Below are 56,441 nucleotides of genomic sequence, written 5' to 3' on the forward strand. Positions count from 1 at the left end.
CGTGGGACACGCTGCGCAGCGCGGGCGGCTCCTCGGGCGGCAGCGCGGCCGCGGTCGCCGCCGGGCTGGCGCCGATCGCCCTCGGCAACGACGGCATGGGCTCGCTGCGCATCCCGGCGGCCAACTGCGGCCTGGTCACCATCAAGCCGGGGTTCGGGGTGGTCCCGGCCGGGATCGGCAACGGCGACTGGTTCGGCATGTCGGAGAACGGGCCGCTGGCGACCAGCGTCGAGGACGCCCGGCTGATGCTCTCGGTCCTCGCCGACAAGGGGTTCGAGAACACCGCGCAGGGCACTCCGCTGAGGATCGCCGTCTCGCGGCGCAGCCCGCTGGCCGGGACGACCGTGAGCAGGCCGTATACGAACGCGGTGGCGCAGGCGGCCGGGCTGCTCGCGGGCGCCGGGCACCAGGTGCGGCGGGCCGAGCCGCCGTACCCGATGTCGATCGGTGTCACCGCGCTCCGGCACTGGACCGCGGGGACGGCCGTGGACGCGGCGGGGCTGGACCCGGCGCTGCTGACCCGGCGGACCCGGGTGCACGCGGCGATCGGCCGCCGTTTCCTGAGCGGGGTCCGGGCGAGCGACTCCCGTGAGCGGCTGCGCGCCCGGCTCACCCCGTTCTTCGCCGAGTACGACGTGCTGCTCACCCCGGCGCTGGCGCGCCGCGCCCCACAGGCGGCCTCCTGGCACGAGCGCGGCTGGCTGCGCAACGCGCTGGCCGGCTCCGCCTACTCACCGCTGACCCCGGCCTGGAATCTCACCGGCTGGCCGGCGATGTCGGTGCCGTTCGGCACGCTGCCCTCGGGCGCCCCGTGTGCCGTACAGCTGGTGGGACGGCCGGGCTCGGAGGCGGTCCTGCTGGCGGTGGCCCAGACACTGGAGACCCTACGACCGTGGCAGCGGACGGCGCCCGTCGGCTAGGACTTCTTGGGCTCGGTCATCCGGCGGGCCGCCTCGACGACCGCCTCGCGGTGCAGGGCCAGCCGCTCCTGCGGCCAGGACTCGCTGACCTCCTTGGGGTCGACGCCCTCGGCGGCCCAGAACCAGGCCTGGGCCGCGGCGAGCACCATGGTCAGCAGGTCGTCGGGCGCCATGTCCCCGTCGAGGTCGCCGCGTCGCTGCGCCTCGGCCACGAGTGCCGCCTTGTCGCGGAACGCGTCGTGTTCGAGTCCGGTGGCGGAGGGGCGCTCCAGCAGCTTCCACAGCCGCAGGCGCATCAGGTCCGGACGTGCCACCAGGTGGTCGAAGATCGCGCCCGCGTATCCGGGCAGGTCCTCGACGTCGAACGGCACGGACTCGGCGCCGGCCGTCATCGCCCGCTGGAGCACCTCGTCGAAGAGCTGCTCCTTGTTGCCGAAGTAGACGTAGATCAACCGCTTGTTCGCCCCCGCGGCCTCGGCTATCCGGTCCACCCGGGCGCCGGCGATGCCGTAGGCGGCGAATTCGCTGAAGGCCGCGTCGAGCAGCCGGGCCTTGGTGGCACTGGAATCGCGTGACATGCCCACCACCCTAGCAGTAACTATCTAGTTATTGACATCGCCGGCGGGCAGGTCTACGGTCAAGGTATCTATCCAGTTAGTTATGGAATCGAGGGAACCTCATCATGGAACAGCGCGCACTCGGCGGCCAGGGCCTGACCGTCGGCGTCCAGGGTCTCGGCCTCATGGGCATGAGCGTCTTCTACGGCGCCACCGACGAGACCGAGTCCCTGGCCACCATCGACCGGGCGCTGGAGCTGGGCGTCACCCTGCTGGACACCGCCGAGAGCTACGGCCCCTTCGTCAACGAGCAGCTGCTCGGCAAGGCCCTGGCGGGGCGCCGGGAGGCCGCCGTGGTCGCGACCAAGACCGGCGTGGAGATCACCGACGACGGCCGGCTGGTCGGCCTCAACGGCAGGCCGGACTACGTGCGGCACGCGCTGGAGCGCTCGCTGCGGCACCTGGGCACCGATCACGTCGACCTCTACTACCTGCACCGGATCGACCCCCAGGTGCCCATCGAGGAGACCGTCGGCGCCATGGCGGAACTGGTCGCCGAGGGCAAGATCGGGCACATCGGCCTGTCCGAGGCCTCCGCGGGGACCATCCGGCGGGCCCACGCCGTCCACCCGGTCGCCGCCCTCCAGATCGAGTACTCGCTCTTCGAGCGCGGCATCGAGCACGACGGTGTCCTGGACACCCTCAAGGAACTGGGCATCGGCCTGGTCGCCTACTCCCCGCTCGGTCGCGGCTTCCTGTCCGGCGCGATCACCAGCCCTGACGACTTCACCGAGGACGACTGGCGCCGTACCGACCCGCGCTTCCAGGGCGAGAACTTCGACCGCAACCTCGACGTCGTCCGCGAGGTCCGCCGGATCGCGGCCGAGAAGAACGTCACTGCCGGTCAGCTCGCCCTCGCCTGGGTCCAGCACCAGGGCGCGGTCGCCATCCCCGGCACCAAGCGCCGCCGCTACCTGGAGGAGAACGTCGCCGCGACCGAGGTGACGCTCACCGACGCCGACCTCGCCGCCATCGAGGCGGTCGCCCCGCACGGCACGGTCGCCGGCGACCGCTACGCGCCCGAGCACATGGGCACCCTGGGCGGCTGAGCGCCCTCCCTCCCCGACCCGCAGCATCTCGAAAGGACTTCAGTACCGTGCCCCAGCCCGCCAAGCGATCCCGGATCTCCGTCGGCGACACGACGATCACCTATCTCCCCGACGGTTTCGGCGCCCACAACCCCGACGCCCTCTTCCCCGGCGTGGACTGGACGACCCGGCCCGGCCATCTCGCCGACGGACAGTTGATCCTCACCTTCGGGTCGTTCCTGATCCAGGCCGGGGACCAGCGGATCCTCGTGGACCTGGCCACCGGGAAGATCGATGTGGACGTGCCCGGCGTCGCCCGCCTCGAAGGGGGCGCGCTGCTCAGGAACCTCGCCGCCGAAGGGCTGTCCGCCGCCGACATCGACACCGTCGTCTACACGCATCTGCACCTCGACCACGTCGGCTGGACCAGCGATGTCGCCCCGCTCCCCGGCGTACCGGCCGCGCACGCGCCCAGCGGTCTCACCTTCACCCGGGCCCGCCACCTCATGTCGGAGGCCGAGTGGCAGTACTGGACGACGCGCGAAGCCGACCTGGGTGGACCGGACGCCGAGGCGGTGCTCAAGCCGCTCACCGGTGTCGTCGAGTTCGTCGCGAGCGGCGACACGATCGCGCCCGGGGTGACCGTCGAGGCCACGCCGGGTCACACCCCCGGCCATCTGGCGGTCGTCGTGCGGGACCCGTCCGGCGCCGGTACCGAGGAGGTCTGGATCGTCGGGGACATCGTGCACTCCCCCGCCCAGATAGCGGACCCCGACCTGGCCTTCGCCTCCGACGTCGCTCCCGACCAGGCCCGCCAGGTGCGCGACCGGGTGCTCGGGCGGCCGGACACGGTGATCGCCGCCGGGCACTTCACGGACGAGGTGTTCGGCCGGGTCACCCGCGAGGGCGGCGACCAGCGCTGGACTCCCGTCGGCGACACGCCGGCGTCCCGGTAGGCAACCGGGCCGGGCACAGTCCGGCCTGATCCACTTCTCATCTCAGGAGACACCCCACATGTCCGTACCCGAAACCCCCCGCAGCTTCTCCGCCACCACCACCGCCGCCGAGGTCGTCGACGGCGCCGACCTGCACGGCCGGCGGGCCGTGGTGACCGGAGCCAGTTCCGGGATCGGGGTGGAGACGGCCCGTGCGCTCGCCGCGGCCGGCGCCGACGTCACCCTGGCCGTGCGCAACACCGACGCGGGCGACCGCGTGGCGGCCCGCCTGGCGGCGGATCTGCCGCCGGAGTCGGGCAAGCTGACCGTGGCCCGGCTCGACCTGGCCGACCGGTCGACGGTCGCCGCCTTCGTGGCCGACTGGCAGGGCCCGCTGCACATCCTGGTCAACAACGCCGGAGTGATGGCGCCGTCGGAGGTCACCCGCACCCCCGACGGCCGGGAACAGCAGTTCGGCGTCAACCATCTCGGTCACTTCGCCCTCACCACCGGCCTGCACCCGGCGCTGGCGGCGGCGAACGGCGCCCGGATCGTCTCGGTCAGCTCCACCGGCCATCTCTTCTCCCCGGTCGTCTTCGACGACCTGGACTACCGGTTCCGCCCCTACGACCCGTGGACCTCCTACGGGCAGTCGAAGACCGCGAACATCCTGTTCGCCGTGGCCGCCGCCGAGCGCTGGGCGGCCGACGGCATCACCGCCAACGCCCTGATGCCGGGCAACATCGCCGACACCAACCTGGCCCGGCACATGGACATGCAGCAGGTCGAGGCCTTCATCGCCTCGGGCGAACTTACGCTGCCGCCGCAGAAGACGGTGGAGCAGGGCGCCGCGACCTCGGTGCTGCTGGCCGCCTCCCCGACGGTGGCGGGCATCAGCGGCCGCTACTTCGAGGACTGCGCGGAGGCCGAGCCGGTCACCGAGCGGGCCGGTGCCGTCGGCGGGGTCGCGTCGTACGCCCTGGACCGGGACAACGCGGCCCGGCTGTGGACCGTGTCCGAGGCGCTCGTGGCGTGACCGCGCTCAGAGTGCGCGGTACATGATGTGCAGGCCGACCCGTCCGTGTTTCGGATGGTCGAAGGCCTCCGGGACCGTGCCGATGACCGTGAAGCCGAGGGAGGTCCACAGGGCGACGGCGGGGTTGGTCTCGACGACGGCGTTGAAGACCATGGACCGGTAGCCGTGCGCCCGGGCCTCGGCCAGGACGTGTTCGGCGAGGGCCCGCCCGATGCCCCGGCCGCCCTGGTCGGGGTCGACCATGAAGCCGGCGTTGGCGACGTCCGCGGCGGGGCCCCCGTAGTTGGGGGTGAGATAGGCGGAGCCGACGACGGCTCCGGTGGGGTCCTCGGCGACGTAGACACGTTTCGCCGGGCTCATCCACAGGGCGCGGGCCGCTTCCTCCGAGGTGTCGGGGTCCCAGCCGTACGTCTCGGCGGCGGCGACGATCCGGTGCCAGAAGGGCCAGATCTGCGGCCAGTCGGCCGCGGTGGCTGCTCTGATCTGCATGGGCGTGAGTCTCGCACGCCCATGCCCCGGCGATCGCGGATTATCGACCGCGGTCAGTCCACGCTCGGCAGGATGTGGGGCTCGGCGAGATCCTCCTCGTAACCCGCGAGGCGGATCGGGGCGGACCGGGCCCACACGTCGAGGCTGCCGAGCTGTCCGGGCCGGCTGCCCGAGCGCTCCGTGCGTTCCTTGGGGCGCTGCTCGCGATTCGTCTTCTCCGGTGTCACCGCGCACTCCTTATGTGTCGGTCACCCTCGGGGCGTACCGGACAGTCTGCGTTCCGGTGCTTGGCGCCCGCTCGGGTCTGGATGGAAGGCCAGTTCGGACGCGGTGGCGCCGGTACCTCACAAGAGAGCAGGCCGTTGTCGACCGGCTTGTCCCGGGACGGACCGTGGGTGTGGGTGGGACCCCTTACTGCTGTCCGTCCCCTATAGATTAACCAAATGAGCGCGGGTCCGCTCGATAGGGAGTGCAAACAAGGTGTAACTATCGCGAGTCGCTCCGCACTTCCGGCGCCCGCAAATACACCTGTTCGTAACATGATGCACCGTTTGCGCTCCACTCGCTCGGCCTAAGCTGGCGAACACACCTTCGAATAGACGGGCCTCCGCTCCCTTCACAGGCTGTGCAGTTCAGGTTGCGTTGGCCGGGTCGAAAACTCGACATGATCCGATGGCACAGGACAACGGCTGTCTCGCGGAAGGACTGACGCATGGAGTTGCGCAGCGTCGAGGAGCTGATGGATCTGCTGCACGCCTGCCGGCACCAGCACGCACTGCGGACCGCGGCTCTGCTGCGCCGCAGCCGCCCCGCCGACAAGGAACTCCAGGTCGCGGGCCTGGTGCACGGCATCGAGGAACTGCTGGGCCCGGCCGACGGCGCCGCGCACGCGGTACGGAATCTGCTCGGGGAGCGGGTCTACCACCTGGTACGCGGAGACGGCACCCCCGACGACGACGTGCTGCGGCTGCGGCAGGCCGACGAGGAGAGCCGCACGGCGGGGTTCGACGCGGGCGTCCTGGAGGACTGGCGGACCGTCCTGGAACTGGTCGCGGCCCGCAACTCCCGTCTCGGGGCTGTCGACTGACGGTCCGTCATGAGACGGTACGGCGATGACGTCGTCGTACGGGCTCAGGGGCAGGGCGGCCGTCGTCACCGGCGGCACGCGCGGGATCGGGCGCGCGGTGGCCGGGGCGCTCGCGGCGGCCGGGGCGCTGGTGTGCGTGAGCGCGCGGGACGCGGACGAGGTCCGGCGTACCGCCGCGGAGCTGGGCGGGACCGGCCTGGCCGGCGGTGTCGCCGAGCCGGAGCACGCCCGGGAGCTGACCCGGCTGGCGCTCGGCACGTTCGGGCGGCTCGACATCCTCGTCAACAACGCGGCCACCAATCGCCCGTACGGGCCGCTGATGGATGCCGATCCCGGGGCGTGGCGGGACGCGTTCGCGGTGAACGTCGAGGCACCGCTGCGGCTGACGCAGTGTGCGTGGCGGGGCTGGATGCGGGAGCACGGCGGCTCGGTGGTCAACATCTGCACGGAGGGCGCGGCGCACGTCGGACCCGATGTGGGCGCGTACGGCACCAGCAAGGCGGCGCTGCTGCACCTGACCCAGCAGCTGGCGGGGGAACTGGCACCCCGGGTGCGGGTCAATTCGGTGTCCCCGGGGCTGGTGCGCACGGAGATGGCCCGCTTCATGTGGGAGCCGCGGGAGGAGGAGATCGCCGCCGGGCTGCCGCTGGGGAGGATCGGGGAGCCGGAGGACGTGGCCGGGGCGGTGCTGTGGCTGTGCTCGGACGCCGCACGGTGGGTGACCGGAGCGGACCTGGTGGTCGATGGCGGCACCCGGGTACGAGCGGCACACCTGCCTGCCTGAAGGGGCGCGGGGAACCGCGCGAGCAACCACGCAGACCCGCGCGGGCCCGCGACCCGCACCCGTCCTCGGCCATAGCGCCGGAGGCACCCGCGCACCGGCGCCTTCCCGAACAGCAGGGCGCCGGTGCCGGAAGCCGCCAACGATCAAGCGGTGCCTACCACTTGCCCGGCTCGTAGTCCTTCAGGAAGACCCCGTACACGTCCTCGCCCTGCTCACCACGCACGACCGGGTCGTAGACGCGGGCCGCGCCGTCGATCAGGTCGAGGGGCGCGTGGAAGCCCTCCTCCGCCAGCCGCAGCTTGTCGAAGTGCGGGCGCTCGTCGGTGATCCAGCCGGTGTCGACGGAGGTCATGAGGATGCCGTCGGTCTGGAACATCTCCGTCGCGCTGGTCCGCGTGACCATGTTCATGGCCGCCTTCGCCGCATTGGTGTTCGGGTGCCCGGCCCCCTTGTAGCCGCGGCCGAAGACGCCCTCCATCGCCGAGACGTTGACGACGTACGACCGTCCGCGCGCCGCCTGCTTCGCGGCCGCGGCCATGGCCGGCCGGAGCGCGCTGATCAGGATGAACGGCGAGGTGTAGTTGCAGAGCTGGGTCTCCAGGAGCTCCACCGGGGAGATCTGGTCGATGGTCTGTACCCAGGTGTTGGTGTCGACGACGTCCGGGACGAGGCCGCCCGCGTCGATGGCGGTGCCGTCGAGGTGCCGGGCGACGCTGGCGTTGCCCGCGACCAGCGCCAGGTCGGCGACCTGCTGGGCGTCAAGGCCGCTGATGCCGACGGGCAGTGCGGCGAGGCCGTCCACGGCACCCGAGTTGAAGGCGCCGATCACGTGGTGGCCGGGGAGCTCACCGGCGGGCAGCGGGGCGCTCTCGCCGTCGGCCAGGGCCGCGTAGGCGGCCGGCAGCCGGCGCACGGTCTGGGTCGCGTTGTTGATCAGGATGTCGAGCGGGCCCGCCTCGGTGACCCGCTCCGCCAGGGCGACGGCCTGCGCCGGGTCGCGCAGGTCGATGCCGACGACCTCCAGGCGGTGCAGCCAGTCCGCGGAGTCCTCCATCGCCTTGAAACGGCGGATGGCGTCCTTCGGGAAACGCGTGGTGATCGTGGTGTGCGCGCCGTCCCGCAGCAGCCGCAGCGCGATGTACATACCGATCTTGGCGCGGCCGCCGGTGAGCAGGGCGCGCTTGCCGGTGAGGTCGGCTCGGGCGTCCCGCTTGGCCCGGTTCAGGCCGGCGCAGTCCGGACAGAGCTGGTGGTAGAAGTAGTCGACCTCGACGTAGCGGCTCTTGCAGGTGTAGCAGGAGCGCGGGCGCTGGAGTATCCCGGCGATCCTGCCCTCCTCGGTCCCCGAGGAAGGCAGCAGGCCCTCGGTCTCGTCGTCGATGCGCTGGGCGGAGCCGGTCGCGGTGGCCTCGGTGACCGCCTTGTCGTGCGCGGTCTTGGCGGCCCGGCGCTCCTGGCGGCGGCGCTGCTTGACCGTGCGGTAGACGCCGGCCGTGGCCCGGCGCACCGCGATGGCGTCCGGGTGGTCGACCTCCAGCTTGTCCAGCTCGTCGAGCACGCTGAGGCAGACGGCGAGCCGCTCGGGGTCGATGCCCGGGCCGTAGACCACCTGGTCCTCGGCCGTCGGGCCGTCCTGTGTCACCGTCATCGCGCTGCCGCTTCCCTGATCCACCAGCGGCGCTCCGACTCGCGCCCGCTATCGAACAGGGAATTTTACGGAGCGCCGGGCAATACCTCCAAACCCGACCGGATCATGGACCGCAGACCGAGATCAGCGAGTCCACCTCGTCGGTCACCGCACGGGCCAGCACATCGAGGTCCGGGACGGCTGCCGCGTCGGCGACGAGGCCGTAGTGGACCTGGTTGCGGTAGGTGGAAATGGCGACGGCAAGGGACTGGCCGGGCGCCAGCGGGGCCAGCGGGTAGACGGCCGTGAGCGGCTGACCGCCCAGGCGCAGGCCGAGGCCGGGCAGCGGGACGCTGGTGACCAGGATGTCGAACCAGAGCCGGGCGGCCTGGCCGACGAGCGGTCCGCCGAGCCGGTGCCCGAGGGCGGGCACATGGTCGGCGAGCAGCGCGACGGCACCGGCGCCCCGGTTGGGGCCGGCGTCCTTGTTGCGGACCATCGCCGTGCGGACGCGGTCGAGACGGGCGAGCGGGTCGGGGTTGTCGACCGGAAGCCGTATCAGATAGCCGGAGAGCCGGTTGCCCTGTGGGGTGGCCGTGCGCGGGCGGCGCTTGGAGACGGGGATCAGGGCGCGCGGGGCGACACCCTCGGTACGGTCGCCGCGCTCCTCCAGCCAGCGGCGCAGTGCGCCGGCGACGACGGCGATGAGGACGTCGTTGACGGTGCCGCCGACGGCCTTGCGGACCCGGTGCACATCGTCGATGTCGAGGTCGACGCCGGCGATGCTGCGGGTGCCGGTGGGCTGTGATGTCAGCGCCGCGGACGAGCTCACCCCGAGGGCCGACAGGGCGACGGAGGCGCCGATGTCCAGGGCCCGGCCCACTTCCGAGAGCGCACCGCGCACCAGCTCGGGCATCCTGCGCACGTCCGGCAGCGCCGGGAGCCGGCGCGCCGCCTCGATCGGGCGGGGGGCGCGCTCGGGCAGGTCGAGCGGGTCCATGACCCCGGCGGCCAGCTTGAGGGCGCGCAGCCCGTCGGCGAGGGCGTGGTGGAACTTGAACAGCACCGCGAAGGACACCCCGTCCTCGCCGGGCAGCACATGCGCCTCCCACGGCGGCCGGCCGCGCTCCAGCGGGCGTTGCATCAACCGGCCGGCGGCGGCCTGGAAGTCGGCGGTCGGGGCGTGCAGCCGGACGTGGTCGAGGGGGTCGAAGTCCGGGTCGGTCTCGCGGGCGGCACCGCCGAACCCGAGCGGCTGCCAGACGTCGCGGATACGCATGCGCAGTCCGGGCACGGCGGCGGCGCGGGCCGCGAGAAGGTCGGCCGCGTGGGCGCCGGCGGTCGGCGAGTGCGCCGAGAAGACGCCCAGCGCGCCGAGGTGCATCGGGTGCCGGTCGGACTCGATGTTCCAGAACGCCAGATCGAGAGGAGCAAGCAGATCAGCAGTAGCAGTCATCAAAGAGGGTGCCTCGCGTCGACGGAGGGGGATCAGCAGTCAACCGCAGTCAAACGCCGACACCTGATTACGGTCAAGTACGATCACGCTACGCTCAGTTAACAGCAGATTAAGCCCCGCCTCCTCCGAAAGAGGCGGGACTCAAGGGAAACCTGAGGTCACCTCAGCGCCGGTGGCGCCGCCTCGGGTGACGTACCCCACTCTGACGGGCGCGGGCCGACCGTGAACGCCAGCGAGCGCAGGGTGCGCAGCGAACCGTTCGTCAGATAGGTCCGGCCGTAGTCCGATCCGTCGACCCGGGCCGTCTGGACGTACCGGTCGGCGGCCGAGGTGCCGGGCGCGGTCACCGTGAAGCCGCCGCTCGGCCAGTAGCGGCGGTCGAGGCGGACGTCGACCCGGTCGAAGACGGGCGTGGACAGGCCCCACGTGCCGTATCCCGGCTGGACGGGGAAGAGGCCGATGGACGACAGCACGTTCCAGGCGGACATGGTGCCGAGGTCGTCGTTGCCGGTCATCCCGGACGGGCCGTCGGTGAAGAGGGTGAGCGCCGCGTGCACCACGTCGGTGGTCTTCCAGGGCTGGCCGGTGGAGAGGTAGGTGTACGGGGCGATGAGGTCGGGCTCGTTCATCGGGTTGTAGACGGCCGCGTTGTAGTAGGCGTAGGCGTTGCCGTGCACCCACACCTCGCGTGCGGTCTTCTCGGGGTCGGCGAGCAGCCTGTCGTAGGCGAAGAAGGAGTCGAGCCGCCGGTTGGCGGCGTGCTCGCCGCCGATCAGGGAGATCACCCCGGGCAGGTCCTGCGGGACCAGCCACTGGTACTGCCAGGCGGTGCCCTCGTGGAAACCGATGCCCCGGGCCGGGTCGGGGTCGCCGGTGAAGGCGCCGGAGGCGTCCCGGGCGCGGAAGAAGCCGGTGGAGGGGTCGAAGACGTTGCGGTAGTTCTGGGCCCGGGTGGCATAGCGGGCCGCGTCCGCGCCATGGCCGAGGTCCCGGGCCATCTGGGCGAGCATCGCGTCGGACAGCGCGTACTCCAGGGTGACGGAGGCACCGTGGTCGTAGTCGGAGTCGCCGACCTTGGTGTGCGGGCGGCCCTTGGCGTAGGGCGCGAAGCCGTCGGCGAGGTACTCGGCGTTGGCCTCGCGGCCCACCCCCTGGTTGGCGGCCGGCGGCACGCCGTCGGCGTTCTTCCGCAGCACCCGGTACGCCCGCTCCTCGTACCCCTTGAGCAGGCCCGTCTGGTAGGCGGTGGTCAGGAACGGGGTGACCGGGTCGCCGGTCATGATGTTCGTCTCGACCGTGCCGTAGCCCCACTTGGGCAGCCAGCCGCCGTCCTCGTCGACCTTCAGCACCGACAGCGCCATGTCCCGGGCCTCGCGCGGGGCGAGCAGGGCGAGCAGCTGGGCCTGGGTGCGGTAGGTGTCCCAGAGCGACCAGTTCTGGTAGTAGGTGAACCCGGCCGAGCGGTGGATCCGCCGGTCCCAGCCGGTGTAGCGGCCGTCCGCGTCGTCGCCGACGTTGGGCGCCAGGAAGGCGCGGTACAGGGACGAGTAGAAGGTACGCCGGAGGGTGGCACCGCCGCCCTGGACGCGCACCCCGCCGAGCCGCCGTTCCCAGGCGTCCCCGGCCTGTCCGCGTACCGCGTCGAACGAACGGCCGCCCTCGGCGCGCAGGTTGACCTCGGCGCCGCGCGCGTCGACGTACGACAGGGCGGTGGTCGCCTCGACGGTACGGTCCCGGGTGGTGTCGAAGCGGACGTAGGCGCCGTCGGCTCCGGTACGGGCGCCGGGGGTGATCGCGGTGCCCTTCCAGGTGCCGTAGGCCGTGAAGGGACGGCTGAAACGGGTCACCGTGTACACGGTGTAGGGGGCGGTCTCCCGGCAGAAGCCATGGCCGGTGATCTTCGTCCGTACGGTGTGGTCGTCGAGGATCTCGACCTCGCTGCTCACCGGCTTGTGCAGCGCCTGGGCCGCGTTGAGCAGGACGTTGGCCTTGTCGGTGGCCGGGAAGGTGTAGCGCTGGACGCCGGTGCGGGCGGTCGCGGTCAGCTCGGCGCGGACGCCGGAGTCGAGGCCGACGCGGTAGTAGCCGGGGCTCGCCGCCTCGTCGGCGTGGTCGAACCCGGCCGCGTACCGGGCGTAGTCCGTCTCTGTGACGTCCCCTGTGGTGGGCAGGACGGGCAGGTCGCCGCCGATGCGGCAGCCGACGCCCGAGAGGTGGACCAGGGAGAAGCCGCGGATCCGGTGCTGGGCGTAGTCGTAGCCGGTGCTGTGCCCGGTGTCCGGGGAGAGCTGCACCATGCCGAAGGGCACGGCCGCGCCGGGGAAGGTGTTGCCCTCGTCCTGGGTCCCGATGAAGGGGTTCACCAGGTCGGTGAGGTGGCCGTCGGTCGGTTCGGCGGCCCCTGCGGCGGGGGCGGTGAGCAGCGCGGCCGCTGTCAGTACCCCGGCCAGGCACAGCCGTGTGCGCGGGTTCCCTCTCATGTCGGATGACCTCCGAAGGTTCGACATCGTTGTCTGCATCGTGAGGGGGAAAGGCCGCAAAGCCCGGCACATAGGTGGTTTCGTGTGCAGCGCGTCGCACGACGGGGCGGACCACGGCACGGGACGCGCAACGGGTCGGGCCCGGCGCGGGAACGGCGCCGGGCCCGGGGTACGAAGAGGGGGCTACGAGACCAGCCGGCCCTTCCCGAGGGCGATCACCCCGCCCTTGGAGACGGTGTACAGCTCCGCGTCCCGGTCCGGGTTGACGCCGATGGTGGCGCCGGGCGGGACCTCGACGTTCTTGTCCAGGACCGCGCCGCGCACCACCGCACCCCGGCCCACGACCACGTTGTCGTGCAGGATCGACCCCTGCACCACGGCACCCGGGTCGACGCGCACGCCCGGTGACAGGACGGACCGGGTGACCTGGCCCCGGATCAGGCAGCCGGCACTGATGATGGACTCGCTCGCCATGCCGCCGGCGTTGAAGCGGGCCGGGGAGAGCTGGTAGGAGTGCGTGTAGATGGGCCAGCTGCGGTTGAAGAGGTTGAAGGCGGGCCGCTCGGCGATCAGGTCCATATGGGCGTCGTAGTACGCGTCGAGGGTGCCGACGTCCCGCCAGTAGCCACGGTCGCGGCTGGTCTCGCCCGGGATGTGGTTGGTGCCGAAGTCGTAGAGCTGGGCCTCGCCGCGGGCGGTGAGCTGGGGCAGTATCGAGCCGCCCATGTCGTGCACGGAGTCGTCGTCCTCGGCGTCCCGGTGCAGGGACTCGACGAGGGCCTTGGTGGTGAAGATGTAGTTGCCCATGGAGGCGAAGACGGTGTCGGGGGCGTCCGGCAGCCCCGGCGGGTCGGCGGGCTTCTCCAGGAAGGTCTCTATCGTCTGCCCGTCCGAGCCCGGGGTGATCACACCGAACGCCGAGGACTCCACGCGCGGGATCCGGATGCCCGCGACCGTGACCCCGGCGCCGCCCTCGATGTGCTGCTGGAGCATCTGCCGGGGGTCCATGCGGTAGACGTGGTCGGCGCCGAACACCGCCACGTATTCGGGCTGTTCGTCATGGACGAGGTTGAGCGACTGCAGGATGGCGTCGGCACTGCCCAGGTACCAGCGCGGGCCGAGCCGCTGCTGGGCCGGGACCGGGGTGACGTAGTTGCCGAGCAGGCTGGACATCCGCCAGGTGGTGGTGATGTGCCGGTCCAGCGAGTGCGACTTGTACTGGGTCAGCACGCAGATGCGCAGCACGTCCGCGTTGACGAGGTTGGACAGGACGAAGTCGACCAGACGGTACGTCCCGCCGAACGTGACCGCTGGTTTGGCGCGGTCGGCGGTCAGGGGCATCAGGCGCTTGCCTTCCCCGCCCGCGAGCACGATCCCGAGTACCGAAGGCCCACCACGACGCATGGCCGCTCCCCTCACCCTGGTGCTCCATGCCTGCCCTCGAAGCACTCCCGCTAAGCCTGTACCCCGATCGCGTCGAACAGGCGGCCTGCCAGTTACGACTGCTTGAGGATCTCCTCATAGAGCCGGACCGTGCGCCGGGCCACCGCGTCCCAGCCGAACTCCCCCACGGCGCGCTCCCGTCCGGCCTCGCCCATCCGGCGGGCCGCCTCGCGGTCGCCGACGACCGCGTCCAGCGCCCGGGCCAGGCCCGCCTCGAAGTCGTCGTCGAGGTCGACCAGCAGCCCCGTCTTGCCGTCCTCGACGACCTCCGGGATGCCGCCGACCCGGGACGCCACCACGGGCGTGCCGCAGGCCATCGCCTCCAGGTTGACGATGCCGAGCGGTTCGTACACCGAGGGGCAGGCGAACACGGCCGCGTGGGTCAGGAGTTGGATGACGTCCGCGCGCGGCAGCATCTGCGGGATCCAGTGCACGCCTTCACGGACCCGGCGCAGCTCCTCGAAGAGCTCACGGAACTCCCGGTCGATCTCCGGGGTGTCGGGCGCTCCGGCACACAGCACCACCTGCACCCCGGGGTCGATGTCCCGTACGGCGCGCAGCAGATGCGGCACGCCCTTCTGGCGGGTGATGCGGCCGACGAACAGCACGTAGGGGCGGGCCGGGTCGACGCCGATCCGGGCGAGGACGTCGGTGGAGCGGTCCGGCCGGTAGAGGGCGGTGTCGATGCCGTTGTGCACGACGTGGACCTTCGCCGGGTCCAGGGCGGGGTAGCAGCCGAGGATGTCCGCGCGCATGGCCCCGGAGACCGCGATCACCGCGTCGGCGGCCTCGATCGCGCTGCGCTCGGCCCAGCTCGACAGGGCGTATCCGCCGCCGAGTTGCTCGGCCTTCCAGGGGCGCAGCGGCTCCAGCGAGTGCGCGGTCACCACGTGCGGGACGCCGTACAGCAGCTTGGCCACATGGCCGGCGAGGTTGGCGTACCAGGTGTGGGAGTGCACGAGTTCGCGGCCTTCGAGGCCGGCGGCCATGGCGAGGTCCACGGAGAAGGTGCGCAGCGCGTCGTTGGCGGTGTCCAGCGCGGACCAGGGGCGGTGCCGGACAACACCGACCCCGCGGCCCTCGCCCCAGCAGTGCACCTCCAGGTCGACCAGCGGCCGCAACTCCCTGGCGAGGAACTCCACATGAACACCCGCACCGCCGTAGACGTCCGGAGGGTACTCCCGGGTCAGCAGTCCCACTCGCACCCGCAACCCCCTGATCTCCACGGCCGGTTGTTCCATGGTCACCCAGATGCGGCGCCCGGGGAAGAGCGCGGTGGTTGTGTGAAACAACAGTCACCGCAGACCCCGCCGCCCGGTACCCGGTAGTAGAGACAGCAGCTGCGCCGCCGGAAGGCCGGGCCGGTACGGCTGCCGGTGGGCCCGAGCAGAGGGTGCTCGAAGAGAGCGTCGACGACAGTGCGGGCCCGGTCCGCGACCTCGGTGCGGCCGCCGGCACGGGCCCAGCGGTCCAGCTCACGGGCGGCACCGGCCAGCGCGGAGCCCGCGTTGCCCCACAGCAGGCCCGCCGCGACGCCGTAGCGGGCCCGCAGGGCCTCCGCCAGCGGTTCGAGATGGCCGTGCACGACGGCCTCCGCGAGCCTGTCCGGTCCGGCGCCCCCGGGCAGCGGGCGGACCTCGGTGAGCCAGAGGTCGTCGGGGGCGCCGGCACCGGCGTCCCAGCGGAGCAGGCGGGGGTCCAGGTCGGGGAGGCGGCCGTAGCGGGCGGCGCAGCCGAGGGCGACGGACCAGAGCCGGGCGGTGAGCCCCTGGTGGGCGATGGAGGCGGCGACCCGGAGCTCCGGGGTGTGGAGACGGCCCGCCACCAGCCCGACACGGAAAGTTAGGACATTTCCGTAAACATCCGATGTGACTTTTTTATAGGCCTCTGCGAGGTCCGGCAGCTCGGCGACCCGCACCGCCTCCGGGTCTCCGGCCGAGGATCGGAGCGTCCGCAGGACGAAGAAGCCGCCGAGCGGCCGGAGCGCGGCGAGATCGGGGTCCAGGTCCACGAACAGCAGTAGTACCAGGCTTCTTAGGATCCCGGCGCCCCGGCTCTCCACCCACCGTCACCCACCCTGGGGATGATCAGAGACCTCCCCTACTCCATCGGTAGTACGAGGCATTGGGTGCTCAGGTACGACGACGGGAAGCGATCGGGCGGGCAGAGTGTTGCTCATGGAAGCCGACCGTTCACCGTGCGGGACCGCCCTGCGGATCCGCCTGACGCAGAGGAGCCCTGCATGAGCGCCCTCGCGTTGTCCGTGTTGCTGTCCTTCGTCTCCGCCGTCGCCTACGCCGGCGGAGCGATCGTGCAGGAGCAGGTCGCGGTCACCTCCCCCGACGAGCAGTACGCGCCGCTGCGCCGCCCGAGCTGGTGGGGGGCGATGGGGCTGAACGGCCTCGGTGGCCTGCTGCACGTCGTGGCGCTGGCCTACGGCCCGCTCAGCCTGGTCCAACCGCTGGGCGCGCTCACCATCGTGTTCGCGCTGCCCATGGCGGCCCTGTTCGTCGGCCGCAAGGCCGGCTCCACCGCCTGGCGGGGGGCGATCATGGCCACCGTGGGTCTGGCCGGCCTGCTCTCCCTGGTGGGCTCCTCCGACTCCCACACCCTGGACTCCGCCGGCCGGACCGGGGTCGCGGTGGTCACCGGCGCGGCGATCGTCACGCTGATGGTCGCGGGCCGGGCCGCGCACCGGCACCCGGTGGTGCGCAGCGTGCTGCTCGCCGTCGCGTCCGGCATAGCCTTCGGCATGTCCTCGGTGTTCACCAAGGTCGTGGCGATCGACTGGGACGGCGGGATCGCCCTCTCCGACGCCCTCTGGCTGGCCGTGATCGGCGTCTACGCCGTCGCCGGCGTCATGATCTCCCAGGCCGCGTACCGCGGCGGCGGCCTCGCCGCGCCGCTGGCCACGCTGACGGTGGTCAACCCGGTGCTGGCCGCCGCGGTCGGCATCACGATGTTCGACGAGACGTTCCGCTACGGCACGACGGGCACGATGCTGGCGCTGGCCTGCGGTGTGGTGGCGACGGGCGGCCTGATCCTGCTGACGACCGACCGCATCGAGCGCACACCGCACCCCGCGGACACCGCACCGGAGCCCGAGACGTCACCGGAGCCGCTGGTCGAGGCCCTCGTGGAACTGGCAGAGGCAGCCTTGACGAAGACCGGCCTGCCGGGGGCGGAGGCCGGAAGGGCCAAGACGGAGCTGACGACGGCCGGCCTGACCGAGGCGAACCTGACGACGGCCGGAAGGGCCGAGGCGGGTCTGGCGGAGGCCGGCATGGCGGAAACGGGCCTCGCGAAGACCGGTATGGCCGCGGCGAGCCCGGCGACGGCCGGAAGGGCCGAGGCAGGTCTGGCGAACGCCGGTCGGGCGGAAGCGGACCTCGCGACAGCCGGGCTGGCCGAGGTGCAACTGGCGGCTGCCGGTCTGACGGAGGCACGCCTCGCGAACGCCGGTCCGGCGGAAGCGGGCCTCGCGACAGCCGGGCTGGCAGAGGTGGACCTGGCGGCTGCCGGTCTGGCGGAGGCGGGCCTGGCAGGAGGTCGGTCGGCGGGGGGTGGAGTCCTTGCCGGGGCGGTGGCGGACGGCGAGGAACGGCCTGGGCGGGTCGAGATGCCCCAGCAGCGCACCGCGTCCGTCACAGACGTGGCTGATGTCCTGCTCCCCGCCGCCGGCTATGTGCCGGCCCCGGTGCACGACCGCCACCGGATGCGGGTCAAATCCTGACGCCGCCGGCCCGGAGATAGGCGACCGGGTCGATGTCCGTGCCGAAACCGGGCCCCGTCCGCACCTCGAAGTGCAGATGCGGGCCCGTGGCGTTTCCGGTGGCACCAGAGCGGCCGATCCGCTGCCCCGTGGACACGCTCTGCCCGGCCCGCACGGAGATGGCCGAGAGATGGGCGTACTGGGAGTAGCGGCCGTCGGCGTGCCGGATCACCACCTGGTAGCCGTACGAACCGCCCCAGCCGGCCGTGACGACCTGCCCGGTCTCGACCGCCTTGACGGAGGTGCCGGTGGGCGCGAGGAAGTCGACACCGGTGTGGTAGCCCTTCGACCAGTGCGAGCCGGACGCGTGGTATGACGTGCCGATCGGGGCGTCGACCGGGGCGACGAGGGAGTGGTCGCTGTGGGTGGAGGCCTTCTCGGTCCCGGCCTCCGGCTTGGCCTTGGTCTTCGTCCTGGCCGGTTTTGACGTCTTGGACGTCTTGGCCGGCTTGGACGTCGTGGCCGCCGTCTTCTTCGCCGACGATTCGATCTTGGCGGCCTCGGCCGCGTGACCCGTCAGGCTCAGCCGCTGGCCGGGCAGGATCAGGTCGGGATCGGAGCCGACCGTCGCGCGGTTGGCCGAGTACAGCCGGTGCCAGCCGCCGGTGACGTCGTGTTCGTCGGCGATCCCGGAGAGCGTGTCGCCGTGCACCACGGTGTACATCTCGGCCTTGCCGGCCCGGGACTGCGGCGTGGTCTGCGGCTGTACGTCCCGTACCGAACTCTTGGCGGGGCGGGTGGTGGCGCTCTCGGTGTGCACCTCGGGCGTGCCGCCGCCACGGGTGAGCCCGGCCTGGACCGAGCAGACGGGCCAGGCGCCCGGCCCCTGCCCGCCCAGGACCTTCTCGGCCACGGCTATCTGCTGGTCCTTGGTGGCGAGGTCGGCGCGCGGCGCGTACCGGGTGCCGCCGTAGGCCTCCCAGGTGGACTGGGTGAACTGGAGCCCGCCGTAATAGCCGTTGCCGGTGTTGATGCCCCAGTCACCGCTGGACTCGCAGGCGGCGACCTTGTCCCAGGTGGACACGGAGGCCGCGTCGGCGCTCCCGGCGGCGGCCAGCGGCAGCGCCAGCCCGGCGCCGCCCGCCGTGACGGTGAGCGAGGCGCGGTTGATCCTGTTCGGCTGGTACCGGCGGTGCCGGCCGCGTTCGGCCATGTCTGAGTGCCCCCTCGCCACGCGCGTCAGGAAGGCCAAAAGTAAGTGCCCCGAACAGGCCATGACAAGACAGCAATCAGCCGCCTCTCGCACCTGGGGGCACGGCCGTCACGCCGTGAAGCGGCGCGGGGCGAAGCCGAGTTGACCCGCCATCAGCCCGGTGGGCCGCGCGGCACCCCTGCGAAGTGTCTCCTGAGGCTACTGAGGCGTCGGCGCCTGTGGTGCGTATCTGCAAGTGCGGCCGGTCGAACGGCGAGTCAGGATGGCCTTTGGGCAATACTGGCGGGCATGAGGGGCGGCAGCATCCCTTGCACGTTCTACGGGATCGACTTGATCTTTGAGGAGCAGGCGGTATGAGCACTTCGGCGCAGATCGGCGTCACGGGTCTCGCGGTCATGGGCCGCAACCTCGCCCGGAACTTCGCGCGCAACGGCTACACGGTGGCGTTGCACAACCGCACGGTGTCGAAGACACGCGAGCTGGTGGAGAACTTCGGGGACGAGGGCGACTTCATCGCGGCCGAGACCGCCAAGGAGTTCGTGGAGGCCCTGGAGCGGCCCCGTCGGCTGGTCATCATGGTCAAGGCCGGTGACCCGACGGATGCGGTGATCGAGGAGTTCGCACCGCTCCTGGAGCCCGGCGACATGATCATCGACGGCGGCAACGCGCACTTCGCGGACACCCGGCGCCGCGAGAAGGCGCTGCGCGAGCAGGGCATCCACTTCGTCGGCATGGGCGTCTCCGGCGGCGAGGAGGGCGCGCTGCACGGGCCGAGCATCATGCCGGGCGGGCCGAAGGAGTCGTACGACTCGCTGGGCCCCATGCTGGAGAAGATCTCGGCGAAGGCGGCGGCGGACGGCGCGCCCTGCGTGACGCACGTGGGCCCCGACGGTGCCGGTCACTTCGTGAAGATGGTGCACAACGGCATCGAGTACGCCGACATGCAGCTGATCGGCGAGGCCTACCAGCTGCTGCGCGATGTCGCCGGGTACTCCCCCGCGCAGATCGCCGACATCTTCCGCACCTGGAACACCGGGCGTCTCGACTCGTACCTGATCGAGATCACGGCGGAAGTGCTGGCGCACGTGGACGCGGCGACCGGCAAGCCGTTCGTGGACGTGGTGGTGGACCAGGCGGAGCAGAAGGGCACCGGCCGCTGGACCGTCCAGATCGCGCTCGACCTGGGCGTGCCGGTGTCCGGGATCGCCGAGGCCGTCTTCGCCCGCTCGCTGTCGGGCCACGCGGATCTGCGGGAGGCCTCGCGCGGGCTGGCGGGGCCGAAGCCGACGGCGCTGTCCGACGCGGAGGCGGCGGCCTTCGCGGACCGGGTGGAGCAGGCGCTGTACGCGTCGAAGATCGTGTCGTACACGCAGGGCTTCCACGAGATCCAGGCGGGCAGCGACGAGTACGACTGGAACATCGACCTCGGTGCGGTGTCCTCGATCTGGCGGGGCGGGTGCATCATCCGGGCGGCGTTCCTGGACCGGATCCGGGCGGCGTACGACGCGCGGACGGACCTGCCGAGCCTGCTGTCCGACGAGACGTTCGCCCGGGAGATCGCCGGTGCGCAGGACGACTGGCGTGAGGTGATCATCGCGGCGACCCGGGAAGGGGTCGCGGTGCCCGGGTTCTCGGCGGCGCTGGCGTACTACGACGCACTGCGGGCGGCGCGGTTGCCTGCGGCGCTCACGCAGGGGCAGCGGGACTTCTTCGGGGCGCACACGTACCGGAGGGTGGACCGGGAGGGGGCGTTCCACACGCTGTGGGGCGGCGACCGTAGCGAGGTCACTGCCTAGCCGGACCTGGTTGTCGGAGACGGGCGCGGGTGAGCTGCGGGTTCGCGCAGTTCCCCGCGCCCGGGGGTGAGAGCCGAGCTTGTCGGTCGGGTGCGGGTCCGCCGTGGGATTTGCGCAGTTCCCCGCGCCCCCAGGGGGTGAGGGCCGAGCCTCCCAGGCAGGTGCGGGTCCGCCGTGGGATTTGCGCGGTTCCCCGCGGCCCTTTGGGGTGCCTTCGGTGCGGTCTCAGGTGAGGGGTGGGCCCGGTTCTGGGGTGGGGTCTGGGTTCGGGGGGACGGGGGGTGGGGTGGGGGTCGGCCGTGGAGGGACGGGACCCGGGGCCGGGGCCGGGGATGGTTCGGGGGTGGGGACCGGGCTGGGGTAGGGGTCCGGAGGCTGGGGGTCAGGAGGGACCGGGGTGGGGTGCGGGTTCGTCATGGTGTCCTCCGGCCAGTGGCTCGACTTCACCTCTGGGGTCTACTCCCCGCGTACCCGAAACGGGGCTCGTGCACTCACCCTGCCGCCCGTGCTGCCGCCGCGAGTCCAGGGCGTGGGCTGGAGAGGATCGGCACGGTCGTGGTCGTCAGCTGCTGGGCCGGGCCCATCGAGGCCTGGGCCAGAACGATCACGTCGGCGTCGGTCACGGTGTCCGCGGCGGCTGCCACCAGGCGGGCGCACCCCTCGATGTCGCCGGCCTCGAAGCGGTTCCAGGCGTCCGCCACGACCTGGGCGCGGGCGCGGATCGGGCGGTCCGCGCGACGGGCCTCGTCCTCCAGCAGGGCCAGAGTGGGGGCCAGGGTGCTCTCGACCGTCGCCAGGACGGCGACGCGGAGGCCCGCTGCCACCGCCGCCGTGGCCATCGGACGGTCGCCTCGGACCACCGGGACCCCGACGCTGCCGGCGGCCCGCTCCGCCACCTCGCCGATCGTCGAGCAGGTGCAGAGCACCGCCCGTACGCCGTCCGCCGCCGCCCGCTCCAGCGCCGCCGTGACCTCCGGCGCGACCGCCTCGGGGCCCTCCCGGCGGGCCCGGGCCAAGAGTTCCGGTGCCACGAGGTGCCGTAGCTCCAGGCCCGGGTGGTCCTCGTCGCGCAGGGCGTCGAAGACGGGGATGTGAAGGGGGGACGTGTGGAGCAGGGCGAGCATGTGCGGTTCCTCAGAAGCGGCCGGGGTGGGCGACCAGCCACTCCTTCGCCGCACGCAGCAGCTCGGGGTCCGCTGCCGGCGCCACGTCGGGGTGGCGTTCGGCCCACCTGACGACGTACGGGCAGAGCGGGGCGACCGGGGTGTCCTCGCGCTCGGCGATCGCGTACAGCTCGCGGGCGAGGGAGCCCGCGATGCCCTTGCCCTCGTGCTCCGGTTGCACGATGGTGTGGACCGGCACCAGGGCCCGGGAGGGCGACTCCAGCACGAAGTACTCGACGTGGCCGACGACTTCGTCGCCGGCGACCGCCTCCAGACGGCCTGCCGCCCGGTCGTCGCGGATCTCGATGTCGCTCATGTCGCCCTCCTGGTCCGCCGGTCAGGCCGATACGGCCTGCGGGCTGCGCTCCTGGTCCGAGCCCGGTACCGGCTCGGACGGGTCGGCACCGAGTGCCACGACGCGGTTGTCATGGTCGACGTGCACGACCCGCGGCCGAAGCGTACGCGCCTCGGCGTCGGTGACCTGAGCGTAGCTGATGATGATCACCAGGTCGCCGGGGTGGACGAGATGGGCGGCCGCCCCGTTGATCCCGACGACCCCGGAGCCCCGCCGGCCCTCGATGACGTACGTCTCGAGCCGGGCGCCGTTGGTGATGTCGACGATGTGGACCAGCTCGCCGGGGAGCAGGTCGGCGGCGTCGAGAAGGTCGGCGTCGATGGTCACCGATCCCACGTAGTGCAGGTCGGCCTGGGTGACGGTGGCTCGGTGGATCTTGGACTTGAACATGGTGCGCAGCATCGAAGGACTCCTGCGAAGTAGGCTCCCTGCCTGCGTTTTTGCAGGTCAAGGGCTTTCAGGACAGCTTATCGCCAGTCACGCGTCCGGGCAGCATCTCCCAGGTACTGCAGAACTCCTGCTGATCGGAGACCCCGGACCCCCACCCCACGAACAGCCGGGATCAGCCTACGGAGTGCTTGCCCGGTGGCTCTTCGGGTACGGCGTTTGCGTAGGTGATACCTGCAAGGGCAGCGGGATTCTGAAAGCGATGCCTCCGTGACCGGTCCGAGTGGCTCCAGGGACGAACGATCAGGCGGACCGCGCGACGGTCCGGTCTCCCTCTCCTCGGCGCCGGCCGACGCCGTGGACCGGCTGACCCACCTGTGGTCGGACGCCGCGCAGAGTGCGAATCTGCGCCTGTCGCCGCACCAACTGCGGGCGCTGCGGATTCTGGAGGACGAGCCGGGCCTCAACCTCACCGCCTTGGCGGTGGGCATGAGGATCGGGCTGCCGACCGCCGGCCGGCTGTGCGACCGGCTGGAAGCGGCCGGTCTGCCGGAGCGCGTGCTGCATCCGCACAGACGGCGCGAGGTACGGCTGCTCCTGACCCGGCAAGGCCACCGGATCCTGGACGAGGTGGCCGTGCACAGAGCGCGCGCCCTGGCCGTCGTGCTCGGGGCCATGGAGCCGGCGGAGCGGGAGGCTCTCGGGCACGGGCTCCAGGGGTTTCTGGCCGCCCAGGACCGTGGAGCGCGGGGACGTCACGGCTCCGGTCCCTGACCGGGCCCGGCGCGTCGGCCCCGGCGGCCGTGCCGACCGGGGCAGCGGCCGGTCGGCATCGGACGCGAGGTCCGTGCTGCCGTGACGGACGGTCCACGGGCAGGGCCGCACGCAGCCGGACGCCCGTCGGCGGAAACGCATCGGCACCTGTCGCGGCAGCGCCTTGTCGACGTGTCGTCCTGGCGCTGCCTGGACGGGGCGGAGAACGGGCCCGGACCGCACGGCGCCGCGGGCCGGACGCCCCTCACGCTCGGCGCGACAGGTCCTCCGCCGCCGACCGGCCTCGCCCGCCGGGCGTTCCCGCGGCAGGGCAGCCGCAGGGCAGCGGACGAAAACCCGCACAGCGGGTCAGGACGGTTGGGGGCGCCCTCGCCAGTCCAGACAGACGGCCAAGGCGTCGTCCTCGGCCATGACGGCTTCACCCCGGTGGCCTGCCAGTTCGCGCAGGATGGCGCGGGGCACCTCGGCGGCCGGCAACAGCCGGGTGGAGTGGATGGCCCGGGCGAGCGCCCGGTCTCCGTACGCCTCGCCCTTCGGGGAGTGCACCGCGTGGACGCCGTCGCTGACGAAGACGAGCCGGTCTCCGGGCTCGACCTCGAATTCCTGCGCCACGTAGTCCGTCTCCTCGAACATGCCCAGGGGCAGTTGCGCCTCGAAGGGGACGCGTTCGACGGTTCCGCCACGCAGCCGCAGGAGCTGTGGGGAGCCCGCGTCCACGACACTGACCCGCCCCGTGTCCAGGTCGAAGTCGAACATGAGGACGGACAGATAGCGGCGGCCTCGGTAATGGGCGTAGACGGCCTGGTCGGCCAGGGCCGCCTGGTCGGCGATGGAGATTCCGGCGCGGCGCGCGTTGCGCAGGGCGTTGATGGCGAGGCTGGTCAGCAGAGCCGCCTCTATGCCCTCGCCCATGCCGTTCGTGACGTACAGCATCAGGCGATCGGCGGTGGCGGACCAGTCGAAGTTGTCGCCGAAGACCGCGTAGGCGGGCTCCAGTTGGCCACCCAGGTCGTACTCGGGCCGGGTACAGGAGCGACCGGGCAGCAACTGCCACTGCATCTCGGCCGCCAGGGTGAGCCGGTCCTTGCGCCGGGCCTGGAGATACAGGTCCGTGTCGCGCTCGGCCACGAGCACCTCGTGCGCCAGCACATCGGCGATCTCGGCCAGTTCGGACACACACCCGCGTGCCGCGTCGCCGCCGGACAGTGTCACGGACAGCACGCCGAGCCGGTCGCCGCGCACGCTGACCGGCAGGTGGACGCGCATCCGCAGGTCCTGCCCCTCTTCGCAGTAGGGCTCCTGCGAACCGAAGGCCCGGCCGGCCGGGCTGCCGTGGACCGGCACCGGTACCAGGTTGTGCGGCCGTACCGACACCGGCTGCAGTGCCGTCAGGCCGTAGTCGGCCATGAAGAGCTCGACGGCCTCCGCTCCGTACAGCTCGGTCAGCACGACGCGGACGGCGTCGAGCAACTCGTGGGGAGCCGCTGTGCGCACGGCGCGCTCAGCGGTCTGGAATCTGTTCACGATGAGGAATGCACCATTCTTTCTCCCGGCAACGTGCGGGCCCGGCCGCGTGGGCGGGGCTTCGCGAAGAGCCGCGTCGGTCGTTCCGGGGAGGGTCCGTGGGGGCTGGGGCCCCTAGTAGGCTGAAAGGTGCCCCAGTGCCTGCGAGAGTGTGATCGTGACTGCCTTCCGCCGCCGCCCAGAGCCCGACGAGGTCGCACGCGTGACCACCAAGGCCGTTGAGCTGCTGGAAGTTGTGTGGGGCCGTGCCTCGACCGCGCCTACCTCTGCCTCCCAGTTGCGGGTGCTGCACATCCTGGAGCACCACGACGGCATCAACCTGCGCACTCTCGCCGAGTCCCTGGCCTCCACCCCTCCGTCCACGAGCCGACTGTGCGACCGGCTACAGGCCGCGGGATTCATCGAGCGCGTGGTGGGCGCGGAGGACCGACGCGAGGTACGGCTGCATCTCAGCGGCCGGGGCCGCTCCTTCCTGGCCGATCTGCGTGCCCGCCGGGAGAGTGAGCTGCAGAAGGTGCTGGCGGACATGCCCGCCGCCAAGCGTGTCGCCCTCCTGGAGGGGCTCGAGGCGTTCTGCGCCACCGCGGCGACGCAGATACCCGACGAGGCCCCCGAGTCCGACAGCCGGACCGCCTGAACAACCCTTCACGGCACCGGTGCCACCACCGCTCCGTGACGATGGCGACCGGCGCCAGGGGCGGTCCCTGTCCACCGGAACATTCCAGGTCCTTCCCCGCGTACGTCCGACTCGGCTACTCTGTTGCCTCATGGCTATTATTGTCAAACGACAACAGTCCTTGGTGCCGTTCTTGCCCCGCCCGAGTACCCCTGTATTGATGCGATGCGCGGTAACTGTACGAACTGTGCGATAGGTCTCGTGAATCCCGAGACCGAACGTTGACACGAGGATGGCGCGATGCCCGCGGCTCCCGAACTGAGAGTGCATATCGACCGCGGCGAGCAGACCTTCGTGATCACCGTGCGCGGTCAGATCGACTACGCCGACGCGGAGGGCTTCGAACAGGCCTGGGAGGCGGCCGATCGTGCGGCGATGCCCGTGACGGCGGTCGACCTGACGCAGGTCACCTTCGCCGACAGCATGCTCCTCAACGCCCTCATCGAGGCCCGTCTCCGCCATCGGGCCACCGGACGCGAACTGGTGCTGATCGGCCCCCTGCGGCCGGCCGTCAGCCGGCTCCTGACGATCACCGGCGCCATCCGGCTCTTCACCGTCACCGAGACCGGCAGGTGACGGTCAGCGGGCCACGCGGCGCCGTCCCGCGTGCCGGAGTCTGACCGCGGCGTACACGAGGTCGGCCAGAAGCACCACCGCACCGATGATCAGCAGGTAGAACAGTCCGTGAGCGGTGAACCCGATGATGCCCAGGACGAGGGCCACGAGGATCAGAAGCAGGAACAGGCTCATCGGCACTCCTGTCGGCTGTCGGCTTCGGTAGGCCGGCTTCGCTAGGCCGGCTTCGGTAGGTCGGCTTCCGTGGCTCAGCGGCGGGCGAGACGGCGTTCACCGCCGGCACCCGGGGTGTAGTCGAGTGCGTAGTGCGCGAAGACCGCAGGCTCCTGCTCGGCCGGCAGCTCGCCGTCCGTGTCGATCGCGGGGGCCTTCTTGACCGTGTCCTTGTCGTAGGCGACCTTCAGATAGCCCGGGCCGACGGTCGCGTTCGCGAGCGGGACGAACACCAGGCGGCGACGGGTGGGCAGACCGACCGTCACGGTGGCGTAGGAGGGCTGGTCGGTCGCGGTGTCGACATAGACCGATTCCAGGACGCCGACCTTGTGCCCGGAGGCGTCGACCACATCGTGACCGCGCCACTCTCGGATATCACCTGCTTCGAACATCAGACACCTCCGTGGGGACGGGTACCCCTGATCGCACGGCTGACGCCGTCGACCGACCGGGCCGCCGGCGCCGCTCCCCTTCGCCCGCCAGTGCCGAGGCCCCCGTCCTGTCATCAGGGCACCAGCACGGGGCCACGCGGATGCCCGTCGACCCTGGAGCAGCAGGTGGACCGCCTGCCGACCCATGGCAGATCCGACACCGACGACGACACCTGCCTCGATGAACGCGGAGTGCGAGGCGCGAGACGGGGCATCCGGATCCGGGCGGGGCGGGAGTGCCCCGGCGGATCGCCGGGTAGACGCGCACCCATGAACGGGGTATCGCGGTTCGCCGGGAGGGAGTCCGTCCCGCCCGAGGAGTGTTGCCGGACGGCGGATGCCGCATCCGCCGACGCCACCATCGCCCTGGACGGAGCGAACGGCTGTATCGCCGACGCGCGAGACCGGACAGCGGAGTTCCTGAGGCGCGCCGAGACCGAGCGGGGGCTGCCGGTGCCGGCCCGCACCGTGGAGCCGGCGCAACTGGTGGTCAGCGAGCTCGTCACCAACGCACTGAAGTACGCGCCGGGGCCGGTGCTGCTACGCCTGGGTGTCGCCGACGGCACGCTGGAGATCGAGGTGTGGGACACCGATCCGACACTTCCGCCGGCCCGGGCGGCCGACGCCGGCCGGGTGGGTCAGCACGGCCTGGAGATCGTGCTGGCGGTGGTGCGGGACTTCGAGGCCCGACGGGAGCCCGTGGGCAAGCGCGTCACCGCCCGGCTGGCGTTGTTCGAGTGATCGCCGCGGGCCGGTGTTCCCGTCCGGGCGGCGGAGTCTCGGCCATCGGGCCGGCCACAGCGCGCACCGCACCCGTTCGGCGTAACGTGAGCCGCCGGGGCGGCTTCGAGCCACGCAGGGTCCCATGCCGTGCGTCGGCCCCGCCGACCCCCGTGGCCTGCACCTCTCACGAGTCAGGAGCGCATCATGGCGACACCTGTCCGCCGGCCCGCGGGCCGCGGCCCCGCTGCCCGGCGCACCGCCGTCGGGCTCGCCACCACCTTGCTCGCCGTCGGCGCGTGCAGCGCCCCGGCGGCGGGGGAGGAAGCCCACCGCGTGTCCGCCGCCACCACCTGCGCCGACAAGGTCTACACGGGAATGACCCAGGCGCAGCGGGTCGGCCAGCTGTTCATGGGCGGGGTCGCCGCCGCCCACCCCAGCACCACGGACCTGCGCACCCTGCGTACCTACCATGTCGGGTCCGTCATGCTGACCGGGCGCAGCTCCGCCGGCACCACGGCGACGAAGAAGATCGTCGACGGGGTGCGCGCGCAGGCGGACACGGTCGCCGGCCACCGGGTCGGGCTGCTCGTGTCCACCGACCAGGAAGGCGGACAGGTCCAGGTGCTCAGCGGCCCCGGCTTCTCGGTCATGCCCAACGCCCTGACCCAGGGCACGTGGAGCACGACGACCCTGCGCGCCCGCGCCGAGACCTGGGCCAAGCAGCTCAAGGCGGCGGGTCTCGACCTCAATCTCGCCCCGGTCGCCGACGTGGTGCCCGCGAGCCTCGGCACCCGCAACGCTCCCATCGGCCGCTACTACCGCGAGTACGGCCACACCCCCGCCGTCGTGACCTCGGGCACCGGCGCCTTCGCCGCGGGCTTCCGCACGGCCGGGGTCATGACCACCTTCAAGCACTTCCCCGGGCTGGGCCAGGTCACCGGCAACACCGACACCACCGCGAACGTCGTCGACTCGGTGACCACCGCCACCAGCGCGAGCCTCCAGCCGTTCCGCAGCGGGATCGCGGCCGGCACGCCGTTCGTGATGGTCTCCTCGGCGAAGTACACCAAGATCGACTCGAAGCACCTGGCCGTGTTCTCGCCGACCGTCATCAACTCGCTGCTGCGCACCAAGTTCGGCTTCAAGGGAGTCGTCATCACCGACGACGTCGGCCAGGCGGTCGCGGTACGCGCCTACACCCCGGCCCAGCGGGCGGTGAACTTCCTGACCGCCGGCGGCGACATGATCCTCACGGTCAAGGCGTCGACCGTGCCGGCGATGGTGCAGGGCGTGCAGGCCCGGATGGCGACGAGCGCCTCCTTCCGGACCACGGTCGCGGCCTCCGTGCACCGCATCCTCACGGCCAAGGCCACGGCAGGCAAGCTCACCTGCAGCTGAGACCCGCCCCCCGGTCAGGCATATTTACTTATGGCTGGTTGAGCAGTCCAGACTGATAAACCTAGTATTAGTACATGTGAAGACAGACATAGCCTCCGATGCCGGCGGTACCCGCGATCCGAGCGACGCCTCCCTGCTCGCCTACGAGCTCCGGCTCGCGGTGGGCCGTATGACGCGGCGGCTGCGGCAGGCCCACGCGGTGGGGGACGTATCGCTGTCGGGCGTGTCCGTGCTCGCCCGGCTGGCCGCCGACGGACCCGACTCCCCCACGTCGCTCGCCGAGATGGAGCGGGTGCGGCCGCAGGCCATGGCGGCCACCCTCGCCCAGCTCGAACAGCGCGGCCTGGTCCGCCGTACCCCCGATGCCGCTGACGGGCGGCGGAGCATCGCGGCCGTCACCGAGGAGGGGCGGGCCATGCTCGCCGAGCGGCGCTCCGAATCGGTCCAGCGGCTCGCCCATGTCCTCGACACGTTCTCCGCCGAGGAGCGCGCGACCCTCGGGGCGGCCGTGCCGCTCCTCGGCCGGCTGGCGGAACACCTGTGAGCGCGCGCGGGTGGCCCGGCCCCCTGCGCTCGGCCCGCCACAAGGACACCCCTCCCGGTCCCGGCTACAAGTGGGTCGCGCTCTCGAACACCACCCTCGGTGTGCTGATCGCCACGATGGACGCGTCGATCGTGATCATCTCGCTGCCGGCGATCTTCCGCGGCATCGGCCTCGACCCGCTCGCGCCCGGCAACATCGGCTATCTCCTCTGGATGATCCTGGGGTACCTGCTGGTCTCCGCGGTCCTGGTGGTCGTGCTCGGGCGGCTCGGCGACATGTTCGGGCGGGTGAAGATCTACAACCTCGGCTTCCTGATCTTCGCCTGTGCCTCGGTCGCGCTCTCGCTCGACCCGTTCCGTGCGGGGGCGGGCGCGATGTGGCTGATCCTGTGGCGGATCGTGCAGGCCTTCGGCGGGTCCATGCTCACCGCCAACTCCGCCGCCATCCTCACCGACGCCTTCCCCACCCGGCAGCGCGGCATGGCGCTCGGCATCAACCAGATCACCGCGCTGGCGGGCCAGTTCCTCGGGCTGCTCGCGGGCGGGCTGCTCGCCGTCGTCGACTGGCGTGCGGTGTTCTGGGTGAGCGTCCCGGTCAGCATCACCGGCACCATCTGGTCGTACCTGAGCCTGCGCGAGACCTCGACGGGCCGGCCCGGCCGGATCGACTGGCTGGGCAACATCACCTTCGCGACGGGCGCCGGTATCCTGCTGGCCGGGATCACGTACGGGATCCAGCCGTACGGCGACAGTGCCACCGGCTGGGGGAACCCGTGGGTGCTGACCGGCCTGATCGGCGGCGTCGGTCTGCTGCTGGCCTTCTGTGTCATCGAGACGCGGGTCGCCGATCCCATGTTCAACCTGACGCTCTTCAAGAACAGGGCGTTCGCGGCGGGCAACGTGGCCGCCCTGCTGACCTCGATTGCGCGCGGCGGCCTGCAGTTCATGCTCATCATCTGGCTCCAGGGCATCTGGCTGCCGCTGCACGGCTACGACTTCGAGGACACCCCGCTGTGGGCCGGCATCTTCATGCTCCCGCTCACGGTCGGGTTCCTCGTCGCGGGCCCGGTCTCCGGCTATCTGTCGGACCGGTTCGGCGCCCGGTTCTTCTCCACCGCCGGCCTGGTCGTCGTCATGCTGTCGTTCCTGGGGCTGCTCGCGCTGCCCGTCGACTTCGACTACGGGCTGTTCGCGGCGCTGCTGCTGCTCAACGGGCTCGGCCAGGGCATGTTCTCGGCGCCCAACACGTCCTCCATCATGGGCAGCGTCCCGGCCGAGTACCGGGGGGTCGCCTCGGGCATGCGCTCGACCTTCCAGAACTCCGGTACGGCCCTGTCCATCGGCGTCTTCTTCTCGCTGATGGTCTCCGGCCTCGCCTCCTCGCTCCCGGACACGCTGAAGAGCGGGCTCATGGCGCACGGCGTGCCGGCCGCCTCCGCCGCGCACGCCGCCTCACTGCCGCCGGTGAGCACGCTGTTCGCGACGTTCCTCGGCAACAACCCGATCCAGCACCTGCTCTCCTCCGAGGGCGTCCTGGACCACGTGACCAGCGCCCAGCGGTCCGTCCTGACCGGCCACACCTTCTTCCCGCAGCTGGTCTCGGGTCCGTTCCACCACGGCCTGGCCATCGTGTTCGGGGTGGCCGCGGGCATGGCCCTGGTCTCCGCCGTGGCCTCCGCCCTGCGCGGCGGCCACCGGCCCGACCAGGACCGCCAGGACCCGAAGGAGTCCAAGGACCAGCCCCCGGCACAGACGGCACAGCCCCGGCACAACGCCCCGTCCTGAAAGACACGGGTGCCCCGGCGGAGGTCCGCCGGGGCACCCGTGTTCCGCTCAGGGAGCGACGGTCACGGGTACGAGGCGAGGTTCGCCACGTTGGTCGAGGAGTTCGACGGTCCTCCCGTGTTGTTGATGACATGGCTGATGGTGCCGGTACCGCCGAGGGACACCGTCAGCATGCTGGTGAAGCGGACGTTGGAGTTGGTCGGCGCTTCGATCGCACGCGCGGCCACCACGCCCGGGTTGACGTTGAAGTAGCAGTAGCTGCCGAGCCCGTAGGCCTGGTGGCTGGTGACCGAGTCGGCGACCTTGTAGGCCGCGTAGCCCTGGGTGGAGCCGTTCATCCAGGACGCCTGGTTCGGTGGGTCGTAGGGCATCTCGTTCTGGTAGAAGTACGTGCGCCCGCCGTTGCCGTTCCAGATGGTCTGGTACTTCTGGTAGTGCTCGACGAACAGCCCGTACATCGTCACGTTGTCGCCGTTGACGATCAGACCCGTGTCAGCGGTGTTGCTGGTCCAGCCGACGCCCGAGCCGTGGTCGGCGCGCCAGATCCACATGTGGTCGCCGATCACGTTGTCGCTGTTGACGACGAGGCTGTTGGTCGCCTTGCCGACGCCCGCGCCGCCGACGCGGAAGTACACGTCGTGCAGCGAGGTCGGGTCGGCCGTGTGGGTGGCGGAGGAGCCGGTCGGGCCGACCTCCATCAGGGACGGCGAGTTGGTGGTGCCCGCGTCGAAGAGCAGACCGGCGACCTTCACGCCGTCGACGTCCGCGACCTTCATCGCGGTGATGCCGTTGTCCGGGATCAGGGTGGCCAGGCCGAGACCGAGGATCACCGTGTCGGGCCGGTTCACCTGGAGGGTCTGGTTGAGGTGGTAGACACCCGGCGTCACCAGCAGGTTCTTGCCGGCCGCCAGGGCCTCGTTGATCTGCGCGGCGGTCGCGCCCGGCTTCACGATGTAGAAGCTGTCGATGGACAGCGACGAGCCGGCCGGCGAGCCCGAAGCCCAGCTGGTGCCGCTGGAGTTGGAGCGCAGTGACGGTACGAACACCTGGTAGGCGCCGGCGCTGTCGACGTACAGGAACGGCTTCTCCCGCGTGACCGGGGTCTGCGCGACCGTCGTGTAGGGCGGGTTGGGGAAGCTGGTGCCGGGGACGCCCTGGCTGCCGACGAAGACCATGTTCCAGTTGGAGCCGGTCCAGCTGCCGAGCTGCGAGTTGCGGGTCAGCCACTGCTGCTGGCTGCCGGAGTTGACCTGGCCGTCGATCTTGCTGTCGGCGAGCAGACCGCCGCTGGACCAACCGCCGTCGTCCAGCGCGAGGTTGCCGCGCAGGTGCATCCGGCGGTAGGCCGCCGCCTGCGAGACCGCCCAGCGGTCGGAGCCGCCGGTCGGGGTGACGGAGAGGTTCTCCGCACCGCGCCAGAAGTTCTGCGTGGCGTTGCCCTGGAACCAGTCCGCCTCGGCGTGCACCGCGCCGTTGACGTTGACCGCGTCCGGGGTCAGACCGAGGCCCAGCACCTGGGTGTAGAAGCCGACGTTGACGTTGGCGCTGTAGGTGCCCGGCTTGAACATCACGGCGTAGCGCTGGGAGCCGAACTGGTTCGTCTCCTGCTGCGAGAAGATCGTGTTCACGCGGCTCTGGATGGTCGACGCCGACATCGACGGGTCGAACACGACCACGTTCGGGCCGAAGTCGGGGTCGCCGGACGACGGCGGGTTCACGGCGGCCACCTGGAAGCGCTGGGCGGCGCTGCCGTTGCAGGTGTACTGGACCAGCTGCACGCTGTCGGCGGTCGAGGCGGCCGGGTTGTCGAGGCACTTGCCGCTGTTGCGGTTGACGAAGTGGTACGCGCCGCCGCCCTCGTCGACCGGCAGCCACTGCTGGTTGGTTCCGCCGCCGTAGGTCCACAGCTGGGCCAGCGCGTTGTCGGCCGTGGAGACGCCGGTGATGTCGACGACCTGGCTGGTGTTGTTGGCGTTGTTGATGCTGACGTAGCCGTCCGTGGTGGTCGTGAAGCTCCACTGCTGGGCCGTACTGCCGTTGCAGGTGTACTGCTGCACGGCCGTGCCGTTCGCGGTGGCGGCCGACCTGGCGTCCAGGCACTTGCCGCTGGCCGCGTTGGTGAGCGTGGAAAAGCCGGTGGGCAGGGCGGTGGCCGCCGCCTGCGAGGGGCTCGCGGTCAGCAGCGACGCGGCCGCCCCGGCGACCATCGCGACCGCGAGCGGTCTGCGGCCCCGGGAGGCGGTGCGTAGATGACGGAACACGGGTTCTCCTAGCCTGAGTTGCTGAGGGGGGTGGGGTGCGGCCCGGCTCGGCCGGCGCGAGTCGAGCCGGGCCGGTGTGCGCCGTGACTCAGTCGGCGCACACCGTGACTCAGCCGGTGTAGGCCGAGAAGACGCGGGTGTAGTCCCAGTTGCCCTGACTCACGCCGGAGCAGCTGTCGGCGGAGCCGCCGGTGCAGGGCCGGTCGCGGTTGGCGGACCAGAAGGTGAGCCGGGCCAGGTGGTGCTGCTGGGCGTAGGCGAGGATGGTCCGGAAGTCGGCGACCGTCACGGTCTCGCTGTTGTCGGTGATGCCGTTCATGGACGAGATGCCCATGTCCCGGTAGGCCGTGTCGTCACTGTAGCCGTACGCGTTCTTCAGCGCGTTCTTGAGCCCCTCGGCCGCCTGGGTGGTGAGGTTGCCCATGTTCTGGCCCGCGCCGCCGAAGTCGAACGGCATGATGGCCCAGGCGTCGACGGTCAGCCCGGAGGACGCGGCCCGGTTGATCAGGCTGGTGTCGGGGCCGCTCTGGCCGGTGCCGATGGTGATGTACACCTTCAGGCCGGGGTTGTTGGCCTTCACGGTCTTCAGCGCGTCCACGGTCCGCTGCTGCACGGTCCCGTTGCTGTAGGCGTCGGCCTCCAGGTCGATGTCGATGGCCTTGAGACCGCCGTAGGCGTTGATGACCTTCTGGTAGGCCGCCGCCAGCTCGCTCGCGCTGGAGCAGGAGCTCTCCAGCTTGTTGCCGCTGTAGCCGCCGAAGGACGGGATGACGTCACCGCCGTTGGCGCGCACGGTGTTGATGGTGCTCTGGTCGACGCCGCCGGTCAGCGCCCGGCTGCCGTCCCACTGCGGGTTGCAGTAGCCGTTGCTCAGGACGAACGCGAGCGTGTAGTACTTCACGCCGGTCGCGTTGGTGATCGTGGTCGGGCTCGGCGGGTCGCCCCAGCCGTTGTACAGGTACGGCGCCACGGCCATCGGCGAGGACGGGGTGGTGCCGCCGCCGTCGGCCGCGGGGGCGGTCCACTTCTGGTTGGCGGTGCCCGCGCAGGTCCAGATCTGTATCCGGGTGCCGTTGGCGGAGGTGTTGCCGGTGACGTCCATGCACTTGTTCGCCTGCGGATTGACGATGTCGTTCGCGGACGAGACGGTCCACTGCTGGTTGGCGCCGCCACTACAGGTCCACAGTTGCAGCTTGGCGCCGTCGGCGGTCGAATTGCCGGTCACGTCGAGACACTTGCCGAGGGCGCGGAGGGTGCCGTCGCTGCCGCGGGTCCACTGCTGGGCAGAGGTCCCGTTGCAGTCGTAGAGCTGGACGGCCGTGCCGTCGGCGGAGCTGGCGCCGGCGACGTCGAGGCACTTGCCGGCGAGGCCGGTGATGGTGCCGGTGGCGGCCTGCGCCGGAGCGGCGGTGAGCAGGCCTGCGGAGAGGGTCAACGCGGCTATCGAGACAGCCGTGGGCAGAGGTCTGGCCATATGCGGGGGGTGGCCTTTCACGCGGGGGGTGGCAGCACGGTGTGATCCAACACCCTTTGGTCAGTTGGGTGTTGGCTACACACGTGAGGCTTTGTTTAAGGCGTGAAGCTAAAGGTCCGGACCACAGTCGTCAAGTAGGGGAGCGCTCCCCTCCGCGACTCATAGGAAAACGTGACGATGATGTGAACGCTCCGTCAGGGGGTGGTCACTTCCGCGAACTGAGTGCGGTGCAGTTCGGCGTACCGCCCGTCCGCCCGCAGGAGTTCCTCATGGGTGCCGCGCTCCACGATCCGGCCGGCCTCGACCACCAGGATCTGGTCGGCGGCCCGGATCGTGGACAGCCGGTGGGCGATGACCACGGCCGTGCGCCCCTCCAGCGCCTCGGTGAGAGCCTCCTGGACGGCCGCCTCCGAGGTGTTGTCCAGGTGGGCGGTGGCCTCGTCGAGGATGACCACGCGCTGGCGGGCCAGCAGCAGCCGGGCGATGGTCATGCGCTGCCGCTCGCCGCCGGAGAGCCGGTAGCCGCGCTCGCCGACCACCGTGTCCAGGCCGTCCGGCAGGGACCGTACGACCTCGTCGAGGCGGGCCCGGCCGAGGGCGTCCCACAACTCCTCGTCGGTGGCGGCCGGCCGGGCGAGCAGCAGGTTGGCGCGGACGCTGTCGTGGAAGAGGTGGCCGTCCTGGGTGACCATGCCGAGGGTGGCCCGCAGGGAGCCGGCGGTCAGGTCGCGGACGTCGACGCCGCCGATGCGCACGGCGCCCTCGCCGACGTCGTACAGGCGCGGCAGCAACTGGGCGATGGTGGACTTGCCGGCGCCCGAGGAGCCGACCAGGGCGACGGTGCGGCCGGGTTCGGCGCGGAAGGAGATGCCGTGCAGGACCTCGGCGCCGCCGCGGCCGTCCAGGGTCGCGACCTCTTCCAGTGAGGCGAGGGACACCTGGTCGGCGGCCGGGTAGGCGAAGCGGACGTCCTCGAACTCGACGGCCACCGGGCCCTCGGGGACCTCGCGGGCGTCCGGTTTCTCCTCGATCAGGGGCAACAGGTCGAGGACTTCGAAGACCCGCTCGAAGCTGACCAGTGCGCTCATCACCTCGACACGGGCGCCGGCGAGCGCGGTGAGCGGGGCGTACAGCCGGGTCAGGAGAAGGGCGAGGGAGACGACGGCGCCCGGCTCCAGGGTGCCGCGCAGCGCGAACCAGCCGCCGAGGCCGTAGACCAGGGCGAGCGCCAGCGAGGAGACCAGGGTGAGCGCGGTCATGAACACCGACTGGGCGGTGGCGGTGCGCACCCCGATGTCCCGGACCCGGGCGGCACGTGCCGAGAACTCCGCCGACTCCTCCTCGGGGCGGCCGAAGAGCTTGATCAGGGTGGCGCCCGGTGCGGAGAAGCGCTCCGTCATGCGGGTGCCCATGGCCGCGTTGAGCGCGGCGGCCTCGCGCTGCATCTTGGCCATCCGGCCGCCCATCCGGCGGGCGGGCACCACGAACAGCGGCAGCAGCGCCAGCGCGAGCAGGGTGATCTGCCAGGACAGGGTCAGCATGACCACGAGGGTCAGCAGCAGCGTGACCAGGTTGCTGACCACGCCGGAGAGGGTGTTGGCGAAGGCGCGCTGGGCGCCGATCACGTCGTTGTTGAGACGACTGACCAGCGCTCCCGTACGAGTACGCGTGAAGAACGCGACGGGCATGCGCTGCACATGATCGAACACAGCCGTTCGCAGGTCGAGGATGAGTCCCTCGCCGAGCGTCGCCGAGAGCCGCCGCCCGAGCACCCCGAGCGCCGCCTCCACGACCGCGACCGCCGCGATCAGCAGCGACAGCCGTACGACCGTGCCGGTGTCGTGCCCCGACACGATCGCGTCGACGACATGGCCGGCGAGCACCGGGGTCGCCACGGCGAGCAGGGCCGTCACCACCCCGAGCAGGACGAAACGGACTATGCCGCGCCGGTGCGGGCGGGCGAAGGCGGCGATACGGCGCAGGGTGGCCCGGTCGAACGGGCGGCGTTCCTGCTGGGCGGTCATCACGCTGTGCAGTTGCGCCCAGGCGGTGGTCTCCATACTCATGAGGGAGAACGTAGGACCTCAAGCTCCGTTGAGGTCAATGTCCGCTCGCCGTCCCCCCCGTACGAAGGACCCGATGAGCCTCCCGAAGGCCCCGCCCGGCTCTGCGAAAGCCCCTGCGAAAGCCCCTGCGCAGGCCTCTGCGAAAGCCCAGATGAGCCTCCCCCCTCACCCGCTTCCCGGCCGTCATCCGGCGTCTCCTCTTCCGCCACCCGCCGTTGGCGCGGCGCGGAAAACCTCTCCCGGTGTGACAGCGGTAAGAATCCCCGGCTTCCGTGCGGGCCGTCTCCCCCGGCTCGCCCGCCGTGTCCCCTGGCGGCACATCCTCACCCTGATTCCGCTCCTGCTCGTCGCGGCCATCGCGGTGCAGCACTGGTCGGTCCTCGTCGAGGGCTTCGGCCACCTCCGTGACGCCTCCTGGCCCTGGCTGCTGGCGGCGGGCGCCGCCACCTGTCTGACCTGGGTGGCCGCGGCCTTCACCCGGCAGGGCGCGGTGGTCCAGCAACTGCCCCGCTGGCGGCTGCTCGCGACCCAGCTCGCGGCCGGCTCCGCCAACCATCTGCTCCCGACGGGCCTGGGCTCCGGCGCGGTCAACCTGCGGTTCATGACCGTGTGCGGGGTGCCGCTGGCCACCTCCTCGGCGGCGCTCGCCCTGTATCTGCTCGCCGAGTCGGTGGCCCGGGTGGGCCTGATGGCCGTGTTCTTCGTGGCCTTCCCGGACGCACTGCACCTCGGCAGCCTGCTCCCCGACGGGACGGTGGGACCGCTCCTGGCCATCGCCGGCGCGCTGGTGGCCGTGGCACTGGCCGCGCTGTTCCTCGTACGGCGGGTGCGCGAGCCCGTGTTCCGTTTCGTGCGCTCCGCCCTGAACGAGGCCCGCTCGGTGCACACGCGTCCGTCCCGGGCGCTGGCCCTGTGGGGCGGCTCGCTCGCCTTCCCCGCACTCCAGGCGGCCGGTCTGGTGGCGGTGGGGCAGGCACTGGGCCTGCCGGTGCCGCCCGCGCACATGGCGCTGGCGTATCTCGCGGCCACGGTCGCCGTCGCGCTGATCCCCACGCCGGGCGGCCTGGGTTCGGTGGAGGCGGCGCTGATCGTGGCGCTGGTGGCCGCGGGCGGTCCGGTGGCGGTCGCCACGGCCGTCGTCCTCGCGTACCGGATCATCACCGTGTGGGTGCCGTTGCTGCCGGGAGCACTGACACTGGGAGCGCTGGTGCGACTGAAGGTCATCTGAGTCCGGATGGCCTTCCGACGGAAGGAAACACATGCCGGTCCGCCTGGAACGCAAGGGTCCTGTCACCACGGTCGTGCTCTCCCGGCCCGAGGTCCGCAACGCGGTGGACGGACCGACGGCGGCCGAACTGGTCGCCGCCTTCCGGGAGTTCGAGGCGGACGACGAGGCCCGGGTGGCGGTGCTGTGGGGTGAGGGCGGCACCTTCTGCGCGGGCGCGGACCTGAAGGCGATGGGCGGCGAGCGCGGCAACCGGGTGGCGGAGGACGGGGACGGCCCGATGGGCCCGACCCGGCTGCGGCTGTCCAAGCCGGTGATCGCGGCGATCGCCGGGCACGCCGTGGCAGGGGACCTGGAGCTGGCCCTGTGGTGCGATCTGCGGGTCGCCGAGGAGGACGCGGTGTTCGGCGTCTTCTGCCGCCGCTGGGGCGTACCCCTGATCGACGGCGGCACGGTACGGCTCCCCCGGCTGATCGGCACCGGCCGGGCCATGGACCTGATCCTGACCGGCCGCCCGGTCCCGGCCCCCGAGGCGTACGAGATGGGTCTGGCCAACCGCCTGGTCCCGCCGGGCCGGTCCCGCGAGGCGGCGGAGGAACTGGCCGCGTCCATAGCCGCTTTCCCGCAGGCCTGCCTGCGCAGCGACCGGGCCTCGGTGCTGGACCAGGAGGGGCTGGACGAACCGGCGGCGATGCTCGGTGAGATCCAGTACGGCATGGACGTGCTGTCGGAAGGTCTCCAGGGCGCGGCACGCTTCGCGGCGGGAGCGGGCCGGCACGGGTCCTTCACGGGCGGCTGACCAGCCACTCCAGCACCGCACCGGCCGCCCGGGCTCCCTCCAGGGCCGCCGTCCGGGCGTCCTGGCCCGGGTGCGGCAGACCGCCGACGGCGAAGACACCCGGGCGGTCGGTGCCCGGCCCGTGGGCGAGGGTGATCCGGGCCCGGCGGGCCAGTTCGTCCTCGGCGACGAAGTCCCCGGTGAAGACGACCGTGTCGCAGGGCAGGACTCCAATACGCCCGTCGAGGTGCCGGATGCGGACGCCGGACAGCCGTCCGTGGCCGAGGATCTCGGTGACCGTGGTGCCGGTGAGCAGCGGGACGCGGGAGCGGAGCCGGGCGTCCACGGCACGGACGGAGGCGGCGCTCGGCCGGTCGGTGAGCATCGCGACGACCTCGGCGCCCGCGGCCCGTACCGTCCCGGCGGCCGCGTACGACACGTCCTCGGCCCCGACGACCACCACCGCCCGCCCGCCGATCGGCTGCCGGTAGCGGTGCACCGCCTGCTGAAGCTCTCCTCCGGTGTAGACCCCGGCGGGCCGGGTGCCCGGGATCAGCCGTGCCGTGCGGGGGCGTTCCCGGGCGCCGGTGGCGAGCACCACGGCCCGCGCGGTGACCGTCTCCGGGCCCCGCTCGCCCACGGTGGTCAGGGAGAGCGGCCCGGCCCAGTCCAGGGCGGTGACTCCGGTACGGACCACCGCGCCCGCCCGCACGGCCGCCTCGGCGAGCAGGCGGGCGTACGCGGCTCCGGTCAACGGCCGGGTCCAGGTGCCGAATCCGCCGTGGGCGCAGTGCCGTGCCACTCCCCCGGCCTCCTGGTCCCGCTCCAGCACCTCCACCCGGCCCGCTCCGGCGACCGCGAGCCGGGCGGCGGCCGCGAGACCGGCGGGACCGGCTCCGACGACCAGGACATCGACCCGGCGCTCGACGGTCATCGGGTGTGCCCGGCCCTCTCGAACAGGTCGCGTACGGCGGCCCCGCAGTGGAAGCCCTGGCAGCGGCCCGCCCCGGCCCGGGTGCGGCGGCGCAGGCCCGCGAGGCTGCGCGGCGGGATCGTCGCGGCGAGGGCGGCGCGGATCTCGCCGAGGGTCGTGCGCTCGCAGTGGCAGACGATGACGTCACCGCCGCGCTGGTAGGGGCGGGGGAAGGCCTCGCCGAGGTTCGGCATCCGGACCGGTTCCAGGTCGACGGGGTCCCTCAGGTCGAGGCCCGAGTCCCGCAGCAGTCCGGTGACATGGGCGGCGATGGCGAGCGAGGCGGTGAGGCCCGTGGAGCGGATGCCGCCGACGGTGACGTACGCCTGTTCGGGGTGGGCGGAGATGCGGTAGTCGTCGTGCTCGGTGGCCGCGCGCAGACCGGCGTAGACGGCGGTGACCTCCTCGTCGAGGAGCGCGGGCAGGATCCGGCGGCCCTTCTCGCGCAGGACCGCCAGCCCCTCGGCGGTCGAGCCGGTGGCGGCCCTGTCGTCGAGGTCCTCGGCCGTGGGGCCCAGCAGGACGTTGCCGTAGACCGTGGGGGCGACCAGGACGCCCTTGCCGAGGGCGGTGGGGACCGGCAGCAGGATGTGCCGGACCAGCTCGCGGGCGAACGTGTCGTAGACGATCAGCTGGCCGCGGCGCGGGGTGACGGTGAAGGCGCGGTGGCCGAGGAGACGGTCGAGGGTGTCGGCGTGCAGACCGGCCGCGTTGACGAGGTGGCGGGTGTGCAGGGGGCCGCGCGCGGTGGTCAGGGTGTGCACGCCGTCGTGCCGGCTCACCTGTGCCACGCGGGAGTTGAGGTGGAGGTCGACGCCGCCCCGCACGGCCTGGGTGGCGTAGGCCAGGGTCGTGCTCCAGGGGCAGATGATGCTCTCGCCGGGTACGTGCAGGGCGCCGAGCGCACCGGGGCCGAGGTGGGGTTCGCGGGCGTACAGCTCGGCGGCGGTCAACAGGCGGGTGTCGTGGTGGTCGTTGCGTACGGCCTGCCGGGCGAGGCCCGGCAGGGCGGACCGCTGCTCCTCGTCCCAGGCCACCAGCAGGGCGCCGACCGGCTCGACCGGGATGCCGGACTCGGCGGCGTACGCGGCGAGGAGCCGGGAGCCCGCCCGGACCAGGCGGGCCTCCAGGGTGCCGGGGTGGGCGTCGAAACCGGTGTGCAGGATGGCGGTGTTGGCCTTCGAGGTGCCCTCGCCGACATCGTCCTGGGCCTCCACCAGGGCGACGTCGAGGTGCGGGTGACGGGCCAGTTCACGGGCGATCGCGCTGCCGACGACCCCGGCGCCGACGACCGTCACGTCGTACGGGGCGGCCGGCAGCGGCCCGTCGGCGGTGACCGTCACCCCGGCGCTCCGGCTCCGGCTCCGGCGCGTGCGAGCAGGGCGGCGACGGCTGCCCGGAAGGTGCCCAGGCGGTCGGCGGCTTCGCCCGGCGAGATGCGCGGCTCGTAGACGGCGGACGGTCCTCCGTCCGGCAGGAAGTCGGTGGGGTCGGTGCCGAGGTAGGCCAGGGCGCCCACCCCGAGGGCGGTGGCGTCGGGCAGCGTGGACACCTCGACCGGGCGTTGCAGCAGGTCGGCCTGGATCTGCATGAGCAGCGCCGAGCGGGTGAGTCCGCCGTCGACGCGCAGCGCGGTCAGCGGGGTGCCGAGGTCGGTCTCGGCGGCTTCGGCGAGTTCCACCACCTGGGCGGCGAGGCCCTCGCACAGGGCACGCACCAGATGCCCGGGGCCGGTGTCGAGGCCCAGCCCGGTGAGCGAGCCGCGCAGGTCGCCGCGCCACCAGGGAGCGGCGAGCCCGGCCAGCGCGGGGACGAAGGTGACCCCGCCGGAGTCGAGGACGGTGCCGCCGACCCGGTCGAGGTCGGCGGCGCCGGAGATCACGCCGAGGTCGGTGAGCCAGCGTACGGCGGAGGCGGCCGTGTACACCTGGCCCTCCAGGCAGTAGCCGGTCTCTCCGGCGAGGCGCCAGGCGACACAGCTGACCAGTCCGGAGGTGCTGTGCCGGGGGGTGTCGCCGGTGTGCGCGAGCAGGAACGCCCCGGTGCCGTAGGTGCACTTGGCGCCGCCCGGACCGGTGATCCGCTGGGCGAGGAGGGCGGCCTGCTGGTCCACGGCGAGTCCGGTGAGCGGGATCTCGCGCCCGAACTCCTTCGTCGTGCCGACGAGTTGACAGTTGTCGACGATCTCGGGGAGACGTTCGGCGGACAGCCCGTAGAGGTCGAGGGCGCGGGGTGACCACTGCACCCGGTCCAGATCGAGGAGTTGGGTGCGGCCGGCGGTGGCGGCGTCGGTGACATAGGCGCCGGTGAGCCGGTGGACCAGCCAGGCGTCGGTGGTGGTGACGACCCCCTCGGTGGTGAGGTGGCGGCGGATCCAGGCCATCTTGGGCGCGGCGAAGTAGGGGTCGAGGGGCAGTCCGGTGAGTTCCCGTAATTCGTCCGCGTTTTCGGCCAGTTCGGCGCAGACGGTCTCGGCCCGGCGGTCCTGCCAGACGATCGCGGTGGTGAGCGGGCGCCCGGTGCCGGGGTCCCAGGCCAGCACGGTCTCGCCCTGGTTGGCCAGGCCCAGCGCGGTGACCGGTTCGCCGGCCTCGGCGAGCGCCCGCCGGCCGGCGACGAGTACCGAGTCGTACAGCTCCTCGGGGTCCGCCTCCACCAGGCCGCCGGGCAGGTGCCGGGGTGTTATCGCGACGAATCCGGTGCCGATGACGCCCCGTTCGGGACAGATCACCAGGGCCTTGGTACCGGACGTGCCCTGGTCGACGGCGAGCACCGGACCTGTCATCGAGCCTCCCTGGTGATCACTGCGCGACAGCCTGCCGTCGTACGGCGGGCCGCGTCAACCAGGCGCGGTGTGGCGGCAGTTCGAGCCGGACAGATTCAGTGCAGTCCCGGCGGACGGAGCCGCGGTGCGAACCTCTGTGCGGATCCGGTTCCGCGGATACGGCAGGATGAGCGGTTGCACAACCGAATGGGAGGTAACCGGTGGACCGAGCGCTCACCGTCGATGACCTGGTCCTGGCCGGCATCGCCCTGGCGGCGGGCCTGTTGCTGGCCTTTCTGTCACGCGGCATGCTGCGCTGGCTGGCCAAGCACGCGAAGCGGACCCGTTGGAGCGGTGACGACGTCGTCGTGGACGCGCTGCGCACGGTGGTCCCGTGGGCGGCGCTGTCGGGCGGCGCGGCGGCCGCGGCGGCGGTGCTGCCGCTGACCAGGACCGTCCAGCACCACACCGACCAGTGCCTGAAGGTGCTGCTCATCTTCGCGGTGACGGTCTCGGCGGCGCGGGTGATCGCCGGCCTGGTGCAGTCGGTCACCCAGTCCCGTTCCGGGGTCGCCGGGTCGGCCACGATCTTCGTGAACATCACCCGGGTGCTGGTCCTGGCGATCGGCTTCCTGGTGGTGCTCCAGACGCTGGGCATCTCCATAGCGCCGCTGCTCACCGCCCTGGGCGTCGGCGGCCTCGCGGTCGCACTCGCGCTCCAGGACACCCTGGCCAACCTCTTCGCGGGCATCCACATCCTCGCCTCCAAGACCGTACAGCCGGGCGACTACATCCGGCTGAGCAGCGGCGAGGAGGGCTACGTCGTGGACATCAACTGGCGGCAGACGACCGTCCGTCAGCTCTCCAACAACCTGGTGGTCATCCCCAACGGCCAGCTCGCGAAGGAGAACATGACCAACTACACGCGTCCCGAGCAGCAGTTGACGATCCTGGTGCAGGTGGGCGTGAGCTACGACAGCGACCTGGACCAGGTGGAGCGGGTCACGCAGGAGGTCATCGCCGAGACGATGACCGAGATCACCGGCGCGATCCCGGACCACGAACCGGCCATCCGCTTCCACACCTTCGGCGACTCGCGGATCGGGTTCACGGTGATCCTGGGCGTCGGGGAGTTCAGCGACCAGTTCCGGATCAAGCACGAGTTCATCAAGCGCCTGCACCGCCGCTACCGCGAGGAGGGCATCCGCATCCCGGCCCCGACCCGCACGGTGGCGCTCCAGCAGGGGGCCGTGGTGATTCCGCAGCAGCGCGTCACGGACGACCTGCCGTCGGGTCTGCCGCGCACCGACTAGCCCCCTGCCGTTCGCCTCTACAGGGTGGCCGAGTTGTCGTGGTGGTGGCCGCCGCGCAGGCTGGGCGGGGTGGCCGGGGACGGCGTCACCGGGGTGACCGTCCAGTCGGGGTGGCCGGGCATCCGCGGGGTCGTGGTGCCGTAGAGCCAGTCGCGGAGGAATCCGGAGCGGTCCTGGCCGGATACCTCGGCGGCGACGGCGATGTAGTCCTCGGTGGACGCCGAGCGGCGCCGGAAGCGGTCCAGGAAGGTGCGCTCCACCGCGTGGAAGGCGGCCTCGCCGACCAGCTCGCGGAAGGCGTACAGCGTCAGGACGCCGCCGAGGTAGCGCTGGTTGTCGAAGAGGTTCACCGCGTTCGGGGCGGCCACCGGCCCCGAGTCGTGGCGCCACTGGTCGCCGCGGGCGTAGGTGTCCTTCATCCGGGCCTCCATGGTGGTCATGCCCAGGGAGTCCGGCCAGCCGCGTTCGTAGCGGTAGAGCAGCCCGTAGAAGTCGGCGTGACCCTCGTTCAGCCAGAGGTCGGCCCAGGAGGCGGGGGAGACCAGGTTGCCGAACCAGGAGTGGACCAGCTCGTGCATCATGTGCGAGCCGATCTTCGCCTCCTCCTGGAGCAGGAAGTTCGGCTTGTAGAGGGTGAGGGTCTGGGTCTCCAGCCCGGTGAAATCGAAGGCTTTCGGGTCGTCGGAGTTGCAGGGCAGCAGGCCGTACGTCTCGAACGGGAAGGCGACGCCGAGCCGGTCCTCCAGCCACGCCACCTGGCCCGCGGTGAGGGCCAGCGCCGGTTCCAGGGCGGCGGCCCGGGCGACCGGGACGACGTCCCGCAGCGGCAGGCCGTGCGGGCCCCGCCGGTCCTTGATCACGTAGTCGCCGACGGTGATCTGGACGAGTTCCGTGGCGATCGGGGAGCGGGACCGGTACGAGTAGGCCGTCCGGTCGCCGGGGAGGTTCTCGGTGCAGGTCGGCAGGCCGTTGGCGACCCCGCGCAGGCCGTTCGGAACGGTGATGCGGAAGGTGAAGTCCGCCTTGTCCGAGGGGTGGTCGTTGCACGGGAAGACGGTGTGCGCGGAGTCCGGCTGCGGGCAGACGGCGAAGCCGTCCGGGGTGGGCACCCAGGCGGTGTGCGCAAGGGTGCGGCGCGGATCGGCGCCGTACTCCACGCACACGGTGACGTGGTCGTGCTCCCGGAGCGGGCGGGCCGGGGTGATCCGCAGCTTCTCGTCGGCCTGCTCGAAGGCGGCGCTCCGGCCGTCGACGCGCACGGAGCGAATGTCGAGGCCGAGCGCATCCAGGGAGAAGCGGGACAGGTTCCGCGTGGTGCGGACGCGCAGCGTCGCGGTGCCGTCGACCAGGCGGGTCGTGGCGTCGTAGGCGAGGTCGAGGTCGTAGGCGTGGACCCGGTAGCCGTCGTTGCCGAGGGCCGGGTAGACGGGGTCGCCGAGGGTCTCGGGGCCCGGGGCGGGGGTCCTGCCCCCGGCCCCCGCGTCGCCGCTTTTCTCCCCCGCGGAGAAGGGACGCGCGAGGGCCGGGGTGCCCGTGGCCAGTGCGGTCGCCGTGCCGAGCAGGGCGGCCGCCGGGGCCGTCACTCTGGTGCGATTTCTCATGGTCCGCTTTCGCTCGGGCAGCCGGTTGGTCGGTCCGGCCGCCGGTCGATGGTGGCTCGCTTGTCATGACCACCCTTTTGACCGATCCGGTTGCCCGTCGTATGACCATCGGATCTTCCGAGTCGCGGACCCCTGTCGAGCCCGGGTCGTTCACGAGATATCTTGATGTCGAGCAATGTTGCAGACGTGGAGCGGAGCACCCGGTGACTGACTCGACCATCATCTACACCTACACAGACGAGGCCCCGGCCCTGGCGACGCACTCGTTCCTGCCGGTGATCCAGGCGTATGCCTCGCAGGCCGGTGTCGCCGTGGACATCCGCGACATCTCGCTGGCCGGGCGCATCATCGCCCACTTCCCGGAGTACCTGAACGAGGACCAGCGCATCCCGGACGCCCTGGCCGAGCTGGGCGACCTGGCCAAGACGCCCGAGGCCAACATCGTCAAGCTGCCGAACATCTCGGCGTCGATCCCGCAGCTGAAGGCCGCCGTCGCCGAGCTCCAGGGCAAGGGCTACGCGCTGCCGGCCTACCCGGACGACCCGAAGACCGACGAGGAGCGCGAGATCCGCGCCCGCTACGACAAGATCAAGGGTTCCGCCGTGAACCCGGTCCTGCGTGAGGGCAACTCGGACCGCCGCGCCCCCGCCTCGGTGAAGAACTACGCCAAGACCCACCCGCACCGCATGGGTGCCTGGACCTCCGAGTCCAAGACCAATGTGACCACCATGGGCGAGAACGACTTCCGCTCCACCGAGAAGTCCGTGGTGATCTCCGAGGCCGGCGCCCTGAAGATCGAGCTGGTCGCCGAGGACGGCACCACCACCGTCCTCAAGGACTCCGTACCGGTCCTGGCGGGCGAGGTCGTCGACGCCTCCGTGCTGCACGTCGCCCAGCTCAACGACTTCCTGGCCGCGCAGATCGCCCGCGCCAAGCAGGAGGGCGTCCTGTTCTCCGTGCACCTCAAGGCCACGATGATGAAGGTCTCCGACCCGATCATCTTCGGTCACGTGGTGCGCGTCTTCTTCCCGAAGACGTTCGCGAAGTACGGCCAGACCCTCAAGGCGGCCGGCCTCAGCGCGAACGACGGTCTGGGCGGCATCCTCAAGGGCCTGGAGAACCTGCCCGAGGGCGCCGAGATCAAGGCCTCCTTCGACGCCGAGATCGCCGAGGGCCCGGCCCTGGCGATGGTCGACTCCGACAAGGGCATCACCAACCTGCACGTGCCCTCCGACGTCATCATCGACGCCTCGATGCCGGCCATGATCCGCACCTCCGGCCACATGTGGGGCCCGGACGGCCAGGAGGCCGACACCCTCGCGGTCATCCCGGACTCCTCCTACGCCGGTGTCTACCAGGCCGTGATCGAGGACTGCCGGGTCAACGGCGCCTTCGACCCGTCCACCATGGGCTCGGTCCCGAACGTGGGCCTGATGGCGCAGAAGGCCGAGGAGTACGGCTCCCACGACAAGACCTTCGAGATCGCCACCGCCGGCACGGTCCGCCTGGTCGACGCGGCCGGCAACGTCGTGATCGAGCAGCCGGTCGCCGCCGGTGACATCTTCCGCGCCTGCCAGACCAAGGACGCGCCGATCAAGGACTGGGTGAAGCTGGCCGTCACCCGCGCCCGCGCCACCGGCGACCCGGCCGTCTTCTGGCTGGACGAGGGCCGTGCGCACGACGCGCAGCTCATCGCCAAGGTCAACCAGTACCTGGCCGACCACGACACCGAGGGCCTGGACATCAGGATCCTGGCGCCGGTCGAGGCCACCAAGCTGTCCGTGGAGCGCATCCGCCGCGGCGAGAACACCATCTCCGTCACCGGCAACGTGCTCCGTGACTACCTGACCGACCTCTTCCCGATCCTGGAGCTGGGCACCAGCGCCAAGATGCTGTCGGTCGTCCCGCTGATGGCGGGCGGCGGCCTGTTCGAGACGGGCGCCGGCGGCAGCGCGCCGAAGCACGTCCAGCAGCTGGTCAAGGAGAACTACCTGCGCTGGGACTCCCTCGGTGAGTTCTTCGCGCTCGTCCCCTCCTTCGAGCAGTACGCCGACTTCACCGGCAACGCCCGCGCCAAGGTGCTGGCCGACACCCTTGACCGCGCCACGGCGACCTTCCTCAACGAGGACAAGTCCCCGACCCGTCGCGTCGGCGGCATCGACAACCGCGGCAGCCACTTCTACCTGTCCCTGTACTGGGCGCAGGAGCTGGCCGCCCAGACCGACGACGCCGACCTGGCCAAGGCGTTCGCGCCGTTCGCCGAGTCGCTCGCCGCCGACGAGCAGCAGATCGTCGACGAGCTGCTCGCCGTCCAGGGCTCCCCGGCCGACATCGGCGGCTACTACCAGCCCGAGAAGGCCAAGGCGGACGCGGTCATGCGCCCGTCGGCGACCTGGAACGCGGCGCTCGCGGCGCTCTGAGCCGACACCCCGGACCCCAGGGGTCCGTATGAAGTCTCCGCCCCGGCAGGCACCCGCCCGCCGGGGCGGAGCCATGTCCGGCCCCGTGACGCGCGTATGCCATTCGTGAAGTCTGCGTGTCACGTGCGGCGCGCGGCTGGTCCGCCGTGACCCGCTGTGGTTCGCTCGACGCATGACGGTGCTTGTGACCCGACGCCACGTGGACCACGCGCGTGTCACCACCACAGGGTGTCCCGCCGAGAGCTGACGCTCCGCTCAGGCCCTTCCCACGCCCTCCCTCGTTCCGCCTTGTTCTGCCTTGTTCTGCCGACGCGTGCCCGCACGCGCACGCCGTCCTGCCTTCCCGCGCGAGGAGCAGCACCATGAGCCAGCCCATCGACTCCGTCACCGCCGGTCACACGCCCGAGGAGCCGCCCGCCGGGCCGGACACCTCGGCCTGGTCGTTCGAGACCCGGCAGGTCCACGCCGGGGCCGTCCCGGACCCGACGACCGGCGCCCGGGCGACGCCGATCTACCAGACGACGTCGTTCGTGTTCCGCGACACCCAGCACGCCGCCGACCTGTTCGCCCTCGCCGAGCCCGGCAACATCTACACCCGCATCCACAACCCCACCCAGGACGTCTTCGAGCAGCGGATCGCGGCCCTGGAGGGCGGGGTCGCGGCGGTGGCGCTGTCGTCCGGGCAGGCCGCGGAGACCCTGGCGATCCTGAACCTGGCGGGCGCGGGCGACCACATCGTCTCGAGCACGTCGCTGTACGGCGGCACCTACAACCTGTTCCGGCACACGCTGCCGAAGTTCGGCATCGAGGTGTCCTTCGTGGACGACCCGGACGACCCGGAAGCCTGGCGGGCGGCCGTCCGCCCGAACACCAAGGCGCTGTTCGCGGAGACGCTGGGCAACCCGCGCGGCAACGTGCTCGACGTACGGGCGGTCGCGGACGTGGCCCACGCGGCGGGCGTGCCGCTGATCGTGGACAACACGGTCCCGACCCCCTATCTGCTGCGGCCCCTCGAACACGGCGCGGACATCGTGGTGCACTCGGCGACCAAGTTCCTCGGCGGGCACGGCACGGCCATCGCGGGTGTGGTCGTGGACGGCGGCGGCTTCGACTTCGGCGCGCACGCGGACCGCTTCCCCGACTTCTCCGAGCCCGACCCCAGCTACCACGGACTGCGCTACTGGCCGGTGCTCGGCCCGGGCGCGTACGCGATCAAGCTGCGGGTGCAGCTGCTGCGCGACCTCGGCCCGGCGCTCTCCCCGCACTCGGCGTTCCTGCTGCTCCAGGGCGTGGAGACGCTCAGCCTGCGGCTGGAGCGGCACTCCGCCAACGCCCTGGCCCTGGCCGAGTGGCTGGAGCAGCGCGACGAGGTCGCCGCCGTCCACTATCCGGGCCTGCCCTCCAGCCGCTGGTACGAGGCGGGGCGGAAGTACCTGCCGCGCGGGGCGGGCGCGATCGTCTCCTTCGAGCTCCGGGACGGGATCGAGGCGGGCAAGCGGTTCGTGGACGCCGTCGAGCTGTTCAGCCACCTCGCCAACATCGGTGACGTCCGCAGCCTGATCATCCACCCGGCGTCCACCACCCACAGCCAGCTGGACGAGGAGCAGCTGGCGGCGACCGGGACCACGCCGGGCCTGGTGCGGCTGTCGGTCGGCATCGAGAACCTCGCCGACCTCAAGGCCGACCTGGAGGCCGGTTTCCGCGCCGCCAAGGGCGCCGCGTCCTGAACGCCGTACCACTTCCCGCGGTGCCCCTTCCGCCGGCCGCGGTGGCCTGGCGGGAGGGGGATCCGCCGGGCCACCGGCAGTGGTACGCGGCGGAGAAGCCGCTGTCCCTGGAGGCGGGCGGCGAACTGCCGGGGGTACGGCTGGCGTTCGAGACCTGGGGCCGGCCGGCCCCGGACGCCGGCAACGCCGTGCTCGTGCTGCACGCGCTCACCGGTGACAGCCATGTCGCCGGGCCCGCCGGGCCGGGGCATCCGACCCCGGGCTGGTGGGAGGGTGTGGTCGGGCCGGGCCTGGCGCTGGACACCGACCGCTGGTTCGTCGTCGCCCCGAACGTCCTGGGCGGCTGCCGGGGCAGCACCGGGCCTTCCTCCCCGCGCGGCGACGGACGCGGGCCCTGGGGCGGTGCGTTCCCGTTCCTGACCCAGCGGGACCAGGTCGCCGCCGAGGCCGGGCTGGCCGACGCCCTCGGCATCGAGCGCTGGGCGCTGGTGGTGGGCGGTTCGATGGGCGGGATGCGGGCCCTGGAGTGGGCGGTGTCGTACCCGGAGCGGGTCGGCGCCCTGCTGCTGCTCGCCACCACGGCGGCGGCCGGCGCGGAACAGATCGCCTGGGCGAACACCCAGCTCACCGCGATCCGCGCCGACCCCGGCTGGCAGGGCGGCGACTACCACGGCACCGGACGCGCCCCGCACTCCGGCCTGGGCCTGGCCCGCCGGATCGCCCACGTCACCTACCGGAGCGAGCCCGAACTCGCGCTCCGCTTCGGCCGGGCGCCCCAGGGCACCGAGAACCCCTTCGACGGCGGCCGCTACCAGGTCGAGTCGTACCTCGACCACCACGCCGCCAAGCTGACCCGACGCTTCGACGCGGGCAGTTACGTCGTCCTGTCGGAGGCGATGAACGCCCATGACGCCGGCCGCGACCGGGGCGGGCTGCGCAGCGCCCTCGGCCGGGTCACGGCCCGCACCCTGGTGGCGGGCGTGGACTCGGACCGTCTCTATCCCCCGGCCCAGCAGGCCGAGCTGGCCGCGCTGATCCCGTCGGCCGACGGGCCGCGGCTGATCGAGTCGCCGTACGGCCACGACGGCTTCCTGATCGAGACCGGACAGGTGGGCGGCCTGATCCGGGAGCTGCTGGGCCCGTCGTCGGTGTGACACCTTGATCCTGCACCCCGCCACCGACCACGCCCCGGGAGCCGCCCGTGTCCGAGCCGTCGTACGAACTGCTGCCCGGCGCCGCCGAGTCGCCCGTGATCCTGCATGTGCCGCACTCCGCGCGGGCGGTCCCGGCCGGTGTGCGCGCCGACCTCGTGCCGGACGATGCCGCGCTGGAGCGGGAGCTGGACCACATCACGGACGCGCACACGGCGGACATCGCGGCGGCCGCGGCTCAGCTGGCCGGGGTGACTCCCTGGCGGTTCGTCAACCGGCTGTCCCGGCTGGTGGTGGATCCGGAGCGGTTTCCCGACGAGCGGGAGGAGATGCTCGCCGTCGGGATGGGGGCCGTGTACACGCGGACCACGCACCGGGGTGTGCTGCGGGACGAGCCGTTCGATCCCGGGCCGTTGGTCGAGCGGTACTTCCGGCCGTACGCCCGGGCGATGACGGAGGCCGTCGCCGGGCGGCTGGCGGCGACCGGGCGGGCCGTGGTGATCGACGTGCACTCCTATCCGAGCCGGGCGCTGCCCTACGAGCTGCACGGGGCGGGGCCGCGGCCGCCGGTGTGTCTGGGCACGGACGGCTTCCACACGCCGGCCGAGCTGACAGCGGCGGCCCGGAAGGCGTTCGCGGGGTGCGGGGAGACGGGGCTGGACAGCCCGTTCGCCGGGGCCTACGTGCCGCTGGAGTTCTACGGGTCGGACGCGCGGGTCGGCGCCCTGATGATCGAGATCCGGCGGGACCTCTACATGACCGAGCCGGGCGGTCCGGCGGGGGCGGGAGCGGACCGGCTCGCCGCGGCCCTCGCCGCGCTCGTGGACTCCGTCGCCCGCTGACCCTCCGGCTGGAGCATTCCGGCAGGACACGTGGTGAGGGCCGTACGACCGTGGAGGCATGACCACGGAGATCACCGCGCCCACGGAGCCGGCCGGGCTCACGACGACGGACGCGGCCCCGCCCCCCAAGACGGAGCAGGCCCCGCCCGTCTGCCCGGCGGCGCCGCCCGTACGGGACTGGCCGGCGTACGACCTGGAGGGGACCGAGTTCGACCCGATCCTCGCCGCGATGATGCGGGAAGCGCCGGTGACGCGCATCCGGTTGCCGTTCGGCGAGGGCTGGGCGTGGCTCGCCACCCGGTACGAGGACGTCAGGACCGTCACCAACGATCCGCGGTTCAGCCGTGCCGAGGTCACCCGGCGCCAGGTCACCCGGCTCGCCCCGCACTTCGAGCCCCGTCCGGGCTCGCTGGCCTGGGCCGACCAGCCCGACCACAACCGGCTGCGCAAGGCCGTCGCCGGTGCCTTCACGGTCGGCGCGATGAAGCGGCTGCGGCCCCGGGCGCAGGAGATCCTCGACGAACTGGTCGACGGGGTGGTGCGGGAGGGGCCGCCCGCCGATCTGGTCGAGCGGGTCCTTGAGCCGTTCCCGATCACCGTGGTCAGCGAGGTGATGGGCGTGCCGGAGGCCGACCGGGAGCGGGTGCACGCCTGGACCCGGCAGATCATCTCCACCTCCGGCGGCGCCGAGGCCGCCGACCGGGCCAAGCAGGGGCTGTACGGGTGGATCACCGAGACGGTGCGCGCGCGGGCCGGCGGCCCGGGCGACGACGTGTACGCGCTGCTCGGGGGTGCGGTGGCCCGCTGCGAGATCAGCGAGGAGGAGGCCGTCGGGCTGGCCGGTCCGCTGCAGATCGGCGGTGAGGCGGTCACCCACAACTGCGGCCAGATGCTGTACCTGATGCTCACCCGGCCGGAGCTGCCGGCACATCTGCGGGACCCGGCGGTGGAGCGTGGGCCGGTCCTTGACGAGCTGCTGCGCTGGATCCCGCACCGCAGCACGGTCGGGCTGGCCCGGATCGCCCTGGCGGACGTCGAACTGGGCGACGGCACCCGGATCGCGGCCGGCGATCCGGTGTACGTCTCCTATCTCGCCGCCAACCGCGACCCGGCCGTCTTCCCCGACCCGGACGGTATCGTCCCGGACCGCGAGCCCCACCCGCATCTCGCCTTCGGCAACGGCCCGCACTACTGCACGGGCGCGGTCCTCTCCCGGCTCCAGACCGAGCTGCTGGTCGACACCCTCCTCGACCGGCTGCCGGGGCTGCGGCTCGCGGTGCCGGCCGAGGACGTGGAGTGGCGCCGCAGGACGATGATCCGGGGGCCGCTGACCCTGCCCGTCGCCTGGTGAGACGGCGCCGGACTCAGGCACGCAGCCACTCCGTGACGATCACGTCCCCGCCGGTCCGCAGCCGGAGCGCGAACGGGCCTGCGGGCGGGGTGTCACTGGCGAAGCGGCCCATGCCGTCGGCCGTGAGCGGGCGGGCCGCCGCCGGACCGCCGAGCACCTCGATCCGCGCGGACTGCGGGGGCAGCACCTGGCCCAGCAGCCCCTCGTCGGTGACCTCGATGTCCACGGTGAGATCGCCCGCCTGGAAGGTCAGCATCCGGGGCGGGGCCTCGGCTCCTCTGACCGGGATGGCGTCGACCAGGGAGTCGAAGGTCAGCTCGGCGACCCGGGCGTCCAGGTCGTGCAGCACATAGGCGTCCATGGCCAGTTGGAGCAGCCCGGCCGGGAGCGGGTCGAGGACGGCGGCCGCCTGGCGCAGCTCCTCCTCCAGGAGGTCCGCGTCGAACTCGGTGCCGTCGAGGTCCTCCTCCACCGGGAAACCGTCGTCGCTCATACCGCACCCCTCGCGTCCAGCCGGGCCCGCAGCCGGCGCAGACAGCGCTGGCGCAGCGGGCCGATACTGCCCACCGCGATCCCCAGCGCCACGGACACCTCGACATAGCTGGGCGGCGGCGAGGCCATCAGGACCCGCAGCAACTGCCTGCACCGGTCGCCGAGTTCCTCGAACTCCTGCCACAGCAGACGGATCCGCTCGGCCTCGTCCGCCTGGTCCTCCGCGTCGATCACGGACTGCTCGGGCGTACGGACCTCGCTGACCCGGTCCAGTACCTGCGGATCGTCGGTCGGCAGCAGCCGGGTCAGCCCGCGGATCACCTTCAGGCACTCGTTGCGTGCCGTGCTGGCCAGCCAGGAGCCCGCCTTCTCCGGCTCCCGGATACGGCCCAGGTGCTGGGCGAAACGGAACCACACGGTCTGGTAGACCTCGTGCCCGTCGGCGTCGGAGAGCCGATGCGCGCGCACCACGGACCACACCAGTGGGCTCAGCCCTTCCACGAGCGCCTTCCAGGCCGCCGCGTCGCCGTCGACGGCGGACTGGACCAGCGCGCCGACCTCTGCTCGGTCCACGGTCCCACCCCTCGTGTACGGCAAGTCATCGTACGCCGTGGAGGGGAGTGTTCCGGAACTCAGGCCGACGTGACCAGCCTGACGACCGGGACCGGCTGCCAGCTCGCCGGGCGGAGCGCCGGTACAGCGGTGCCGCGCACCTCGGCGTACTCCGAGATGTTCTCCAGGAGCCGGATGCCCGCCGTACGCGGGTCGGTCTCCTTGTGCGTGGTCATCCGGTCGGCGACGAGGCCGGCCACGATGGGGGTGGCGAACGATGTTCCGCTCCACTGTGCGAACCCTTCGAACATCACTTGGTCCGGTTTGCCGGGGCCGGTCGTCCCGGTGTCGGTCAACACGCCTGTGTGGCGCGGGTACTGGCAGGTGCAGGCGTACGTGAAGCCGAACCGGCAGGCCTCGTAGGTGGTGTGCTGGTACACGTACGGCACGGGTGCGTCGAACCCGGCCAGGGCGCCGATGAGTTGCTCGCCGGGGGCGTAGACCTTGACCCAGCTGCCGTGGTTGGTGAAGCAGGCGCCGTACTCGCCGTCGCTGCGCAGCGCGCCGACCGAGAGCACGCTGTTCTCGTAGCCGGGCAGGTCCGCGCAGGCGGCGGGCCAGAAGGAGGTGGCGCTGCCGTTGTTGCCGGCGGCGGCGACGAGCAGGGTGGACTGGTCGCGCAGGGCGTCCATGAAGGCCTCGACGGCGAGCAGTCCGTCGGCACTGCCGTTCGGGGTGCCGGCGGAGAGGCTGATGACGTCCGGCCAGCCGTGCTGGTCGACCGCCTCGAAGAGCTTGGCGCCGAACTCGGACTCCAGGATGGCGCCCGCGTCGTTCAGGGTGTTGGTGACGGTGATGTCCGTGTTGGGGGCGAGGGCGGCGATGAGACCGGCGATGAACGTGCCGTGCCCGACGTACTGCTGAAGGATCCCGTCGGCGCCGGTCTCGGCGAGCTGCGGGTCGCCCTGGACGCGGTCGAGGAGCGGGTAGGAGCGGTAGTCGTGCACCAGACCGGTGTCCATCACCAGGACGCTGACGGCGGTGTCCGGGTCGTAACTCCCCGCCACGGGCTGCGGGTTGGGGGTCTGGGTGAGCAGGGCGGGGAGCGGTTCGCAGGGGTTGCAGGAGTTGGCGTTCGGGGTGGTGGACACCACGTGGTTACGGCTGACCAGGCGGCGGCCGGTGCGCCCCTCCGCCTCCCGCAGGGCGCGCAGCGCGTGCCCGACGGCGCGGTCGCCGGTGCGGTCACCGTGGTTCGGGTCGCCGACCCGGATGCGGGTGACGCCGGTGCGGTTGGTCTCCGGGCCCGCCCTGAGCACCTGGTCGGCGACCAGGCCCGTGGTCGCGGTGAAGTGAGCACGCACGCGGTCCTCGACGATCCGTGCCTCCTCGCCGTCGCGGGCGAGGACGACCCCCTTCTCGTACAGGAACTCGGCGGCGTCGTCCGGCCCCATCGCCAGTGGTACGTCCGGCATGGAGCGCTGGATCTGTTCGAACTGCTCATGGAATCGCTGAGGTGCCATGGCCTGTCCTCCCCCGGTAACGGCGTTCTTCAGTCAGATTCACGGGCCCGCCGCTTGATACAGCGCCAAACCTGTGGGGCATGTATGCCCAGGCCACTACCATCCGAGGGGTGACTGCGCGAAGCGAATCGGTAACGGAACTCCTGCCGATGGTGTTCGCCGCCCCCGGTGAGGCCCTGGCGCGGGCGGAACGCGTCCTCCAGTCCGATCCGTCGCCGCTGGACGCGTCCGTCGCCCACCAGGTCATCGGCATCTGGCAGCGGGACTTCGGGGACCTTGCGGTGGCCCTCGACCATCTGCGGCGCGCCCGGGACTTCGCGGCCCGAGCGGACTCGGCGGAGCGGGAAGCGGATGTCCTCGGCACCCTCGGAGTGGCCCTGGTGCATGCGGGGCGCACGCGACAGGGACTGGCCGCGCTGGACCGGGGGGTGGCCCGGGGCAACGGGCACACCCGGGCGCGGGTGCTGTACCGGCGGGCGTTCGCCTCGTGGGTGCTGGGCCGCCACAAGGAGGCCCTGGAGGACCTGCGGCGGGCGATACCGGTGCTGCGGCAGGCCGATGACGTCATCTGGACCGCGCGGGCGCTGAGCGTGCGGGCCACCGTGCATCTGGCGGTGGGTGCGGTGGAGCGAGCGGACGCGGACTTCACGGCGGCGGAGCTGCTGTGGGAGACGACGGGCCAGGAGCACGACAAGGCGGTCGCCGTGGAGAACCGGGGCCTGGCCGCGTACCGGTCCGGCGACATCCCGGCGGCGCT

General features: G+C 71.9%; 49 protein-coding genes and 1 pseudogene (2 of these 50 running past the window's edge). 24 read left to right on the forward strand and 26 right to left on the reverse strand.

Annotated features, from left to right (window positions below):
- Window positions 1–920, forward strand: partial view of an amidase gene (locus ACFWXC_RS02620; protein WP_384471842.1) — the 3' portion only. 424 nt of this gene lie to the left of the window's left edge; only the last 920 of its 1,344 coding nucleotides appear in the window; the start codon falls outside the window, past its left edge; the stop codon is at window positions 918–920.
- Here the strand turns inward: ACFWXC_RS02620 and ACFWXC_RS02625 are convergent.
- Entirely contained in the window at window positions 917–1,498 is a 582-nt protein-coding gene (locus ACFWXC_RS02625; protein WP_384471845.1) for a TetR family transcriptional regulator, read from the reverse strand. The two genes, ACFWXC_RS02620 and ACFWXC_RS02625, sit on opposite strands and share 4 nt — an antisense overlap.
- Before the next feature lie 104 nt (window positions 1,499–1,602).
- Here ACFWXC_RS02625 and ACFWXC_RS02630 point away from each other — a divergent pair, with 104 nt between their 5' ends.
- The 3 genes from ACFWXC_RS02630 to ACFWXC_RS02640 are packed head-to-tail and all read left to right on the forward strand — an operon-like array spanning window position 1,603 to window position 4,536.
- Window positions 1,603–2,586, forward strand: coding sequence for an aldo/keto reductase (locus ACFWXC_RS02630; protein WP_384471848.1), 984 nt, complete (start codon window positions 1,603–1,605; stop codon window positions 2,584–2,586).
- Between the two features lie 47 nt (window positions 2,587–2,633).
- A complete protein-coding gene (locus ACFWXC_RS02635) occupies window positions 2,634–3,521 on the forward strand; it encodes an MBL fold metallo-hydrolase (RefSeq protein ID WP_384471851.1) in 888 nt (295 codons plus the stop codon).
- Between the two features lie 58 nt (window positions 3,522–3,579).
- Window positions 3,580–4,536: an SDR family NAD(P)-dependent oxidoreductase gene (locus ACFWXC_RS02640; protein WP_384471854.1), complete on the forward strand. Its 957-nt coding sequence runs from the start codon at window positions 3,580–3,582 to the stop codon at window positions 4,534–4,536.
- Between the two features lie 6 nt (window positions 4,537–4,542).
- Here ACFWXC_RS02640 and ACFWXC_RS02645 read toward each other — a convergent pair whose 3' ends face one another.
- Complete coding sequence (locus ACFWXC_RS02645; RefSeq protein ID WP_384471857.1) at window positions 4,543–5,025, reverse strand: GNAT family N-acetyltransferase; 483 nt, start codon at window positions 5,023–5,025, stop codon at window positions 4,543–4,545.
- Window positions 5,026–5,078: 53 nt separating this feature from the next.
- Window positions 5,079–5,252 carry a hypothetical protein gene (locus ACFWXC_RS02650; RefSeq protein ID WP_351703577.1) on the reverse strand — a complete coding sequence of 58 codons (174 nt, stop codon included), beginning with the start codon at window positions 5,250–5,252 and terminating at the stop codon, window positions 5,079–5,081.
- Window positions 5,253–5,737: 485 nt separating this feature from the next.
- On the opposite strand from ACFWXC_RS02650, the gene ACFWXC_RS02655 reads away from it, so the two are divergent.
- Window positions 5,738–6,112: a hypothetical protein gene (locus tag ACFWXC_RS02655; protein WP_384471861.1), complete on the forward strand. Its 375-nt coding sequence runs from the start codon at window positions 5,738–5,740 to the stop codon at window positions 6,110–6,112.
- Window positions 6,113–6,137: 25 nt separating this feature from the next.
- Window positions 6,138–6,896 (forward strand): SDR family oxidoreductase, encoded by a 759-nt coding sequence (locus ACFWXC_RS02660; RefSeq protein WP_384471864.1) that lies wholly within the window; start codon window positions 6,138–6,140, stop codon window positions 6,894–6,896.
- A 154-nt stretch (window positions 6,897–7,050) separates the two neighbouring features.
- Here ACFWXC_RS02660 and ACFWXC_RS02665 read toward each other — a convergent pair whose 3' ends face one another.
- From ACFWXC_RS02665 to ACFWXC_RS02690, 6 genes are all read right to left on the reverse strand, one after another.
- The gene (locus tag ACFWXC_RS02665; RefSeq protein ID WP_384471867.1) at window positions 7,051–8,544 is read right to left on the reverse strand and encodes an SDR family NAD(P)-dependent oxidoreductase; all 1,494 of its coding nucleotides are present in this window, start codon (window positions 8,542–8,544) and stop codon (window positions 7,051–7,053) included.
- A 103-nt stretch (window positions 8,545–8,647) separates the two neighbouring features.
- Window positions 8,648–9,979, reverse strand: coding sequence for a wax ester/triacylglycerol synthase family O-acyltransferase (locus ACFWXC_RS02670; protein ID WP_384471870.1), 1,332 nt, complete (start codon window positions 9,977–9,979; stop codon window positions 8,648–8,650).
- Window positions 9,980–10,137: 158 nt separating this feature from the next.
- Window positions 10,138–12,459 carry a GH92 family glycosyl hydrolase gene (locus ACFWXC_RS02675; protein ID WP_384471873.1) on the reverse strand — a complete coding sequence of 774 codons (2,322 nt, stop codon included), beginning with the start codon at window positions 12,457–12,459 and terminating at the stop codon, window positions 10,138–10,140.
- A gap of 183 nt (window positions 12,460–12,642) precedes the next feature.
- Window positions 12,643–13,863: a glucose-1-phosphate adenylyltransferase gene (glgC, locus tag ACFWXC_RS02680; RefSeq protein ID WP_384471876.1), complete on the reverse strand. Its 1,221-nt coding sequence runs from the start codon at window positions 13,861–13,863 to the stop codon at window positions 12,643–12,645.
- A 92-nt stretch (window positions 13,864–13,955) separates the two neighbouring features.
- Entirely contained in the window at window positions 13,956–15,107 is a 1,152-nt protein-coding gene (glgA, locus tag ACFWXC_RS02685; RefSeq protein ID WP_384472510.1) for a glycogen synthase, read from the reverse strand.
- A 38-nt stretch (window positions 15,108–15,145) separates the two neighbouring features.
- Complete coding sequence (locus ACFWXC_RS02690; RefSeq protein WP_384472513.1) at window positions 15,146–15,913, reverse strand: (2Fe-2S)-binding protein; 768 nt, start codon at window positions 15,911–15,913, stop codon at window positions 15,146–15,148.
- A 231-nt stretch (window positions 15,914–16,144) separates the two neighbouring features.
- Here ACFWXC_RS02690 and ACFWXC_RS02695 point away from each other — a divergent pair, with 231 nt between their 5' ends.
- Window positions 16,145–17,635 carry a DMT family transporter gene (locus ACFWXC_RS02695; protein ID WP_384471879.1) on the forward strand — a complete coding sequence of 497 codons (1,491 nt, stop codon included), beginning with the start codon at window positions 16,145–16,147 and terminating at the stop codon, window positions 17,633–17,635.
- On the opposite strand, the gene ACFWXC_RS02700 is transcribed toward ACFWXC_RS02695, so the two are convergent.
- Window positions 17,625–18,827, reverse strand: a complete 1,203-nt coding sequence (locus tag ACFWXC_RS02700; RefSeq protein ID WP_384471882.1) for a transglycosylase family protein — start codon at window positions 18,825–18,827, stop codon at window positions 17,625–17,627. The two genes, ACFWXC_RS02695 and ACFWXC_RS02700, sit on opposite strands and share 11 nt — an antisense overlap.
- A 353-nt stretch (window positions 18,828–19,180) precedes the next feature.
- Between ACFWXC_RS02700 and gndA the strand changes: the two genes are divergently transcribed.
- On the forward strand, window positions 19,181–20,623 hold the full coding sequence (gene gndA / locus ACFWXC_RS02705; RefSeq protein ID WP_384471885.1) for an NADP-dependent phosphogluconate dehydrogenase: 1,443 nt from the start codon (window positions 19,181–19,183) through the stop codon (window positions 20,621–20,623).
- A gap of 491 nt (window positions 20,624–21,114) precedes the next feature.
- Here gndA and ACFWXC_RS02710 read toward each other — a convergent pair whose 3' ends face one another.
- From ACFWXC_RS02710 to panD, 3 genes are read right to left on the reverse strand one after another with little or no spacing between them, the layout of a single operon-like run.
- Complete coding sequence (locus tag ACFWXC_RS02710; RefSeq protein WP_384471888.1) at window positions 21,115–21,747, reverse strand: aspartate/glutamate racemase family protein; 633 nt, start codon at window positions 21,745–21,747, stop codon at window positions 21,115–21,117.
- 10 nt (window positions 21,748–21,757) lie between these two features.
- Complete coding sequence (locus ACFWXC_RS02715) at window positions 21,758–22,102, reverse strand: GNAT family N-acetyltransferase (RefSeq protein WP_384471891.1); 345 nt, start codon at window positions 22,100–22,102, stop codon at window positions 21,758–21,760.
- Between the two features lie 21 nt (window positions 22,103–22,123).
- Complete coding sequence (gene panD, locus ACFWXC_RS02720) at window positions 22,124–22,543, reverse strand: aspartate 1-decarboxylase (protein WP_384471894.1); 420 nt, start codon at window positions 22,541–22,543, stop codon at window positions 22,124–22,126.
- A gap of 255 nt (window positions 22,544–22,798) precedes the next feature.
- Here panD and ACFWXC_RS02725 point away from each other — a divergent pair, with 255 nt between their 5' ends.
- Complete coding sequence (locus ACFWXC_RS02725) at window positions 22,799–23,302, forward strand: MarR family winged helix-turn-helix transcriptional regulator (RefSeq protein ID WP_384471897.1); 504 nt, start codon at window positions 22,799–22,801, stop codon at window positions 23,300–23,302.
- Window positions 23,303–23,650: 348 nt separating this feature from the next.
- Here ACFWXC_RS02725 and ACFWXC_RS02730 read toward each other — a convergent pair whose 3' ends face one another.
- A complete protein-coding gene (locus ACFWXC_RS02730; protein ID WP_384471900.1) occupies window positions 23,651–24,826 on the reverse strand; it encodes a PP2C family protein-serine/threonine phosphatase in 1,176 nt (391 codons plus the stop codon).
- 202 nt (window positions 24,827–25,028) lie between these two features.
- Here ACFWXC_RS02730 and ACFWXC_RS02735 point away from each other — a divergent pair, with 202 nt between their 5' ends.
- Window positions 25,029–25,463 carry a MarR family transcriptional regulator gene (locus tag ACFWXC_RS02735; RefSeq protein ID WP_384472516.1) on the forward strand — a complete coding sequence of 145 codons (435 nt, stop codon included), beginning with the start codon at window positions 25,029–25,031 and terminating at the stop codon, window positions 25,461–25,463.
- 279 nt (window positions 25,464–25,742) lie between these two features.
- Window positions 25,743–26,078: an STAS domain-containing protein gene (locus ACFWXC_RS02740; RefSeq protein WP_384471903.1), complete on the forward strand. Its 336-nt coding sequence runs from the start codon at window positions 25,743–25,745 to the stop codon at window positions 26,076–26,078.
- Between the two features lie 3 nt (window positions 26,079–26,081).
- On the opposite strand, the gene ACFWXC_RS02745 is transcribed toward ACFWXC_RS02740, so the two are convergent.
- Together ACFWXC_RS02745 and ACFWXC_RS02750 are read right to left on the reverse strand one after the other, a co-directional pair.
- The gene (locus ACFWXC_RS02745) at window positions 26,082–26,252 is read right to left on the reverse strand and encodes a hypothetical protein (protein ID WP_384471906.1); all 171 of its coding nucleotides are present in this window, start codon (window positions 26,250–26,252) and stop codon (window positions 26,082–26,084) included.
- A gap of 74 nt (window positions 26,253–26,326) precedes the next feature.
- Window positions 26,327–26,683: a PRC-barrel domain-containing protein gene (locus ACFWXC_RS02750; protein WP_384471909.1), complete on the reverse strand. Its 357-nt coding sequence runs from the start codon at window positions 26,681–26,683 to the stop codon at window positions 26,327–26,329.
- A gap of 309 nt (window positions 26,684–26,992) precedes the next feature.
- Here ACFWXC_RS02750 and ACFWXC_RS02755 point away from each other — a divergent pair, with 309 nt between their 5' ends.
- The 4 genes from ACFWXC_RS02755 to ACFWXC_RS02770 all read left to right on the forward strand — a co-directional run bounded on the left by ACFWXC_RS02755 (window position 26,993) and on the right by ACFWXC_RS02770 (window position 31,171).
- Complete coding sequence (locus ACFWXC_RS02755) at window positions 26,993–27,463, forward strand: ATP-binding protein (protein ID WP_384471912.1); 471 nt, start codon at window positions 26,993–26,995, stop codon at window positions 27,461–27,463.
- Between the two features lie 186 nt (window positions 27,464–27,649).
- Window positions 27,650–28,843: a glycoside hydrolase family 3 N-terminal domain-containing protein gene (locus ACFWXC_RS02760; RefSeq protein ID WP_384471915.1), complete on the forward strand. Its 1,194-nt coding sequence runs from the start codon at window positions 27,650–27,652 to the stop codon at window positions 28,841–28,843.
- A gap of 76 nt (window positions 28,844–28,919) precedes the next feature.
- The gene (locus ACFWXC_RS02765) at window positions 28,920–29,387 is read left to right on the forward strand and encodes a MarR family winged helix-turn-helix transcriptional regulator (protein ID WP_384471917.1); all 468 of its coding nucleotides are present in this window, start codon (window positions 28,920–28,922) and stop codon (window positions 29,385–29,387) included.
- A gap of 116 nt (window positions 29,388–29,503) precedes the next feature.
- Entirely contained in the window at window positions 29,504–31,171 is a 1,668-nt protein-coding gene (locus tag ACFWXC_RS02770; protein ID WP_384472519.1) for an MFS transporter, read from the forward strand.
- 62 nt (window positions 31,172–31,233) lie between these two features.
- Here ACFWXC_RS02770 and ACFWXC_RS02775 read toward each other — a convergent pair whose 3' ends face one another.
- The 3 genes from ACFWXC_RS02775 to ACFWXC_RS02785 all read right to left on the reverse strand — a co-directional run bounded on the left by ACFWXC_RS02775 (window position 31,234) and on the right by ACFWXC_RS02785 (window position 36,966).
- Entirely contained in the window at window positions 31,234–33,378 is a 2,145-nt protein-coding gene (locus ACFWXC_RS02775; RefSeq protein WP_384472522.1) for an RICIN domain-containing protein, read from the reverse strand.
- Between the two features lie 163 nt (window positions 33,379–33,541).
- Entirely contained in the window at window positions 33,542–34,906 is a 1,365-nt protein-coding gene (locus tag ACFWXC_RS02780; protein WP_384471920.1) for a lectin, read from the reverse strand.
- A gap of 194 nt (window positions 34,907–35,100) precedes the next feature.
- On the reverse strand, window positions 35,101–36,966 hold the full coding sequence (locus tag ACFWXC_RS02785; protein WP_384472525.1) for an ABC transporter ATP-binding protein: 1,866 nt from the start codon (window positions 36,964–36,966) through the stop codon (window positions 35,101–35,103).
- A 250-nt stretch (window positions 36,967–37,216) separates the two neighbouring features.
- On the opposite strand from ACFWXC_RS02785, the gene ACFWXC_RS02790 reads away from it, so the two are divergent.
- Together ACFWXC_RS02790 and ACFWXC_RS02795 are read left to right on the forward strand one after the other, a co-directional pair.
- Complete coding sequence (locus ACFWXC_RS02790; RefSeq protein WP_384471925.1) at window positions 37,217–38,200, forward strand: YbhN family protein; 984 nt, start codon at window positions 37,217–37,219, stop codon at window positions 38,198–38,200.
- Window positions 38,201–38,231: 31 nt separating this feature from the next.
- Window positions 38,232–38,996: a crotonase/enoyl-CoA hydratase family protein gene (locus tag ACFWXC_RS02795; RefSeq protein WP_384471928.1), complete on the forward strand. Its 765-nt coding sequence runs from the start codon at window positions 38,232–38,234 to the stop codon at window positions 38,994–38,996.
- A 1-nt stretch (window position 38,997) separates the two neighbouring features.
- Here the strand turns inward: ACFWXC_RS02795 and ACFWXC_RS02800 are convergent.
- The 3 genes and pseudogenes from ACFWXC_RS02800 to ACFWXC_RS02810 form a co-directional block, all read right to left on the reverse strand.
- Window positions 38,998–39,909 (reverse strand): annotated as a pseudogene (locus tag ACFWXC_RS02800) (NAD(P)/FAD-dependent oxidoreductase); the annotation flags it as partial.
- Window positions 39,906–41,291 (reverse strand): FAD-dependent oxidoreductase, encoded by a 1,386-nt coding sequence (locus tag ACFWXC_RS02805; RefSeq protein WP_384471931.1) that lies wholly within the window; start codon window positions 41,289–41,291, stop codon window positions 39,906–39,908. The gene ACFWXC_RS02805 and the pseudogene ACFWXC_RS02800, both read right to left, overlap by 4 nt.
- A complete protein-coding gene (locus tag ACFWXC_RS02810; protein ID WP_384471934.1) occupies window positions 41,288–42,733 on the reverse strand; it encodes an FGGY family carbohydrate kinase in 1,446 nt (481 codons plus the stop codon). Before ACFWXC_RS02810 ends, ACFWXC_RS02805 begins: the two co-directional genes overlap by 4 nt.
- Before the next feature lie 200 nt (window positions 42,734–42,933).
- Between ACFWXC_RS02810 and ACFWXC_RS02815 the strand changes: the two genes are divergently transcribed.
- Window positions 42,934–44,025: a mechanosensitive ion channel family protein gene (locus tag ACFWXC_RS02815; protein WP_384471937.1), complete on the forward strand. Its 1,092-nt coding sequence runs from the start codon at window positions 42,934–42,936 to the stop codon at window positions 44,023–44,025.
- 17 nt (window positions 44,026–44,042) lie between these two features.
- On the opposite strand, the gene ACFWXC_RS02820 is transcribed toward ACFWXC_RS02815, so the two are convergent.
- Window positions 44,043–45,626 (reverse strand): M1 family metallopeptidase, encoded by a 1,584-nt coding sequence (locus ACFWXC_RS02820; protein WP_384471940.1) that lies wholly within the window; start codon window positions 45,624–45,626, stop codon window positions 44,043–44,045.
- A gap of 203 nt (window positions 45,627–45,829) precedes the next feature.
- Here ACFWXC_RS02820 and ACFWXC_RS02825 point away from each other — a divergent pair, with 203 nt between their 5' ends.
- The 5 genes from ACFWXC_RS02825 (at window position 45,830) to ACFWXC_RS02845 (ending at window position 53,117) form a co-directional block, all read left to right on the forward strand.
- The gene (locus ACFWXC_RS02825) at window positions 45,830–48,046 is read left to right on the forward strand and encodes an NADP-dependent isocitrate dehydrogenase (protein WP_384471943.1); all 2,217 of its coding nucleotides are present in this window, start codon (window positions 45,830–45,832) and stop codon (window positions 48,044–48,046) included.
- 362 nt (window positions 48,047–48,408) lie between these two features.
- Window positions 48,409–49,773: a bifunctional o-acetylhomoserine/o-acetylserine sulfhydrylase gene (locus tag ACFWXC_RS02830; RefSeq protein WP_384471946.1), complete on the forward strand. Its 1,365-nt coding sequence runs from the start codon at window positions 48,409–48,411 to the stop codon at window positions 49,771–49,773.
- 20 nt (window positions 49,774–49,793) lie between these two features.
- Complete coding sequence (locus tag ACFWXC_RS02835) at window positions 49,794–50,927, forward strand: homoserine O-acetyltransferase (protein WP_384471949.1); 1,134 nt, start codon at window positions 49,794–49,796, stop codon at window positions 50,925–50,927.
- A 47-nt stretch (window positions 50,928–50,974) separates the two neighbouring features.
- A complete protein-coding gene (locus ACFWXC_RS02840; protein ID WP_384471952.1) occupies window positions 50,975–51,766 on the forward strand; it encodes an N-formylglutamate amidohydrolase in 792 nt (263 codons plus the stop codon).
- 58 nt (window positions 51,767–51,824) lie between these two features.
- Complete coding sequence (locus tag ACFWXC_RS02845) at window positions 51,825–53,117, forward strand: cytochrome P450 (RefSeq protein WP_384471955.1); 1,293 nt, start codon at window positions 51,825–51,827, stop codon at window positions 53,115–53,117.
- Window positions 53,118–53,130: 13 nt separating this feature from the next.
- Here the strand turns inward: ACFWXC_RS02845 and ACFWXC_RS02850 are convergent, their stop codons facing one another.
- From ACFWXC_RS02850 to ACFWXC_RS02860, 3 genes are read right to left on the reverse strand one after another with little or no spacing between them, the layout of a single operon-like run.
- Window positions 53,131–53,610, reverse strand: a complete 480-nt coding sequence (locus tag ACFWXC_RS02850; protein WP_384471958.1) for a hypothetical protein — start codon at window positions 53,608–53,610, stop codon at window positions 53,131–53,133.
- Window positions 53,607–54,206 (reverse strand): RNA polymerase sigma factor, encoded by a 600-nt coding sequence (locus tag ACFWXC_RS02855; RefSeq protein WP_384471962.1) that lies wholly within the window; start codon window positions 54,204–54,206, stop codon window positions 53,607–53,609. Before ACFWXC_RS02855 ends, ACFWXC_RS02850 begins: the two co-directional genes overlap by 4 nt.
- 35 nt (window positions 54,207–54,241) lie before the next feature.
- Entirely contained in the window at window positions 54,242–55,684 is a 1,443-nt protein-coding gene (locus ACFWXC_RS02860; RefSeq protein WP_384471965.1) for a S8/S53 family peptidase, read from the reverse strand.
- A 149-nt stretch (window positions 55,685–55,833) separates the two neighbouring features.
- On the opposite strand from ACFWXC_RS02860, the gene ACFWXC_RS02865 reads away from it, so the two are divergent.
- Window positions 55,834–56,441, forward strand: the beginning of a protein-coding gene (locus ACFWXC_RS02865; protein WP_384472528.1) for a CHAT domain-containing protein. Its footprint extends 1,957 nt past the window's final position; only the first 608 of its 2,565 coding nucleotides appear in the window; the start codon lies at window positions 55,834–55,836; its stop codon lies off the right edge, out of view.

Source organism: Streptomyces sp. NPDC058683 (assembly GCF_042716195.1).
Classification (GTDB): domain Bacteria; phylum Actinomycetota; class Actinomycetes; order Streptomycetales; family Streptomycetaceae; genus Streptomyces.

What these genes read in the sequence shown, in the direction of transcription:
- ACFWXC_RS02625 (WP_384471845.1), bottom strand. Translation starts at nt 1,498, where the DNA reads ATGTCACGCGATTCCAGTGCCACCAAGGCCCGGCTGCTCGACGCGGCC.
- ACFWXC_RS02630 (WP_384471848.1), top strand. Translation starts at nt 1,603, where the DNA reads ATGGAACAGCGCGCACTCGGCGGCCAGGGCCTGACCGTCGGCGTCCAG.
- ACFWXC_RS02640 (WP_384471854.1), top strand. Translation starts at nt 3,580, where the DNA reads ATGTCCGTACCCGAAACCCCCCGCAGCTTCTCCGCCACCACCACCGCC.
- ACFWXC_RS02645 (WP_384471857.1), bottom strand. Translation starts at nt 5,025, where the DNA reads ATGCAGATCAGAGCAGCCACCGCGGCCGACTGGCCGCAGATCTGGCCC.
- ACFWXC_RS02655 (WP_384471861.1), top strand. Translation starts at nt 5,738, where the DNA reads ATGGAGTTGCGCAGCGTCGAGGAGCTGATGGATCTGCTGCACGCCTGC.
- ACFWXC_RS02660 (WP_384471864.1), top strand. Translation starts at nt 6,138, where the DNA reads ATGACGTCGTCGTACGGGCTCAGGGGCAGGGCGGCCGTCGTCACCGGC.
- ACFWXC_RS02665 (WP_384471867.1), bottom strand. Translation starts at nt 8,544, where the DNA reads ATGACGGTGACACAGGACGGCCCGACGGCCGAGGACCAGGTGGTCTAC.
- ACFWXC_RS02670 (WP_384471870.1), bottom strand. Translation starts at nt 9,979, where the DNA reads ATGACTGCTACTGCTGATCTGCTTGCTCCTCTCGATCTGGCGTTCTGG.
- ACFWXC_RS02675 (WP_384471873.1), bottom strand. Translation starts at nt 12,459, where the DNA reads ATGAGAGGGAACCCGCGCACACGGCTGTGCCTGGCCGGGGTACTGACA.
- glgC (WP_384471876.1), bottom strand. Translation starts at nt 13,863, where the DNA reads ATGCGTCGTGGTGGGCCTTCGGTACTCGGGATCGTGCTCGCGGGCGGG.
- ACFWXC_RS02695 (WP_384471879.1), top strand. Translation starts at nt 16,145, where the DNA reads ATGAGCGCCCTCGCGTTGTCCGTGTTGCTGTCCTTCGTCTCCGCCGTC.
- ACFWXC_RS02700 (WP_384471882.1), bottom strand. Translation starts at nt 18,827, where the DNA reads ATGGCCGAACGCGGCCGGCACCGCCGGTACCAGCCGAACAGGATCAAC.
- gndA (WP_384471885.1), top strand. Translation starts at nt 19,181, where the DNA reads ATGAGCACTTCGGCGCAGATCGGCGTCACGGGTCTCGCGGTCATGGGC.
- ACFWXC_RS02710 (WP_384471888.1), bottom strand. Translation starts at nt 21,747, where the DNA reads ATGCTCGCCCTGCTCCACACGTCCCCCCTTCACATCCCCGTCTTCGAC.
- ACFWXC_RS02715 (WP_384471891.1), bottom strand. Translation starts at nt 22,102, where the DNA reads ATGAGCGACATCGAGATCCGCGACGACCGGGCGGCAGGCCGTCTGGAG.
- panD (WP_384471894.1), bottom strand. Translation starts at nt 22,543, where the DNA reads ATGCTGCGCACCATGTTCAAGTCCAAGATCCACCGAGCCACCGTCACC.
- ACFWXC_RS02740 (WP_384471903.1), top strand. Translation starts at nt 25,743, where the DNA reads ATGCCCGCGGCTCCCGAACTGAGAGTGCATATCGACCGCGGCGAGCAG.
- ACFWXC_RS02745 (WP_384471906.1), bottom strand. Translation starts at nt 26,252, where the DNA reads ATGAGCCTGTTCCTGCTTCTGATCCTCGTGGCCCTCGTCCTGGGCATC.
- ACFWXC_RS02750 (WP_384471909.1), bottom strand. Translation starts at nt 26,683, where the DNA reads ATGTTCGAAGCAGGTGATATCCGAGAGTGGCGCGGTCACGATGTGGTC.
- ACFWXC_RS02755 (WP_384471912.1), top strand. Translation starts at nt 26,993, where the DNA reads ATGAACGGGGTATCGCGGTTCGCCGGGAGGGAGTCCGTCCCGCCCGAG.
- ACFWXC_RS02760 (WP_384471915.1), top strand. Translation starts at nt 27,650, where the DNA reads ATGGCGACACCTGTCCGCCGGCCCGCGGGCCGCGGCCCCGCTGCCCGG.
- ACFWXC_RS02770 (WP_384472519.1), top strand. Translation starts at nt 29,504, where the DNA reads ATGGACGCGTCGATCGTGATCATCTCGCTGCCGGCGATCTTCCGCGGC.
- ACFWXC_RS02775 (WP_384472522.1), bottom strand. Translation starts at nt 33,378, where the DNA reads ATGGTCGCCGGGGCGGCCGCGTCGCTGCTGACCGCGAGCCCCTCGCAG.
- ACFWXC_RS02780 (WP_384471920.1), bottom strand. Translation starts at nt 34,906, where the DNA reads ATGGCCAGACCTCTGCCCACGGCTGTCTCGATAGCCGCGTTGACCCTC.
- ACFWXC_RS02785 (WP_384472525.1), bottom strand. Translation starts at nt 36,966, where the DNA reads ATGGAGACCACCGCCTGGGCGCAACTGCACAGCGTGATGACCGCCCAG.
- ACFWXC_RS02795 (WP_384471928.1), top strand. Translation starts at nt 38,232, where the DNA reads ATGCCGGTCCGCCTGGAACGCAAGGGTCCTGTCACCACGGTCGTGCTC.
- ACFWXC_RS02810 (WP_384471934.1), bottom strand. Translation starts at nt 42,733, where the DNA reads ATGACAGGTCCGGTGCTCGCCGTCGACCAGGGCACGTCCGGTACCAAG.
- ACFWXC_RS02820 (WP_384471940.1), bottom strand. Translation starts at nt 45,626, where the DNA reads ATGAGAAATCGCACCAGAGTGACGGCCCCGGCGGCCGCCCTGCTCGGC.
- ACFWXC_RS02830 (WP_384471946.1), top strand. Translation starts at nt 48,409, where the DNA reads ATGAGCCAGCCCATCGACTCCGTCACCGCCGGTCACACGCCCGAGGAG.
- ACFWXC_RS02845 (WP_384471955.1), top strand. Translation starts at nt 51,825, where the DNA reads ATGACCACGGAGATCACCGCGCCCACGGAGCCGGCCGGGCTCACGACG.
- ACFWXC_RS02850 (WP_384471958.1), bottom strand. Translation starts at nt 53,610, where the DNA reads ATGAGCGACGACGGTTTCCCGGTGGAGGAGGACCTCGACGGCACCGAG.
- ACFWXC_RS02860 (WP_384471965.1), bottom strand. Translation starts at nt 55,684, where the DNA reads ATGGCACCTCAGCGATTCCATGAGCAGTTCGAACAGATCCAGCGCTCC.